We start from the raw sequence: 56,427 nt of genomic DNA on the forward strand, positions 1-56,427 counted from the left end.
CGGCACCCTGCTGTGGCAGGAACGAGCCGGAAAGGGTTCAGCGCTCGAAGGAGAAGGCGAGCTTCTTGCCGGTAAGCTTGCCGAGTTGCTGGAGCCGGCCGTCGAGGCGTTCGCCCTCGAAGTCGGCATAGGCTGCCGGGACGACGAATTCGAGATCGATGTCGGGCTTCGAAGATCGCCGGAGCGTGAGGTGGCGCGCCACACCCGGCATGGAGGCCGAAAAGAGATAGGCGACGCGCAACAATCCGCCCAGGAGCTTCGCCAGCTCGAGCAGGCGCGGCGTCGTGATGCCTGCGAGCGGGCTCGTGGCGCCGTCGTCGTTAAGCCCCTCGAAGCGGTAGTAATTCGCGAGCGCGATATAGGCCCGTCCCGCATGCGTGATGCCGGTGAACGCCGAGTGCGCAATGATGTTCAGCGCCTGCAGACCGCGATAGTCCGGATGCGCCCGCCAGCTGATATCCGCCAGCAGACAGGCGGCCTGGCGGTAGCGCCTCTCCTCTTCCGTTTCTTCGATGCCGAAGAACGACACGAGGCGGCCGGTCCATTCGGCGAGCTCTCGCGCATGCTCGGGCGAACGGGCCCGAAGGATGGCGAGTTCGTTGGCAGCCGTCAGCAGCGGGTCCTGCTGGCGTTCCTCACTGGAAAGCAGCGAAAAGAGATACCCTTCGCGCACGCCGAGCGCGGAAAACGAGATGCGCTCGGGCTTCATGATGGAGATTGCCTCGTGCATCGTCACCGCACCGAAGGGCAACAGGCTCCGGCGGCTCTTGGAAATCGTCGCATAGGCGGAGGGCTTGATATTCTTCGGCTCCATCACTTCGGCAAGGATCGCCAGCGCCTCGTCATAGGAGATCTCGTAACCCTGCATCATGTGCAGCGGGTAGTTGTGCATCTCCATGTGCAGCTTGGCGATGGCTCGCCAGGTTCCGCCCACGGCGTAGAACGTGCGTCCGGTCCCCTTCTTCAGGACCTCGGCGTCTTTCATGACTTTGCGTACCCAGGTCCGCGCCTTGCTGAGCGAGCCGCTCGAATGTTCGAAGAGGCGGATGCCGCCCAGAGGCAGCGTTATGCCCGTGCCGATCCGCTTGCCGTCTACATCGACAAGCTCAAGCGAGCCGCCGCCGAGATCGCCGACGACGCCATCCGGCTCATAGTAGCTGCTGACGATGCCCATCGCCGAGTAATGGGCCTCCTCCTCCCCGCTCAGGATCTTCACCCTTTGCCCGAGGATGGCTTCCGCCCTTTCGATGAAGGCCGCTCCGTTGGTGGCCTCCCGCGCCGCAGCGGTCGCGATCACATACATCTCGGTCGCGCGCGCCTGGTCGGAGAGTGCACGAAAGCGGTGCAGCGCCCTCAGCGCCCTCGCCACGCTTTCCTCCTCCATGCGGCCGGTCGCATCTATGCCCTTGCCGAGGCCGCACATCACCTTCTCGTTGAAAAGCATTGCCGGCGAACGGCTCAGCCCTTCATAGACGACGAGACGAATGGAGTTGGAGCCGATATCCACAACGGAGACCGGGCGGATGCCGGGCAGACGTCCCTGCGCTTCAGATTCGACCATGCAATTCCAGTTTACTTGTGCCAGCCGCTCTTCCAGCCGGCGATCAGCTTCGGTGCACTGGATTTCAGAGCCTCACCCCGGCCCGAAAGGCTCGGATTGGTCATGAAATAATGCTGAGCGTTGAACGGCTCGGCGTCCTTGCCGACTTCCATGCGGCGCGACGTGCCGTCCGGAAGAATCTCGTAGCTCTGCTGGTTGTCGATGAGATTGCCCAGCATGATCTGCGAAAGAACCTGTTCGTGCACAGTGCGGTTGATGAGAGGAACGAGCGTCTCCACCCGCCTATCCAGATTGCGCGGCATCATATCCGCCGAGCCGATATAGACAAGCGCATTCTCCGATGGAAGTCCATGTCCGTTGCCGAAGCAGAAAATTCTTGAATGCTCCAGGAAGCGACCGACGATGGACTTGACGCGGATGTTGTCGGAGAGCCCGGGCACCTGCGGCCTGAGGCAGCAGATGCCGCGCACGACGAGATCGATCTCGACGCCTGCGCAGCTTGCCTTGTAGAGCGCATCGATGATTTCCGGGTCCACCAGGGAGTTCATCTTCATCCAGATCGACGCCGGCCGCCCGGCTTGCGCGTGGACGATCTCCTCCTCGATGTGCTTGAGGATGCGCGGACGCAGCGTATGCGGTGACACTGCGAGTTTCATGCCCCCTTCAGGCTCGCCGTAGCCGGTGATGAAGTTGAAGATGTTCGCCATGTCGTGAGCGATCACCGGGTTGCAGGTGAAGAACGACAGGTCGGTGTAGATTTTTGCCGTGACCGGGTGGTAGTTTCCGGTGCCGAGATGGCAATAGGTCCTGAGCTTGCCCTCCTCACGGCGCACGACCATCGACATCTTGGCGTGGGTCTTCAACTCGATGAAGCCGAAAACCACCTGGACGCCGGCGCGCTCGAGGTCGCGCGCCCAGCGGATATTCGCCTCCTCGTCGAACCGCGCCTTGAGCTCGACAAGCGCCGTCACCGACTTGCCGGCCTCGGCGGCATCGATCAGCGCGCGCACGATCGGGCTGTCGTTCGAGGTTCGGTAAAGCGTCTGCTTGATCGCGAGCACGTCCGGATCGCGCGCAGCCTGCAGCAGGAACTGCACGACGACATCGAAGGATTCGTAGGGGTGGTGGACCACCATGTCCTTTTCACGGATGGCGGCAAGACAGTCGCCCGCATGTTCGCGCACACGCTCCGGGAAGCGCGGATTGTAGGGCTCGAAGCGCAGGTCCTCGCGCGGCGCCTTGGTGATCTCCGAAAGCGTGTTCAGTGCTAGCAGGCCCGGCAGGACCGCGACGCGATTTTCCGGGACACCGAGCTCCTGCACGACGAACTGGCGCAGCGAAGCCGGCATCTCCGAATCGGTCTCGATGCGGATCACCGACCCGCGACGGCGGCGCTTGAGGGCGGTCTCGAAAAGACGCACGAGGTCTTCGGCTTCCTCCTCGACTTCGATATCGCTGTCTCGAATGATGCGGAACGTGCCCGACCCTTTCACCTCGTAGCCCGGGAAAAGCCGGTCGATGAACTGGCTGACGACATCTTCGAGGGTGATGTAGCGGATGACGTTCTTGACATCCGGCAGGCGAATGAAGCGATCGAGCGCCACCGGCAGGCGCAGCAGTGCCGTCATCGGGTCGCGCCCGGTCTTGCTGACGAGCTGCAGGCCGATGGAGAAGCCGAGATTCGGAATGAACGGGAACGGATGCGCCGGATCGATCGAGAGCGGCGTCAACACGGGGAAGATCGCCTGGTCGAATTCGTTCGCGAGCCAGCTGCGATCCTGCGCGGAAAGCGAAGCCGGACGGACGATGAGGATATCTTCCTTGGCGAGATATTGCTGCAGGACGGCAAGCGATGCCTGCTGCTCCATCTGCAGATTGTCGACTTCCGTCAGAATGCTCTCGAGCGTTTCCGCCGGCGTCAGGCCGTCCGGACTACGCAGCGAAAGCCCGGAACGGACCTGGCCCTCCAGACCCGCGACGCGAACCATGAAGAATTCATCGAGATTGGCGGCGGAGATCGACAGAAAACGGACGCGCTCCAGAAGGGGGTGCGCCGTGTTCAGCGTCTCCTCGAGGACCCGGCGGTTGAACTGAAGCCAGGAGAACTCGCGGTTGACGAAGCGCTCGGGGCTCTTGAGAAGGTCCAGCGCTTCGGCCGGCGCCTCACGCTTCTGCTCAGCAGATGCCTCGTGTTCCGTGATTGCAGACGTTGCGCTGTCCATGCCTGTAAAGCCCCATTACTCCGAACGACGAGCTACCCCAGTTTGACGACGGAACTGTGACAGTCAATCGGAGAGGCTTGTATTTGCAAGCTCTTCCAGAACTTCCGCGGCGAGCGCACGCGTCGGCCGCGTTCCACGCGCCAGCGCCAGATGGTCTATCCGCTCGACGATGGTCTGCGCCGCCTCCAGCGAGCGTTCCATGCGCGCGACGACGTAGCCGACCAGGCGCTCGTCCACGAGGAGCTGGCGGTCGGCGAAAAGCTTGGTGAGCACCTGCGCGAGCAATTCGTCGTCGGGCTCGCCGATTTCGACCACGGTGGCAGCCTTGAGGCGCGACTTGAGGTCAAGAAGCCGCACCGGCCATGACATCGGCCATAGCCGAGACGTCATCAAAAGCGCCGTACCGTTCTGTCGCACGCTGTTGATGACATGGAAGAGAGCCGTATCGTCGAAGCCCTGGCGGTCGGCATCCTCGAACAGGACCGGCTTTTCCGCGGCGATATCGGCAGCGTTCGAGCCGGCAAAGGGATGTATCGGCTCCGCCCTCGCCTTTTCGCGCCAGATGCCCGCAAGATGCGATTTGCCGGAACCGACCGGCCCGCAAATGATGACCACCGGCGACGGCCAGACGGGCCAGTGATCGACGATGGAAATGGCCGCGCTCAACCGGTCCGAGACGAGCAGGTCGTCGCGACCGGTTGCGGGCGCATGGCCGAAGACCAAAGGCAATTGTTCGGACAGATGTCTCTTCATGCATTACCCGTGAGCATTCACCTTTTGCAGCTACGCACGTCCGCACGGAAAACCGCTATGCACTGGAAGTGCTCTAGCCGTTGCTCTCCGGCTCCTTGTGAACGGCTGTTCTATGCCCGTGATAGAGATCGCTATCAAGGTACCGCTGGATGCCGAAGCGGACAAGCACACCGATCGCGGCCGCTGCGGGCACCGCCACGAGCAGGCCGACGAAGCCGAAGAGCGCGCCGAACGCAAGCAGGGCGAACATCAGCCAGACCGGGTGCAGCCCGACGCTTTTGCCGACCAGTTTCGGCTGCAGAATATTGCCTTCGAGAAACTGGCCGCTGAAGAAAACGGCGAGAACCACAAGGATCCAGACATAGTCCGGCCAGAATTGAACGAGCGCGACGCCGAGCGCAAGCACGAGACCGACCAGCGATCCCACATAGGGGATGAAACTGATCATGCCGGCGAAGAGGCCGATCAGGAGGCCGAAATTGAGGCCGACCATGCTCAGCCCGATCCCGTAGTAAAGGCCGAGGATCACGCAGAGAGAGCCCTGGCCGCGTACGAACCCGGCAATGGTCGTATTCATGTCGCGAGCGATCTGGCGCACGACCTCGACGTAATCGCGCGGTATCCAGCTGTCGACCCTGTCGACCATCCGGTCCCAGTCGAGCAGCAGATAGAAGGCGACGACAGGGGTGATGACGAATAGGGACAGGATATTGAGAAGTGCCAGGCCGGAGTTCCAGATCTGCTGGAACAGCGTGCCGAGGAAGCTTGCGCCTTGCTCCAAAAGCTTGGCCGAGTTCTGCTTGATGGTCGTCATCTGGCCGGCGAGCCAGTCCGGTAACAGCGTCGACTGGCTGTCGGTCAGGAACTCCTGGAGCCTGGTGATGTAACCCGGCATTTTCTGAATGAATTCGGCGGCCTGCGTGACGACCAGCGGAACGATGATCATCAGCGACAGCGCCAGCACGACGACGAATGCGACCAGGATGGCGATCGTCGCCATCAGCCGGCTCAGACCGAGCCGCTCCAGGCGATCGGCGACAGGATCGAGAAAATAGGCGAGCGCCATGCCGGCGAGAAAGGGCAGAAGGATGGAGCTGAACACCAGCAGGAAGGCAATGAAGCCGACAAGCACCAGCAGCCAGAAAAAGATCTGGCGCTGAAGTCCCATACTGCTGACCCGATCGCCCATGACGGCCCCCGTTGCGCGCGGCGCACCGCACCTTCCGCGTCGTTCGTTCGCACGAGATAGGGCTTGGGGCGCGCCAAGGTCAAGTCCGGCGGCGGTCACGGGACAAACGGCCTGTGACCGGCAGAAGGCGCTGACCACAGGCAGATTCACGAAAAAAGCAGGATCGGGCGCGCCTCTGCGCTTGCACTCCTCGCTTCTCCGTGCCAATCGCATCCGCAATCAGCGACGAGCCCTGGAGAGCGAGCATGAGCCAGTCGGGAAAGAACGGCCTCACCTACAGCGACGCAGGTGTCGATATCGATGCCGGCAACCTGCTGGTCGAGAAGATCAAGCCGCATGTCCGCTCGACCCGGCGCCCCGGCGCCGATGGCGAGATCGGCGGGTTCGGTGGCCTTTTCGACCTGAAGGCCGCCGGTTTCAGCGATCCGGTCCTCGTCGCCGCCAATGACGGCGTCGGCACGAAGCTCAAGATCGCGATCGACGCCGACAAGCACGACACGGTCGGCATCGACCTTGTCGCCATGTGCGTGAACGATCTCGTGGTGCAGGGCGCCGAACCGCTGTTCTTCCTCGACTACTTCGCGACCGGCAAGCTCGATCCCGACCAGGGCGCCGCCATCGTCGCGGGAATTGCCGCCGGCTGCCGCGAGGCAGGCTGCGCGTTGATCGGCGGCGAGACGGCCGAGATGCCGGGCATGTATTCCGGCGGCGACTACGATCTTGCCGGCTTTGCCGTCGGCGCAGCCGAGCGCGGGCAGCTTCTGCCTGCCGGCGACATCGCCGAAGGCGACGTCATCCTCGGGCTTGCCTCGTCGGGCGTGCACTCGAACGGCTATTCGCTGGTGCGCAAGATCGTTTCGCTCTCGGGCCTTGCCTGGGATGCTCCGGCACCTTTCGGCGAAGGCACCCTCGCCGACCTCCTGATGACTCCGACGCGCATCTATGTGAAACCGCTCTTGAAGGCGATCCGCGGGACGGGTGCGATCAAGGCACTGGCCCACATCACCGGCGGCGGCTTCCCCGAGAATATTCCGCGGGTGCTGCCGAAGCATCTTGCCGCCGAGATCGACCTCGGCGCGATCAAGCCGCCGGCCGTCTTCTCGTGGCTCGCAAAGACCGGCGGCGTTGCCGCCAACGAGATGCTGCGCACCTTCAATTGCGGCGTCGGCATGATCGCCGTGGTTCCGGCGAGCGAAGCGGAAAAAGTTGCGGCTGTGCTTGCCGGCGAAGGCGAAACGGTCTTCACGCTCGGCCGCATGGTCGCACGCGCCGAGGGCACACCCGGCACGATCTACAAGGGCAATCTCGCCATATGAGCTTGATGACCGGCAAGAAGAAGGTCGTCGTGTTCATTTCCGGCGGCGGCTCCAACATGATCGCGCTGGCGAAGGCTGCCGCCGCGCCGGATTTTCCGGCCGAGATCATTGCGGTGATCGCCGACAAGGCGGATGCAGGTGGCCTCGACAAGGCGGCCGGGCTCGGCATTCCGACCTTCGCCTTCGTTCGCAAGGATTTTGCGAGCAAGGAAGCGCACGAGGCAGCAATCCTCGCCGAGCTCGGCCGGCTTCAGCCGGACGTGATCTGTCTCGCGGGCTATATGCGCCTTCTTTCTGCGGCCTTCATCCAGCGCTACGAGGGCCGGATCCTCAACATCCACCCGTCACTGCTTCCGCTCTTCCCAGGACTTCACACGCACCGGCGGGCGATCGACGCCGGGATGAGGATCGCAGGCTGCACCGTGCACTTCGTGACGGAGGGTATGGACGACGGGCCGATCGTCGCCCAGGCGGCCGTACCGGTCGTTTCCGGCGACACGGCGGATACCCTCGCCGCCCGCGTTCTTACCGTCGAGCATAAGACCTATCCGATGGCGCTTCGGCTCGTGGCTGAAGGCAAGGTGCGGATGGAAGCCGGCCGGGTGGTCAGCCATGCCGTCGGCGAGGCTACGGGTACGCTCATTTCCCCCGTCATCTGACGCAAGCGCGTCACCTTCCCACCGCCAGCCGGCGGTCGAGCGCATCAAGCACGCGTCGTGTCAAAGCGGCATAATCGCCATCGAAATGATGGCCTCCCTCGATGGGAACCACCTCGATACCTGAGGATTTCAGATCCGGGCAAGCGTCGTCCTCCTCGTCGGTGCCGTAGATGCACTGAACGAGTGGCGGCTCGATCGCCTTGATGTCGTCGACCGGGTCGCCGGCATTCCCCTCTCCGTCGGCGCCGAGCCAGCCGAGGACGGAGATCTTGTAGTCGGCGCGATGCGACAGTGCCATGAGCGTGACCTGCCGTATGCGTGCGCGGGTCGCGGGCGCAAGCAGGTTGTATGTGCGCGGCAGGATGTCGGCGCCGAAGGAATAGCCGATCAGCACTACGTTGCGGACGTTCCACCGCTTGCCGTAATAGGTGATGACACGGGCGAGATCGTCCGCCGTCGCCTGCGGCTGTCGCTCCGACCAGAAATAGCGCAGCGAATCCACCCCGACGACGGGCACGCCCTGCTGCTGCAGGGCATTGCCGACCTCCTTGTCGATGTCGCGCCAGCCACCGTCGCCGGAATAGATCACCGCCATGGTATCGCGCGTTGGCTTCGCATCGAGAACGGTCAGGGGGAGCCCGAACGGGTTGTTCCCGTCGTCCTCCTGCTGGATGTACCCGGCGAGCGTGCCGGAGAGTGCAGCATAAACGTCTTCGTCGCTCGCCTGGATTTCGACGTCCGGATGCTTGGCAGCGAGAGCGGCAACGTGCTCGCGCCCGGCGGGCGACGCAGATGGCGAAGAGATTACGGTTACCGGGTCGGGTAAGGCGCCATCGGTCAGGCCATAGACCATGCGGTCGCCTTTTCGAATTTTTTCGGCTGGAGTGCAGAGCTGCTTCGGCAGGGCGATACCCTCTTCGGGATCGACCGCGAGCGTCCGGCCGATGGTCGCTGCGGGCGACTGCGCGGCGATTGCCAGCGCCATGGTCCCGCCGGCGCCGACGCCAGCGACGATCGGCGGCCGATAGGCGCCGCTGTCGGCCGCGCGCTGTACCTGCTGACTCAAGGATTCGATGTCCGAAACCGTGTAGACGCAGTCCCCGTCATCCCTGGCAAGGGCTGCCAGATAGGCCTTGAGGTCGATGCCGATGACGAGCGCTTTCTCGCTCGAAAGCTTTCGGGCCACGGCATCCTCCCTCTCTGTCCAGCCGCCGGCGTCCGAAAGCAGCACCACGGCGCCGGAAGGCGCCTCTTTCGGGAACAGGATGTGCGGTGCGGGGATCATGCCGGTGTCGAACTTTGCCGAGTCTTCGGCAAAAGACGGAAGGGATGCAGTGCCGGCAATCAGGGCCGCCACGGCTGCACGCTTCAATATCCTCTTAATGGGGGTCATTTCCCGATCACTCCCTTCAGACCGCCGCCGATCAGGAATGTCGCATCCATCAGCGCCAGGATCGGGTTGAAGCCGCCGCTCGCCACCAGGTAGCGCGGTTGCCACTGCGGGTGAAACTTGGACTTGAAGGCACGCAATCCCTTGAAGTTGTAGAAGCGCTCGCCGTGCTCGTAAAATGCCCGGCCGGCGCGGTCCCATACGGGCGCCAGCCGCCGCTCCGACATTCCCGACAGCGGTGCCATTCCGAGATTGAAACGCCGATAGCCTTCGTTCTTCAGATATTCCATCAGTTGCGCGAACAGGAAATCCATCGCCCCTTTCGGCGCCTCGGGCGAGAAACGCATGAGGTCGACCGAGCCCTCCTCCTTCGTGCCGGTGATCAGAATATTGGAGAAGGCCACGATGCGACCCTGCCATTTGAGGATCGCAACAGGCTGCGCCGTCAGATATCGCGGATCGAAGGCGCCGAGGGAAAAGCCCTTTTCCCGCGCATTGTGGTGGGCGAGCCAAGCATCGGAAACGGCCTCGAGCTCCGGAAGGATCGGCGATACCTCCGCAGGCGCGACGACCGAAAACTCCAGCCCGTCGCGTAGGCCACGGCTCACCTGCTGGCGCAGGTTTGCCCACTTGCCGCCCTTCATCTCGAAGCGCGTGAGATCGACCTCGGCAAGTTCGCCGAGGCGGAAGGCTCGCAAGCCCGCATCCGCGTAATGGGCAAGCCCGCGCGCCGAGACCTGGTAGAAGACGGCCCGGCAACCATTGGAGCGCGCGGCCTCGATGAACTGCCAGATCAGGTCCGGCCAGGCATCCACGGGCCCGACCGGATCGAACAACGCAATCCAGGAACGCGCCCAGCGGCCATACATGATGAAGGCCCGGCCGTCGGCGGAGAACATGATGCTCTTGTCACCCATGCGCACGAGGTTGGCATCGGACATGTCCTGCGCGTCGACGATGGCGATCGCCCGTTCCATCTCCTGCCTGCAGGCGGGGGCAACCGCCGCAGCGGCCGGGCGCATCAGGCTCCAGGTCGCTACAGCACTTGCGCCGATCGTCACTCCCAGAAGGGCGCGGAGCCCGCGCGGCGCCTCGGCGGAGAATTCGAACTGCCACCAGAGCTCATGGCTATATGCGACGTCGCGATAGACGAAGAGCAGGACGACGAATGCGCCGAAACAGATGACGCCGAGCGCGGTAAGCCACGGCAGCGTCAGCGCCTGTCCGAAAAGCGAGGCGGGACGGTTGAAGAGCCGACGACTCGCGAGCAGCCCGACAAGGAGGAAGGCGAGCATGCCGGCTTCCCCGAGCGCCACCGCCTTCACCAGGGAAAGCAGGATTGCGGCCAGCGCGATCGCGATCGATGCCCACCAGGCGCCGTCGAGACGCAGCGCCAGCCCCCGAGCGACGATGAACAGCGCCAGCCCCAACAGGCTCGCCAGGAAATGCGCCCCTTCAATGATCGGAAGGGGCACGTAATTCGCAAGAAAGTCCAGGTTCTCGTCCGGCGTCGGCGTCACGCCCGAGAGCACCAGCATCAAGGCGAGGACGAGCGCCAGCGTGGCAAGCAATAGCGGCGTCATCCGGCCGCCGGCGCGGCGAAGGCTGGAGGCTGCCGGGTGGCCCGCCAACTGGCGGAGTTCGATGCCGATCATCACGACGATGGCGATGAGCAAGGGCAACAGGTGGTAGATGACGCGGTAGAGGACGAGTGCACCGAGCACCGCGTCGACGCCGGCTGCGCGGCCCAGGCTCGCAACGATCACCGCTTCAAAAACGCCGAGCCCCGCCGGCACGTGACTGAGCACCCCGAGGCCGACCGCCACGGCGTAGATCGCCAGGAAGGCGGGCCAGCCCACCGTTCCGGCGGGCAAAAGGACATAGAGGACGCTCGCCGACGCAGCGAGATCGAGCGCCGTCACGAGGAACTGGCGCGACGACGTCCGTGAGTCCGGCAGACGAAGGACGAGGCGGCCGATGCGGACCTCGCGACCGCTGCGGGCGGCGACCAGCACCGCCAGCAAGCCGGCAAGGACGAAGGCGGCGATTGCCCGCAGCCATGCCGCATCGATCCCGGTCAACGGCGCCACGTATTCGCCAACGGCAAGCAGGCTCAGGCATGTGACCGTCGCGAGCCCCAATCCGAAGGCGAGCGTGACGAAGGCGATGATACGGGCGATCTCCTCCGGTTCCAGTCCAAGGCGCGAATAGGACCGATAGCGGATTGCGCCGCCGCTCAGCGGACCGAAGCCCGCCGTGTTGCCGACCGCATAGGCGCAGGCGGCGGTGAGCGCGACGGCGGGATAGGGGAGCTTGCGTTCGATGTAGTCGAGCGCGCTGACGTCATAGAAGGTGAGTGCGAGGAAGCTCAAGCCCGTGAACAGGATCGCCGTTGCCACCGATCGCCGGCTTGTTTCCGACAGCGCCGACACGACATCGTCATATTGCACCTCGGCCGTCAGGTGAAAGATCGCCGCCCCGAAGAACGCGATCACGAGGAGTGTGCCTAGCGCGGAGAAATAGCGCTGGTTGCGCTTCAGAAAGAGCATCCATGCGCCCCGCGGCCGCTGGTCTTTCTCTTCAAACTCTTCAGAGGAGGACGCCATTGGATCGCCCGTGTCGTTGAAGGAGACGACAAGGACTTACCGCAGTGCAGCGCGATCAAACAGTGAAATATCGGTAATGTAGAATATTGCAGAGTATCAGGCGATTACTTGGCCAGAGAGGCACGGTTGAGCATAGCCCACTGCAGAAGCATGATGGTTTTCGCGTCGCAGATCTCGCCGGTGCCAATCCCCGCGACGGCTTCGTCGAAGGAAATTTCCAACACCTCGATGTCCTCGCCTTCATGCGCAAGCCCGCCGCCCGCCGCGACCTTCTTCGATATATCGATGAGACCGAGGAAGAAGCTCGTGCGCTCCGTAATGGAGCCGGGGCTCATATAGGCATCGAAGAGATGCATAGCCGTCTCGATGCGGTAGCCGGTTTCCTCCATCGCCTCGCGGCAAATGGCCACTTCCGGCGCTTCGCCGTCGAGGAGACCCGCCGGCGCTTCGAGGAGATATCCCTTTTCCCCCTGCAGGAAAACCGGCAGGCGCAGCTGGCGGACGAGAACCACCACCTGCCGCTCCGGATCGAAGAGGAGGATCGTTGCGGCGCGACCGTGGTCGTGGACTTCACGCACGAGGCGCGCGGTGCTGCCGTCGGACATTTCCTGCTCGATCGTGATCTGCTCGAGATTGATGAAACCATCCCAGACCGTCTTGCGATCGATGATCCGGAAGCGCGGGTCTGCGTTTTTGATCATAAGAAATCCTTCGAGGCCTGTTGAGATTCGGGCTACCCGCCGCCGCTTGTTCGATCGCCTGTGCTCGTCACAAGGATCCAGCCGGACCAAGTCCTTGGGCTGAAAGAACTCTTCCCGCCCCGCAGATGAGGGGGTACATAAAATCATCGTGATCTGGAGAGCGGCGGTCAGGTCCGACGCATCCAGACCCGATTGTCGTGGAATGCAGCGCCGCCATAGGGCGCCACGGCATCGGCACCGGTCAAGACGTTGATCCCCTCCCCGTCCAAGTGGGCGCCATTGGGCCAAAGCCCTTCGGCGATGACGACGCCGCGGCGGGCACCCCCTCCGATCTTCGCGTGCAGGCGAATTTCACCACGCCCGTTGCCAAGCCTGACGACGTCGCCCTCGGCGATACCGAGTTCGGCCGCATCCTCCGCATGAATCATGACTTGCGGCCGGCCTTCCTTCTGGATCGAGGACGGGGTTTCGGCAAAGGTGGAATTGAGGAAGGACCGCGCCGGCGACGTTGCCAGCCGGAACGGATGCCGCTCGTCGGCCACCTCGATGAGGTCGACATGATCTGGGAACTCGGGGAGTTCACCGTGCGGCCCCTGAGCCCCCATCGCCTCCGGTGGCCGGTTCGGCGCGGGCGTACCGGTCCAATCCGCCTTGAAGTGGAACCTGCCGTCCGGATGCGCGAAACCGTTGAGGAAATGCGCCTCCTCGAAAGCCGGCTGGCAATCGAGCCATTTCCGTTCCTTCATCTCGTCGTAGCCGATGCCGTAATTGGCGAGCAATCGATCGATATGCTGACGTTCCGTCATCCCGAAGCCGGGACAGTCTGCGACGCCGAGACGCTTTGCCAGCTCTTCGATGACGAAAAGATTGGTGCGCACGGTCGGCGGCGGCTCGACGACTTTCGGCCCGAGCAGAACATGCTGGTGGCCGCCACCGCGATAAAGGTCGTCGTGCTCGAGGAACATGGTGGCCGGCAGGACGATGTCCGCGACTTGCGCGGTGTCCGTCATGAATTGCTCGTGCACGGCGACGAAGACGTCGTCGCGCAGAAAGCCGCGCTTCACCAGCCGCTGCTCCGGCGCGACATTGACCGGATTGGTGTTCTGGATGAGCAATGCCGTCACGGGACCGCGATTGCGAAGCGCCTCGGCGTCTCCGGTCAGCACGCGGCCGATCTGCGACTGGTCGAGCATGCGCACATCCGGATCGTGAAGGGTGCTGCCGACGAGCTCGCGCTTGTCCAGCCGGAAAATGTCGTTGTTCGAATGGAAGGCACCGCCGCCCTCGTGCTTCCAGGAGCCGAGCACCGTGGCAACGGAGGCTGCGGCATGGATCGCGACGGAACCGTTGCGCTGGCGGGTGAAGCCGTAGCCGAGACGGAAATAGGTCCGCGCCGTCGTCCCGACGAGTCTCGCGAAAGCTTCGATCTCCTCCACCGAAAGCCCGGTGATCGCGGAAGCCCATTCCGGTCCGCGCGTCTTCAGATGCGCTTCGAGCCCCGCGGGATCGTCGGCGAATTCAGCCATATAGGCGCGGTCCGCATGACCGTCGCGGAAGGCGACGTGCATGACGGCGCAGGCGAGCGCCGCGTCGGTGCCCGGCTTCAGGACCAGCCCCATATCGGCCTGCTTGATAGTCGGATTGTCGTAGACGTCGATGACGACGATCTTGGCGCCGCGCTCCTTTCGCGCCTTGACCGCGTGGGTCATGACATTGACCTGCGTCGCAACCGCATTGGTGCCCCAGATCACGACGCAATCGGACTTGGCCATCTCTCTTGGGTCCGGTCCGCGCAGGGTACCGGTCGCCATGGTGTAGCCGGTCCAGGCCATGTTGGTGCAGATGGACCCGAAGAAGCCGGAATAGCGCTTGGCGTGGCGCAGCCGCTCGATGGAGTCGCGCTGCACCTGCCCCATCGTGCCGGCATAGAAATAGGGCCAAACCGCCTCCGAGCCGTGTCTCTGCTCGGCTTTGACGAACTGGTTGGCGATCTCGTCCAGGGCCGTCTCCCAGGAAATCTCCTGCCAACGCCCCTCGCCCTTCGCACCGAGCCGGCGTTGCGGCACCATCAGCCGGCCAGGATGATAGATGCGCTCTGCATAGCGGGCGACCTTGGCGCAGATCACCCCCGCCGTATAGGTGTTTTCCGCCGCGCCGCGTACGCGGCCGATCCGGCCCTCGCGGGTGAGGTCGACCTCGAGAGCGCAAGCCGAGGGACAGTCGTGCGGACAGACCGAATGGCCGATGGTTTTTTCTTGTCTGATAGGGGTCGCAACGTTCATGGCTTTTCTATATGGCATGGCCAGGGACGCTCAAAGCCCCATTCGCCATTCATCGAAACAATTGATCGCGGCCATCGGCAACGCTTATGAACTACCGGCACATCTACCACGCGGGCAACTTCGCCGATGTCCTGAAGCACGCGGTGCTGGCACGGCTCGTCACCTATCTGAAGCAGAAGGACAAGGCCTTCCGCGTGCTGGACACCCATGCGGGGATCGGCGTGTACGACCTTTCGAGCGAGGAAGCGCAGAAGACCGGCGAATGGCGCGAGGGCATCGGAAGGCTGATCAAGGCAGAGCTTCCCGCCCCGGTCGCCGCCATTCTCGAACCGTATCTTTCCGCCGTTCGCGACCTCAATCCCGAGGGCGGCCTCGTGCATTATCCGGGATCGCCGAAGCTCGCTCGCATGTTGTTTCGCCCGCAGGACCGGCTGTCGGCCATGGAACTTCATCCGGAGGATCACGAGGCGCTGCACCGGCTCTTCGAAGGTGATTTCCAGAGCCGCATCACCCGGCTCGACGGCTGGCTGGCGCTGGGCGCACATCTGCCGCCGAAGGAAAAGCGCGGGCTCGTTCTCGTCGATCCTCCCTTCGAAGCCGAAGGCGAATATGAGCGGCTGGTGGAGGGGCTGGCCAAGGCATACCGCCGCTTCACCGGCGGCATCTACTGTCTCTGGTATCCGCTGAAGAAGGGCGCGCCGATCAGGGATTTTCACGAGTCGCTCAAGGCTTTGGAAATCCCGAAAACGCTTTGCGCCGAACTGTCGGTGCGCAGCGATCGCGTTACCACGGGACTCGCGGGATCCGGCCTCGTCATCGTCAACCCGCCCTTCACGTTGAAAGGCGAACTCGACATTCTCCTACCCTATCTGAAGACACAACTCGCCCAGGATCGTTTCGCTTCGGGGCGTTGCTTCTGGCTGCGCGGCGAGGCGCCGCTCGATCGAGGGCCTTGACGGATAAGGTTCTGTGGCTTCAATCTCTTACGACGACTCAGGGAGGTAGCCATGACTTGCAAGCTTGCCGCAATGCTTCTCACCTCGCTTTCCCTCGTTGCCGGCGTGGCCAGCAGCGCGGTCGCCGCAGACTTTGCGGAAGTTCCCGTCGCCCGGCACACCTACGACGTCGGCGTTTGCGGCAACCCCTCCGTCCTGGGTTTCATCACCCGGCGCTTCGACTACAAGGCGGCGAACTATCTGCGCGCCAACATCGCCATTGCCGAGATCCGCGAAATGGGTCAGAGCCGCTTCGAACCGCGCGATTACACCCATCTGGTGGAACGCGAATATTGCTACGCGACCGCGGTGACGACGGACGGCGTTCGGCGCCCGATGTGGTATCTGATCGAACGGCCATGGGGCTTTGCCGGCGTCGGGTCCAATATCGAGTTCTGCGTCGGGGGTCTCGACCCATGGTATGTCTACGGCGCCAACTGCGCTTCGCTTCGGTGATCGCAGCACCTAACGCATGTCGCCCAAAAGTGCGCAGCGGTTTTGGGACAACGACATGCATCGGTACGAAAAGCTGAAGCGCATCTCACGAACTCGATCGAATGCGACGCCTTTCAGCCTGCTGCCGGCAATCGTCGTCCTTGGCACGCTTCTCGGCTGTAGCGGTGAAGAAGGCAGCCAGACTGCCCCGAACGCCTCGAATGATTTGGCGAGACGTGCGTCAATGGCGCCTGTGCCCGTCGGCACTGGGTTCGACTTCTATGTGCTTTCCCTCTCCTGGTCGCCGACCTGGTGCGACGCCAACGATCCGAAAGGCAAGTCCGACCAGTGCGAAACCGGCCGCGGACATGGCCTGATCGTACACGGACTCTGGCCGCAGAACGAAGGCAGCTATCCGGAATATTGCCGGGCGCGGCACTCGGATCGCGTGCCCGAATCGCTCGGACGGCAATATTTCGACCTCATCCCCTCGATGGGCCTTATCGGCCATCAGTGGCGCAAGCACGGCACCTGTTCCGGCCTTAGCCAGAGAGATTATTTCGCGGTCACGCGGGCCGCGCATAAGAGGCTCGCCATTCCCTCGGAATTGACGGCTGCGGACGGCGCGGAGAACCTCTCCGTCCAGGCGATCGAAGCGGCCTTCAAGAAGAAGAATTCCGGGATGACGAGCGAGTCGATCGCTGTTACCTGCGAAGGAAGGTTACTCGAAGAAATCAGGATCTGCTTCGACAAGGAACTGAAATTCAGGGCTTGCCCTCAAGTCGACCGACAGGCCTGCAGACGAGACACCGTCTCGTTGCCTCCAGCACCATGATGGAAAGACATCGCATGAAGATACTCTACTCGCCCGCCTCCCCCTATTCGAACAAGGTCCGCATGGCGGCTCATCATGCCGGAATCGCGGCGGAAAGCGTTCTCACGGAAACCAATGCCAATCCGCCGCAGCTGATCGACAACAATCCGCTCGGAAAGATTCCGACGCTGATCACCGACGACGGCCAGGCAATCTACGACAGCCGCGCGATCATGCATTTCATCGATCGCGAAACCGGGGGCAAGCTCTATCCGAAGAATCACGAGAAGCGTACCCGGATCGAGATCTTCGAGGCACTTTGCGACGGCATATGCGACAGCCTGCTCGCGATCGTCTACGAGAAACGCTTCCATCCGCCTGAAAAGGTGCACCAGCCCTGGATCGACCGGCAATGGGAAAAGGTGGAACGGGGCCTCGACTACCTCGAAGCAAACCTGCCCAAGACCGGAGGGAAGCTCAATGCCGGTCATTTCGCACTCGCTGCCACGCTGCGCTACATCGAACTGCGCTTCGCCGGCGAATGGCAGAAGGGCCGGCCCAAGCTCAAGAACTGGCCTGCCAAATTCGAGAAGCACTTCCCGGATTATTCGAAGTTCAAGGCTTGAGCATCGCGAAGCTTGCTCTTGCTTGCATCGCCCCTCATCCGGCCTGCCGGCCACCTTCTCCCCGCAAGCGGGGCGAAGGAGACTCGTGGCGCGCGCCGCAGGATGCGGCTCAAAACAAAAAAGGCCGGGGTTAGCCCGGCCTTTTTCGATCGCGTTGGACGGATCAGAACTTGACGCCCATACCGAGTTTGACGCTGTGCTCGTCGTAGCCGGACGAGATCGTCGAACCGCCGGCGCGGAAGTCCTTGGAGCCGTAATCCGTGTAGCGGTATTCAGCACGCGCGGTGATGTTGTCGGTGACGAAGGTTTCGGCGCCGACACCTGCGGTCCAGCCGACAAGAGTCTTGTCGTCGGAGCCTGCCGGAGTCGAAAGCTTGGCATTGCCGAGTGCGACACCGGCCGTGCCGTATACGAGAACCGGGTTCAGGTCGACACCGACGCGACCGCGGACCGAGCCGTTGACACCCTGCTTGACGCGGCGGCCGCTGGAACGGGCATCGTTGCCGGTGTAGTTTACGTCGGCCTCACCGCCATAAACCATCTGGCCGTCCTGAACGTTGTAGCCGCCATAGAGACCGCCACCGAAACCGACCGACTTATTGTTGCCGGTCGCATCGGCCTCGCCATGGTGCCAGTCGATGGTGCCGCCGACATAGGCGCCGGACCAGTTGCGCACCGCCGGTTCGGTATATTCGGCAGCCGGAGCAGCCGGAACTTCGTCGACCACGTCAGCGGCGTGGGCGGCCTGGAAAGCAACGAGGGCCATGGCCGAGGCCATGAGGGTGGTGGTGAGCGTACGCATACTATTCTCCTTTCGAACCGGCGTTCCGTTTTAGGTGTTTCCCGGCGGAACACCGGACATCTGTAATTAACCCGCCCGGTTGACCCGAAATTGATCAGGAAATGAGGAATCTCAAGAGCCAAAATGTGAAATTTTAGTGGCGGCAACGCGACTGAAAAGCGATGTTGCAGCGCAGACACAGGAGTTTTATTAACCATGATTCAAGATTAACGAAAGATATACTATAGCAATACAAACTAATGCAAATTACGGCTTCCGCGTTAATTTTTCAGAAATGAATCCTCCGGCGAGAGTTTCGGCGAGCGTTTCCAGTCTATATCTTCTGCCACTCGGCATCAGGATTCGAAGAACGGGACGAAACGTTGAAAAGGACACTCAAGGCGGCGCTCGTTACCGGCGGCGCCCGACGCATCGGCAGGGCAATAGTCGAGGATCTGGCGGCGCACGGTTTCGCGCTCGCTATTCACGCGAACGGATCGTTCGCAGAAGCGGAGGCGCTCGCCGAGAAGCTGGGAAAGACCGGCGCGAGGGCGGTCGCACTCAGAGCCGATCTTACCGAAGTCGGCGCTGCCTCCAGGCTCATCGCGGAGGCAACGGCCCTGCTCGGTCCGCTGGATCTCCTCGTCAACAATGCCTCGGTGTTCAACAAGGACAGCCTCGCCGAGTTCGACGAAGCGGTATGGGAGCGGCACTTCGCGCTGCATGTCAAAGCCCCCTCCCTGCTCGCCCGCGATTTTGCCCTGCAGCGGCCGGCCGACGTCTCCGGTCTCATCGTCAATGTGATCGATCAGCGCGTCTGGTCTCCAAATCCGCGCTTTTATTCCTATATGTTGTCGAAGTCGGCGCTGTGGACGGCAACTCAGACGATGGCCCAGGCGCTCGCCCCCGACATTCGCGTCAACGGCATCGGACCCGGGCCGACGCTGCCGAACGAGCGACAGGATCCGCGTGATTTCGAGGCCCAGGTCGAGGCGCTGATCCTCAGGCGCGGTCCGGCGCTCGATGAATTCGGACGTGCGATCCGCTTCCTTTTCGACACGCCGTCGGTTACCGGACAGATGATTGCACTCGACGGCGGCCAGCACCTTGCCTGGGAGACGCCGGATATTCGGGAGATAGTGGAATGAACGGGCAGACGCCCACCGATGGCGGCATCCTTTACGACGCCACGGAGACGGACGACGAAGACGATCTGGTCGAAGTGACCGAGCCCGAACGGCCGGCGCCGGCAATAGGATGGGCGGAGAGCCTGCCGGAAGCGGCGGGCCTCAAGGGAGCCGAACTCATCCAGGCCTTCGTCAAGCGCCTGCCGAACGGGCCCGGCGTCTACCGGATGCTCAACGAGGCCGGCGACGTGCTCTATGTCGGCAAGGCCCGCAGCTTGAAGAAGCGGGTGAGCAACTATGCGCAGGGGCGCGGCCACTCGAACCGCATCGCGCGCATGGTTCGCGAGACCGCACATATGGAATTCGTGACGACGCGGACGGAGATCGAGGCGCTGCTGCTCGAAGCGAACCTCATCAAGCGCCTGCGCCCCCGCTTCAACGTGCTTCTGCGCGACGACAAGTCCTTCCCCTATATCGTCGTCACCGGCGATACGCGAGCGCCGGCGCTCTACAAGCATCGCGGCGCGCGCAGCCGCAAAGGCGACTATTTCGGCCCCTTCGCCTCGGCCGGAGCAGTCGGACGCACGATCAATTCGCTGCAACGCGCCTTTCTTCTCAGAACCTGCACGGACAGTGTCTTCGAAACACGCACGCGCCCCTGTCTGCTCTACCAGATCAAGCGTTGTTCCGCGCCGTGCACGAACGAGATCAGCGATGCGGACTACGCGGAACTGGTCAGCGAAGCCAAGGACTTTCTCTCCGGCAAGAGCCAGGCGGTGAAGGCGACTATTGCCTCCGCCATGGCCGAGGCTTCGGAAAACCTCGATTTCGAGCGTGCCGCGCTTTACCGCGACCGGCTGGCCGCGCTGAGCCATGTCCAGAGCCACCAGGGCATCAATCCGGCCGGCGTCGAGGAAGCGGACGTCTTCGCCATTCATCACGAAGGCGGCATCTCCTGCATCCAGGTGTTCTTCTTCCGGACGGGGCAGAACTGGGGCAATCGCGCCTATTTTCCGAAAGCCGACCCTTCGATTCCCCCCGCCGAGGTGCTCAGCGCGTTTCTTGCCCAGTTTTACGACGACAAGCCCTGTCCGCGGCAGGTCCTGCTCTGCGCCCCCGTCGAGGAACAGGAACTGCTTGCACAGGCGCTCAGCGAGAAATCCGGCTACAAGGTCTCGATCCTCGTGCCGCAGCGCGGAGAGAAGAAGGATCTCGTCGAGCATGCGCTCGCAAACGCCCGCGAGGCGCATGGCCGCAAGCTCGCGGAAACCGCTTCGCAGGGGCGCCTGCTCGAAGGTTTTGCCGCAACCTTCCAACTCCCTTACGTGCCGCGCCGCATCGAGATCTACGACAACTCGCATATCATGGGCACCAATGCGGTGGGCGGCATGGTGGTCGCCGGCCCGGAGGGCTTCGTCAAAGGCCAGTACCGAAAGTTCAACATCAAATCGACCGACATCACGCCGGGCGACGATTTCGGCATGATGCGCGAGGTCATGACGCGGCGCTTCTCCCGTCTCCTGAAAGAGGAGGGCAAGCCGGATCGGTCCGCAGAGCCGGGTGAGGATGCCGGTTTCCCCGCGTGGCCCGACGTCATCCTGATCGATGGCGGCCAAGGGCAGATGACGGCGGTTCGTGCGATTCTCAAGGAACTCGGCATAGAGGATAGCGTGACGGCGATCGGCGTGGCCAAGGGCGTCGACCGCGACGCCGGCCGCGAACGTTTCTTCGCCGAAGGCCGGGAAAGCTTCACTCTGCCGCCGCGCGACCCGGTCCTCTATTTCATCCAGCGCCTGCGCGACGAAGCGCACCGCTTCGCGATCGGCTCGCATCGGGCTCGCCGGAAAAAGGAAATGGTCAAGAATCCGCTCGACGAGATCGCCGGAATAGGCCCGACACGCAAACGCGCGCTCCTCACCCATTTCGGAACCGCCAAGGCAGTCTCCCGCGCCGGCATTAACGACCTGATGTCGGTAAACGGCATTTCCGAAACGGTCGCCCGTATCGTCTACGAGCATTTCCACGAAGACGCCGCCAAATGACGGCGCGGCGCGGTTCAGCCTGCATTCAGGCGAAATCCGCCAATTATGACAGGCGTCACGCAATGATCTGTTGACCTTATGGTCGCAAAGTCATTCTGTACAGCTGAACCCGGAGGGGATGAGGAAAGGCATTCGGCGTTTCCGCCCGCATCCCGCTTCGACCACTAGAATCGATCGCGCCGAGACCCCAGATGGCGGGAAATGAGGACTGTCGTGTCCAGAGAAACCGAATCCATGCCAACGCCCATAGCCTATAGCATCCCGAATCTGCTGACCTATTTCCGCATCCTGATCGTGCCGCTGATCGTCTTCTGCTTCTTCATCGAAGGACGGCTTCACAGCTCGGACTTCGCGCGCTGGACCGCGCTTATCCTCTTTGTCGCGGCTTCGATCACCGACTTTTTCGACGGCTATCTCGCCCGCATATGGAAGCAGACCTCCAATATCGGCCGCATGCTCGACCCGATCGCGGACAAGCTGCTGGTCGCCTCGATCCTGCTGCTCGTGGCCGCCGACGGGACGATCGCCGGCTGGTCGATCTGGGCTGCCATCATCATCCTCTGCCGCGAGATACTGGTTTCCGGTCTGCGCGAATATCTTGCAGCTCTCAAGGTCAGCGTTCCGGTGACGCGGGTTGCCAAATGGAAGACGACGATCCAGATGGTGGCGATCGCGTTCCTGCTCGCCGGTCCGGCCGGTGACAAGATCGTGCCCTATGTGACGGAAGCCGGGATCCTGCTTCTGTGGATCGCCGCGGCCATCACACTCTATACCGGCTACGACTATTTCCGCGCCGGCCTGAAACATGTGGTCAACGAATGAGCACGGTAAACCTCGTCTATTTCTCCTGGGTTCGCGAACGCATCGGCAGGCCTGAAGAAACACTGGACCTGCCGGAGGATGTCGTCACGATCGCCGATCTGCTTGGCCATCTGAGGACCCGCGGCGAGGAGTATGCCGCGGTGTTCGAGCACGCGAACGTCATCCGCGCGGCGATCAACCAGGAACATGTGGAGCACGGCGAGCCGATCGCCGGCGCCCGCGAGATCGCCCTCTTCCCGCCGATGACGGGCGGCTGAGATCATGGCTGCCCCGGTCACCGTGCGCGTCCAGCGCGACGATTTCGACATCGCCGCCGAAGTCTCGGCGCTTTGCCGTGGGCGGACTGACATCGGTGCGGTGGTCACGTTTTCGGGGCTGTGCCGGGACGAGGCCGGAGCCCTCGGCGCCCTCGAGCTCGAGCACTATCCCGGCATGGCGGAGGCGGAGATCGAACGGATATGCCAGGAAGCGGTCGAGCGCTTCGGCCTGCAGGCCGCAACCGCCATCCATCGCTTCGGCCGCATGGAGCCGGGAGCGAACATCGTCCTGGTGGTAACCGCCTCGCCGCACCGGCAGGCGGCATTCGATGGCGCGAATTTCATCATGGATTTCCTGAAGACCTCGGCCCCCTTCTGGAAGAAGGAACATCACACCGACGGCAGCGCAGGCGATTGGGTCAGCGCGAAGGATGCGGACGACGCGGCACGCGATCGCTGGACGCGTCGCGGATCTCACACCGCCTAGCGGTTCATGGAATGATCTTTTCCCGGCGCGTGATCGCGAGCACGATCACCAGAAAGCCGAATATGGCGAAGTCCCGCCAGAGGATGGGTCCATAGGCACTCCACAAGGTCTCCATGAGGCCGATGCCGGCTGCGCCCAGTGCCGCGAATAGCGGCGAAGCCTGCCCGCCGATGGCCGCGATGAACAGGACCTTGACCCCGAAGGTCAGGCCGGTGCCGAAATCCATGTTGCCGTAATAGGAAGCAGCGAGAATCCCGCAGAACGAAGCGATCAGCGACGCCACGCCGTAGGCGGCGACATAGACCACGCCGGGATCGATACCGCAAAGCGCGGCGGCCTTGCGATCCTCGGAAACGGCACGCCAGTAGCGGCCGGCGTAGGAACGGGTCAACAGCCAATGGCCGCCGGCGACAAGTGCCACCATGAGCGCGGTATTGACGAGTTGTACGACCGTCAGCGCGACCGGAAAGGCGGGATTGGGCCAGAACACCACCACGTCGTTCAGGAAGGGCGGCAGCCAGAGGCTTCTGGTGTCGGAGGCGAGCCGGGCTGTTTCCATCAACACCAGCAGGCTTCCGAGCGAGGCGACGACCACCGCGTTGGCGGAGGAAAAAGCCAGGGGCCGCATGACGTAGCGGCCGGCAACAAGGCCGGCACCGAGCCCGAATGCGAGCGCCGCTGCCGCCCCCAGCGCGAGCGCCGCCGGCAGTACCAGCCACAGCCGGCTCCAGCCGACATCGGCGAAGAGCACGAAGATTTGCCCTGCAAAGGCGAAGAGTGCGCCATAGGTCAGATCCGCCCGGCGTGTGACGGCAAAGGCGATCGCGTATCCGAAGGCGAGCGCCGCATAAAGCGCGGCCACGGGCACGGCGTTGGCGATCTGCTGCAGGAAATAGGCCATGGCACATCCGCGTGATGACAAGCGTACTATAACTGGTAAAATAGCTTTTACCAGTTAGGATTTTTCGCATGAGCTTCACTTGGACCGCACATCGATTCTCCGGCGGCGCGCTCGCACTGGACGTCGCCAATTCCGTGGTCCTGCGCTTCGACGCGGAGCGCCGGATCGATCGCTTCGACGATCCGGCGGCGATCGACAGCTTCGCCGAGGCCGCAAATCTGTACGGCGCCGAACGGAGCCGTTTCGGCACGCTCGTCCCGGCAAAATCAGAGCGTCGAAATGTATTCATTGGACTGCGCGAGGCGACCGACCGCCATTTCCGCGCGCTGGTGCGGACTGAGGATCGGCCGGACCTCCTGGCCGATCTGCTCGAGGCGATCGCCACCGTCCTGCGTCAACCCGCGACCACGGGCAAAGGCACGCCGCTCGATGTGGCCACGGCGCATTCGGCACTTGGTCTCATTGCCGGACCGGAGAGGGAACGCCTCAAAATCTGTCCCAACTGCGCGTGGCTGTTTCTCGACCGCAGCCGCAACCGAAGCCGGACGTGGTGCGACATGGCGGTTTGCGGCAACCGCACGAAGGCCAGGCGTCATTATCGCCGCAGCAGAGAGGAACCGAAGCCATGAAGAGAGCCATGATATCCGCTCTGCTCGCCGCAGCGGTCGCTGCCGGCTGTCAACGCGAAAGCGGCAGGGATCCGCTCGAACTGACCGGCAAGATGTTCGTGTTCAACTATCGGCTGGCCTATGCGACCTATATGGTCACCCTCAACAAGACGGAGCCGGTCCCGGATGGGAGCACTGTCGTCGCAACCTTCGAAAACCCTGCCGGCGGCAATCCGCTGACCCTTGAACGGCGGCTTTTCCCGAAGCTGAACAAGGTGGTGCTGGAAAGTCCGGACATCACCTGCGTGAAGAAGCAGAGACCCTATGCCGTGACCATCGAGGTCAAAGGGCCGGACGGGACATCGCTTCAGAGATTGGAGACGACTGTCATTTCCGACATCGATCAGGACGTGATGCCGGCGAAGCCCCTTGTCGAAGGTCCGGCCTACGACAAGAACCCGGAGGTCTTCAAGGACGGCAAGGCGCCGGCGCGCTTCGAGACCGCCACTTGCCCGACGTAAAAAGCCGGAGCGTCCCCGCCCCGGCTCGAAAATCACGTCCCTGCTTTATCGCTCAGCCGACGATCTCGGTGCCGGAGAACCAGTAGGCGATTTCCTCGGCAGCGGTTTCCGGGGCATCGGAACCATGAACCGAATTTTCGCCGATCGAAAGAGCGTGGACCTTGCGGATCGTGCCCTCGGCGGCGTTAGCCGGGTTGGTAGCGCCCATGACTTCACGGTTCTTGGCAATGGCGTTTTCGCCTTCGAGAACCTGAACCACGGTCGGGCCGGAGGACATGAATTCGACGAGCTCGCCGAAGAACGGGCGCTCCTTGTGGACCGCATAGAAGCCTTCGGCTTCGCGGCGGCTCATCCAGACGCGCTTCGAGGCGACGACGCGAAGGCCGGCATCCTCCAGCATCTTGGTGATGGCGCCGGTCAGGTTGCGCTTCGTCGCATCCGGCTTGATCATCGAAAAGGTACGTTCAATCGCCATTGGCTCAATTTCCCTTGCTCTTGAGAAGTGGCGGTTCATTAGCCGCCAATTCCGCGCAAAACAAGGGGGCGCGGCGATGATTCGCCCCCTCGCGCTGTAGTTTCACGCCGCTGTCACGCTGCGGCCCAAGCCGTCGTGAAGGTCGAGGCAGCGCTCGAACCAGTCGGTGACGACGTCGCCTGCGGCAAGCAGGCGGCGCGGCGAAGCGATACGCGCCCATTGCAGCGCGCCAAAGACGATATAATCGGCAAAGAGCGGCCCGCCGCCGCCGAGGAACGGCTGAAACTTCAGCATGTGGCGGAGCGGTTCGAGCTTCGCCGAGAAGGTTTCGAGGTCTTCGCGCCCGGCCTCGGCAACCGCCTCCAGCGGCCTTCCGAAGCGCTCCTCGCGGCTCGCCCGGAAATATGCCCGGTCGATCGGATCGAGGCTGTCATGAATGTCCATGATCGCGATACGTCCGATCGCGGGAGGCAAAACCGTTTGCGACCAGCCCTCGACAAAGCGAGCCATGGCCTTTCCGCCTTCGCCGGAAAACAGCGGGGGACGATCGGGATAGGCCTCTTCGAGATAGAGAGCGATATCGAAGCTGTCGCTGACGAGTTTCTCCCCGTCGCGCAGCAGGGGAACGATCTTCGTCGCCCCCTGCTCCAGCCTCGGAATCTCGGTGAAGCCGACGGGCGCGATGTCGAAGGCTAGGCCCTTGTGCGCGAGCGATAGCTTCGTCTTCCACACATGCGGCGAAAAGGGGCGGCTCCTGTCGGTTCCGGAGAGTGCATAGAGTTTGCGTGTCATTCAGGCTCCTGTATTTCGCTACCGAGGCACATAAGGGGAGCACCGCTTGCGGATCAAATCACTTAATTTCATCAGTAGCATTCGACACCCTGATACGGATTCGCGATAGGTTGCCGACCACACGAGGAGCCGACCACACGAGGAGATTGCCGATGCTCGACCATTACCGGATGTTTGCCGACTACAATCGCTGGGCGAACCGGCGTGTCTACGCTGCCGTCTCGGAACTATCGGATTCGGAATACCGGGAGAACAAGGGAGCGTTCTTCGGCTCGCTGCACGGGACGCTGAACCATATCCTCGCGGCGGACCGGATCTGGATGAAGCGGTTTACGAAAGAGGGCGAGGCGCCGTCGCGACTCGACGCCATTCTGCACGAAGATTTCACCGGACTGGCGGCGGCGCGGGCGGCCGAGGACGACCGCATCATTGCCTGGGTCGACAGCCTCGACGAGGCGCGCCTTGCCGGGCACTTCACCTACTCTCCGCTCACCAATCCGGTCGAGGTCACGGAGCGGCTCGCACGGACGCTCGCTCACTTCTTCAATCATCAGACCCATCATCGCGGCCAGGCGCATGCGACCTTGACCGCGCTTAGGCAGCCCTCACTGACGCTGGACCTGGTTTTCTTCCTGCGGACCGAGGGCAAGAAGTGGGCCGATTGACGCGAGGCCGGAGCCGCGCTCCGCGGCAAGCGAGATGCGCCTGTCTCGGGCGCCGGCGAGCCACGCGATAAGTTGCCCCTGCCCCAGCCAGGCGGCAATGCCGAGCGCGATGCCCCCCAGGATTGAGCAGAAGGCAAACGCCAACGGCGAGAGCAACGGCCGGATCGGCAGCAACAGCAATTCCGGCACGAAGCGGTGCAGGATGTAGATATGAAAGCCCGCTGCGGAAAGCGGCAGGATCAGCCGCGTACCCCATTGCGGCATGCGAATGCGCGGCAGGAAGAGCAGCGCCGCCAGGACGACGATCTGCAGCAGATATTTGACTTTCGTCCCGATCCAGACGCCCTCATAAAGTCCGAGGAACAGGAAAACGCCTGTTCCTGCCAGCATTACCATCGAGCGTTCTTTCCACGTTTCGGCAACTGCCGCACACCAGCCGAGCACCGCCATGTAGAAGATCCATGGAAGGGTGAATATCTGGCGGTTGCCGATATCGACGAGAAGCGGAAACGCCATCCGGGCAGCGAAGGCCGCGGCGAACAGCGCCATGCCCACCGCAAGAGGTCTCCTGGCCGCGGCGTGCCGAACGACCGGAACGGCAAACAGAGCGCCAAACACCAGCAGCATCTGACAATAGGCTTCGATGAACCAGTAAAGATAGGGCACCATGCCGTGGCGCCCGGGGTCGGCAAAGCCGAAATTCCCGACGAGAGAGACCGACGCCCAGGGTACCTCGCCCCAGGCGAGCGTGTAGCCCGCCACGATCAGATAATAGGGGACGAGAATCTGGACGAGCGGCCGCAGCAGCTTGTCTATCGCGCCGGAGAGCAGTGCGCCGCTCTGGAAGCGCGCTAGACCGAAGCCGGCGAGAATAACCATGGCAGCCGATCCTCCCGGAATCGGCCAAAGCGTCTCGTGGTGGACCACGACCAGCAGGATCGCCAGCGCCCGGATCAGGAGATCCGCGTCGATCCGGCGGCTCTTGCGCTCGCGGCTGCCGAGGGCGGCGAGTTCGCCGATCGAGAGCTTTTCCCAGGCCTCCGGCAGTTCTCCGAGCCTCCTCTCGAGGCCGATCGAAAGCTGGACGAAACGGAGTGAATCGCCACCAAGCGACAGAAAACTGTCCTCCCGTCGAAGCTTCTTCGGATAGAAGAGCTGGGCAAAAAGCGCCTCGACGTCCCCCTCTTCCGAACTGCCGCACGTCGCCGCGGCCGGCCGCTTGCGAAGGGCCGGGTAATCGATCTTGCCGGATGTCAATCTCGGCAACTTGTCCAGGCGGGAAGCCCCTAAATGCATCAAGGTCAAGCCGCTCGCCTCGACGAGCAGGCGGCGAACTTCATCCGGATCGCGGTTTCCCACATAGTAGGCATGGATTTCGGTGTCGCCGCCGACCACGGCCGCGGCGACGCCGTGCCGCTCCAGGGCCGCCTCCAGACTGTCGTGACCTATTCGGAGGCCCGCAATCTTCGATATCCGCTTTGTTCGTCCGACGATCCGGAAGAGCCCGTCCGCATCTCTTACGGCCAGATCGCCGGTCCGCAATTCCGACAACTCGGCCCCCCGCGCGAGATCGGCGCGTGACGACGCGTAGCCCATCATCACGTTCGGCCCGCGATAGACAAGCTCGCCGGGCTGATCGGCGCTGGAGATTATCCTTCCACCGTCGTCCTTTATCGTCAGGCTGCCGCCCGAGATGGCGATGCCGATCCGGTCTTCCCTGCCCCGGAGGCGGTCCGGCGGCATATAGGCCATGCGAGCGGTTGCCTCTGTCTGGCCGTACATCACGAAAAGGCACGCGTTGCGCGCGGAGAGATGCTCATTGTAGCGGCGAACGAGTTCCGGCGCCAAACGTCCGCCGGCCACAGTCATGAAGCGCAGCGCCGGAAAGTCCCGCTCCCGGAATCCCGCCATTTCCAGGAGGTCGTAGGAATAGGGGACTCCGGCAAAATTGGAGCTGCCGCTCTGCGCAAGTTCATCGAGGAAGCCCTCGTCGAGGATGGAACAGCCCGGCATATAGACGCTCGCGCCCACGGCGAGGTGGGCGTTAAGGACGGAAAGCCCGTAGGAATAGTGGAGCGGCAGGATGAGGCAGCCTCGGTCCGCTTCCGTCAAACCGAGATATTCCGCGATTGATCGCGCATTGGACTGGATATTCATGTGCGACAGCCGCACCCATTTTCCCTGCCCGGTGCTGCCGGACGTCGAGAGCAGGACGGCAAGTTCGGGATGCGGCGCGATCGCATTTCCCGCCAGCCGCTCCATGCGCCAGCGATCGCCGAAGCGGCGGTAGCAATATTCCGGCTTGAAGACGTCGCGATCCTTGACCATGGAAGCGGTGCCGCACAGGGCGACCGCGTGGCCCGCCTCGAGTGCTGCGAGATAAGCAACGATAGCGTGTTCGGAAAGATCGGCCTCGATTGTGACCAGGCCGCGATCGCCGCGCCACCGAGAAGCGAGCCGGTCGATGCGCTCGGCAAGTTCGCGGTAACTCACGATCCGCCCGCCGCGCAAAAGCAGCGCCGGCCGATCGCCCCGCGCAGCCAGACTTGCAACACCGAACGGAGACACCGAAACTTCGCCTGAGCCGCCCAAGACCACCTCCATTTTAGCAAGGCGGCATATTATTGCTGACTCCCATCGTCAAGTATAAAGGGCGAAGCGGAGAGAGGACGTTGTGCGAAACGGTTTTGCGCGCGGAGTGCGCCGTTTGAAAAGGCCACCCCGGAGCACGAAAGACCCGGTTCGGGGGAACCGGGCCTTTCGTTCGGGCGGAGCCAGAGGCGCGTGGGAGGCCGCGCCCGCTCCGTGACTCGTCGGCTGTGACCTTAGCGGCTGAGGCCCTGGTAATATTCGCCTTCACCGCCGGAAACGACCTTCGGCTGCGGAGCATAGCCGACGGAACCGGTGGACGTACGGTCGAGGGAGCCGTCGGCACGGCGAACGGCCGTCTGGTCACCGGCTCGCGCTGCGCGTTCGGTGTAGAGCGGCTTGTCGCTGACACCCTGATAATAGCTGCCGCCGGCAAAGGCTGCGGACGCACCGCCGAGAACGGCTGTGGCAACGAGGGTGGCGGCGAGAGCAGTATGGATTGCGTTCCTCATGATCATCACTCCTGATCGGTCGTTCGCTTGAACGAAGGTTTCGTCGCGACCGCCTTGATCGGCACCATTCCGGACGCGGTGGCCTCGCCGATGGCGCCCGGTCCGATCAAAGGGTCAGAAGAGCATTCTCGTGCTCTCCGTCCGAAGATGTGGGGCCTCATGATGAGGATGGGAAGTATTGATTATCGGAACACGTTGTCCATGAATCCATAACAATCCTTACTTGAAAATGCCTTCGGCATCCTTATCCGAGCGATCGCGAGAGCAGTGGCGCGAGCCTCTTGCCTTCCCGAAAAAGTCCGGGCAAAAGGCCCGGATGATCCAGATATCCGGCCTCTCCGCCCGCATTGCGGGCCGTCTGCTTATCGACAACGCTTCCGTGACGCTTCCGGCGGGCACGAAGGCCGGGCTCGTCGGGCGCAACGGCGCCGGCAAGTCCACACTGTTTCGGGTCATCACCGGCGAGCTTGCGGCGGAAGCCGGCGGTGTTTTCTTGCCAAAGAACGCTCGGATCGGGCAGGTCGCACAGGAAGCGCCGGGGACGGAAGAGCCTCTGATCGAAATCGTGCTCAACGCCGACAGGGAACGCACCGCGCTCATCGCGGAGTCGGAGACGGCGATCGACCCGCACAGGATCGCCGAGATCCAGACGCGGCTCGCCGACATCGGCGCCCACTCGGCGGAAGCGCGCGCGGCAAGCATTCTCGCCGGCCTCGGCTTCGACCACGAGGCGCAGAAACGCCCCGCCTCCTCCTTTTCCGGTGGCTGGCGCATGCGCGTGGCGCTTGCCGCGGTCCTTTTTTCCGAGCCCGATCTGCTGCTCCTCGACGAGCCGACCAACTATCTCGACCTCGAAGGAACGCTGTGGCTCGAGGACTATATTCGCCGTTATCCGCACACCGTGATCATCATCAGCCACGATCGCGACCTCCTGAACACCGCGGTGAACGCGATCGTTCACCTCGATCAGAAGAAGCTCACCTTCTACCGCGGCTCCTACGATCAGTTCGAGCGGCAGAAGGCGGAAGCGGACGAACTGCAGATGAAGGCGAAAGCCAAGAACGAGGCGGCCCGCAAGCATCTGCAGAGCTTCATCGATCGCTTCAAGGCCAAGGCTTCCAAGGCCCGTCAGGCCCAGAGCCGCATCAAGGCATTGGAGCGGATGGGCACCGTTGCAGCCGTGATCGAAGACCATGTCCAGGGCTTCACCTTTCCGGACCCGGAGAAGCAGGTGGCCTCGCCCATCGTCGCCATCCAGGGCGGCGCGGTCGGCTACGAACCGGGCAAGCCTATCCTGAAGAGGCTCAATCTGCGCATCGATGCGGACGACCGGATCGCGCTTCTCGGGTCCAACGGCAACGGCAAGTCCACCTTTGCGAAGTTCATCGCCGGGCGCCTCCCCGCGCAAAGCGGCGAGGTGCGGATCGCCCCGGGGCTGAAGGTGGGCTTCTTCGCCCAGCACCAGCTCGACGACCTCGTGCCGACGCAGAGTGCCGTGGAGCACGTCCGCCGCCGCATGCCGGAAGCACCGGAAGCGAAGGTGCGCTCCCGCGTGGCGCAGATGGGACTTGCAACCGAGAAGATGGACACCGCGGCCAAGGATCTCTCCGGTGGCGAAAAGGCGCGGCTTCTTATGGGTCTTGCCGCCTTCGAGGCGCCAAGTCTGCTTATCCTTGACGAGCCCACCAACCATCTCGACATCGACAGCCGCAATGCACTGATCGCCGCCCTCAACGACTTCTCCGGCGCGGTCATCCTCATTTCGCATGATCGCCACCTGATCGAAGCGACGGCCGACCGGCTGTGGCTGGTGCGCGAAGGAACCGTCACGAACTACGACGGCGACCTCGAGGACTATCGCGGGCTGATCGTCGGCGGGCCGAAGCCCAGGGACGACAAGCCCAGGGTGAACGGATCGGATGAGGCGCTCTCCAAGGCAGACCAGCGAAAGGCCAATGCGGACAGGCGAGCCTCACTGGCACCGCTCAGGAAAAAGATCAATGAGATCGAGTCCTTGACGGCCAAACTGGAGAAAGTGATTCAGGCCCTTGATGCCGAGCTTGCAGATCCAGCGCTTTACGAGAAGGCCCCGGCAAAAGCGGCTCAGCGCGCCAAGGAACGCGCCGATGCCGTGGAGAAACTTGCTGCTGCGGAAGAGCAATGGCTGGAGCTGTCGGCGGAATACGAGGAAGCGATGGCGGGATAATCAGCCCGGCTGCTCTCGATCACGATGTCTTTAGGTCGGGTCGACCTAAAGACATCGGCGGCTCTAACCGAGCTCGAAGGTCGTGATCCCGTAAATCCGTGCAAGCGGCAGATCCGGTGCAGGTCCGCGATACATGCGGGCGGTCTCGAAAACCGGCTTCATGTTGTAGCGCGTGCAAAGTGCTCGGGCGGACGCATTCGGCTCGGGAACGTCCAAATAGATCCGTTCCCCGCCGGTGCCGGTTGCGAGCTTGCGAAACAGGAGATCCGCACCGGTCTCGCTGTCGGCGAGCAGCGGACCGATCTTGTAGCCTTCGCGGCACTTGCGGATCGTTCCGTACCCCGTGATGGCGCCGTCTCGCAGCAGGACCACGCTTCTGCGCGTCTGCAACTGCTTGGTCCATTCGCGCAGAAACGCCTCGCGCCGCGTTGGATTGAACCTCATGTCATAATCGATCAGCGTCGCCGAATGCACCGGCGCCACGTCGACAAGCTCGGTGCCGGGCGGCTCGGTCACGTTCACCACGCCGCCGTAGCGTATGTTCGCGTGCGCCCAGCCGAAACCCGATTTCCGATAGTTTCCCTGCTGGCCCACGACCCCGTCGAGGCCGATGGTCCGCCCCTCGGCCCTTGCAATCGCCCACTTCCAGAGATCGAGGCCGATGCCCCTGCCCCGATACGCCTCGTCGGCGATGAAAAAGCCGAGAAACGCGTAACCGCTGCCATAGCGCACGAGCGAAATGGCAGCGGCAAGCCGCTCTTCCTCGACCGCGACCCAGTAGCCTTCTGGATCGGCGGCCCAGAAAGCATTGCCGTCGTCAGTACCGGGATTCCATCCCTCCCTGGCGGCCCAGTCGATGATCGTGTCGAGCTCGGCCCGTGTCGCAAGACGAATATGTGGCATCTGAAATCCTGACTTCGGAGACCCCCTCGAGAGGCAAGAAGACGGACAAGATAGATTTGGGTTCCATCTTGTCCACCCAAGCGGCTAGGCTAATTTTTGCAACTGGATGCCGGCTTGTCGGCATTTCCCAATCTGCTAAAAGGGTGCGGAATAAATCATACTAATCAGGGCGGAAAACACCATGTCCCCAATCAACATTGCCATCGTTGGCGTCGGCAAGATCGTGCGCGATCAACATCTGCCGGCGCTTGCGAAGAACGCGGACTACCGCCTGATCGCAGCCGCGAGCCGCCATGGAACGGTGGACGGCATCGACAATTTCAAGTCGATCGAGGCCATGCTCGAGGCCATGCCGGGGGTCGAGGCGGTTTCGCTCTGCATGCCGCCGCAATACCGCTACGAGGCGGCGCGTACCGCACTTGCCGCCGGCAAGCATGTCTTCCTCGAAAAGCCGCCGGGCGCGACTTTGAGCGAGGTCGCGGACCTGGAGGCGCTGGCGGACGAAAAAGGCGTTTCGCTTTTCGCGAGCTGGCACTCGCGCTATGCGCCGGCAGTGGAGGCGGCAAAGACGTTTCTGGCGTCGACCGCGATACGTAACGTCCGGATCATCTGGAAGGAAGATGTTCGCCACTGGCATCCGAATCAGGAGTGGATCTGGGCAGCCGGCGGTCTGGGCGTCTTCGACCCCGGCATCAATGCGCTCTCGATCATGACCCACATCCTGCCCCAGCCGGTCTTCATCACCTCCGCGACACTCGAATTTCCCGAAAATCGCGACGCGCCGATCGCCGCCACGATCGCCTTCAGCGATGCCGAGAAGCTCGATGTCGCTGCCGAGTTCGATTGGCGCCAGACAGGCAAGCAGAGCTGGGACATCGTCGCTGAAACCGATGCGGGCGAGATGGTCCTCTCCGAGGGCGGCGCCAAACTCGCGATCGACGGCAAGATCGTCCACGAGGAGCCCGAGCAGGAGTACCCCATGCTCTATCGGCGTTTCGCCGAGATCATCAAAGCCGGCAGATCGGATGTCGACCTGGCGCCGCTCCGGCACGTGGCCGACGCCTTCATGCTCGGCCGCCGCAAATTCGTCGAGGAATTCCACGACTAAGTGTCGCGTGTGCGGACATGGTGCTGTCGCCCTCGCCGCCGCTGATGCCCCTCTCCCCGGTTAAACCCGAGGGGACGAGTACGACGCTGCCGCGAGTCTCTTTCGCACCGCCTGCGGGGAGAAGGTGGAAGGCAGGCCGGATGCGGGGCAACCGGTTCCGGCCTGATTCGCGTCGATCACGCCTTCTTTTCCCATCTTCCGTCACGGTTCTGCTGCCAGTAGGTGAGATTGTGCCCCTCGCCCTTTAGCCGCTTCCACTGATCGCGCGCCGCCTCGAGCTGCTGCTGGTCGTAGCCGTCGAACATGAAAACAACCCGCTCATATTCCGAAACCGGCGGCGGCTCGGCGCCGTCGACGACGAAGCGCACAGTCGCGGCGTTCCGGTTGCCTTCATCGGCAACGACGAGAATCGGTTGCTCCGCCGCGAAATCGCCGGCGTCCGTCCCATGCGGCAGGAAGCTGTCGTCCCGATAGACCCATAGATGCGTATCCAGCGCATCGCGCCTTTCGGCGTCGATCGTCTGCACGACCACCCGCCAGCCGCGCTCGATGCTCTTGTCGAGCAGCGGCGGCAGGGCGTCTTCGAGCTTCGATTCCGTCAGGTGGTAAAAAAGGATCTCGGTCATTCCGATCTCGGGCCAACGGTCACGATTCGTAGTTCGCGCGCACCAGCTGGTCGAGGAGACGAACGCCGAAGCCCGAGCCCCATGACTGATTGATCTCGTCGGTCGGCGAGCCCATGGCGGTGCCGGCGATGTCGAGATGCGCCCAGGGGGTGTCCTTGACGAAGCGTTTCAGGAACTGCGCCGCGGTGACAGAGCCGCCGTGCCGGCCGCCGGTGTTCTTCATATCGGCGAACTTGCTGTCGATCATCTTGTCGTATTCCTTGCCGAGCGGCATCCGCCACAGTCGCTCCTGCGTCGCCAAACCGGCGGCGAGCAACTGCTCTGCCAGCCGGTCGTCGTTCGAAAACAGCCCCGCGTAATGATTGCTGAGCGCTACCATGATCGCGCCGGTCAGCGTTGCCAGATCGATCATCAGCTGCGGCTTGAAGCGATCATTGCAGTACCAGAGGGCATCGCCGAGGACGAGCCTGCCTTCGGCGTCGGTGTTGATCACCTCGATCGTCTGCCCGGACATGGACGTCACGATGTCGCCCGGCCGCTGGGCACTTCCGTCCGGCATGTTCTCCACGAGCCCGATGATACCTATGGCATTGACGGCTGCCTTGCGCGCGGCAAGGACATGCATGAGGCCGGTCACTGCCGCCGCTCCGCCCATATCGCCCTTCATTTCCTCCATGCCGGAAGCGGGCTTGATCGAAATGCCGCCGGTGTCGAAGACGACCCCCTTGCCGATGAAGGCGACCGGCCTTTCCTTGGCCTTTCCGCCCTTCCACTGCATGACCACCAGCCGCGGCGGACGGGACGAGCCTTGCGCCACGCCGAGGAGTGCGCCCATGCCGAGCTTCTTCATCTCCCGCTCGGTCAGTATCTCGACATCCACGCCGAGTTTTTCCAGTTCCTTCGCGCGCGCCGCGAACTCGACGGGGCCCAGCACGTTGGCGGGCTCGTTGACGAGATCGCGCGCCAGAAACACGCCTTCTCCGACCGCCTGGGCCGTCGTGAAGGCCTTTTTCGCTGCGATCACCGTGCCGGTGACGATGGTGACCTTGACCGGTTTCTGCGCCGCCTTCGGCTCGTCATCCGATTTCCGGGTCTTGTAGCTCTCGAAGCCGTAGGCATTCATTTCCATGCCAAGGGCGAAATCCGCAGCTGCCTTGCCGGTCACTTCGAGCCCCGGCGCATCGAGGAAAACCGTGATCTTTTCGGCAGACCGCGATTTCGCAGCCGCGGCGCCACCGGCCTTCAGCCAGTCGTGATCGCCGACGCCGCCCGCGTCCCCGAGGCCGAGCAGGACAATCCGATCGGCCGGCGAGCCGTGCGGCGCAATGACGTCGAGAGTCGAGAGCGCCTTGCCAGTGAACTTCCCGACCTTCGCCGCCTTCGCCAGGACGCCCTCCGGATCGGCGACAGCCGCCCCGGCCGCTTCCTTGGCGCCCGCAACCTGCAGGAGTATCGCGACGCCGCCGGCCGGGCGGTGGGATTTGCTGAAAGAAAACTCGAATTTCATCGGCATGCAGGACTCCAGGCACTTTCTGACGGTGGCGCCCGGCCTGTTACCGGACGGCTACAGTGACCGACATTCGCGACGTCGGCGGTGATCGAAGCTGTGGGGCGCACCCTTCTCGCTTTTCAGGCGCTTGGCAAGATGCTCGCACATGTTTACATGCGGTTAACCGAAATTCTTCGGCTTATATTTTCCCTGTTGTCGCAGATTCCGATTCGCGGCACGGGGACGAAGACGGCCACCTCGGCCGGCAAGAAATTGCGCGCTCGTCCGCAACCGAACGGCATACGAATTTGAGCAGGACCTTGGACCGGATACGGCTATGAAGCTCATCGAACGCTACATATTCCGGCGCGCCACGATCATGTTCCTGGCGACGCTCCTGCCGTTGATGGGCATCGTGTGGACCACGCAGGCGCTCACCAATGTCAACCTCGTTACCGACAGCGGTCAGTCGATCATCGCCTTCCTGAAGCTCGCGACGCTGATTCTGCCCTCGGTCGTGCCGATCATCCTGCCCTTTGCCCTGGTGATCGGCGTGACGCAGACGCTGAGCGCGATGAACACCGATTCAGAGCTTACGGTGCTCAGTGCCGCCGGCAGTTCGCGCATGTCCATCATCCGGCCGGTGATGTTTCTCGCGGCAGGACTGAGCGTCCTCTCCTTCGCCATCGACAATTTCGTCGAGCCTTATTCGCGTGTTGCGGTACGCAAGATGATCGCGACGGCCCATGCGGATCTGCTTGCCTCCGTCGTCCAGGAGAACGCATTCCGCAAGATTACCGACGGGCTTTACGTTCAGGTCGGCGCCCGCCGCAGCGGCGGCGTGCTGCAGGGCATCTTCGTTGCCGACGCGCGCGATCCGAATTTCGAACTCGTCTACTATGCGCGCGAAGGAGCCGTCGACGAGGAACGCTCCGCGCTGGTGATGAAGGACGGAGAGGTCCACCGCAAACTGCCGGACGGCGACGTTTCCATCATCAAGTTCGACTCCTACGCCTTCGATCTGACCGACCTGACCAGGATGGCGGGAGAGGCCAATATCCGCGCCAAGGATCGCGATCTCTTCTATCTGCTTGACCCCGATCCCGACGACGAAGCCTACAAGAGAGCTCCGCGCGCCTTTGCGGCGGAGCTGCACCGGCGCTTCACCGAATGGACCTTTCCGCTGCTCTTCGGCCTCATTGCACTCGTCGTCAGCAGCGATGCCCGGTCGCATCGCGAAGCACGCGTGCACCCGATGGTCAGCGCCCTTGGAGCGGCTCTGGTCATCCGGTGGATGACGTTCTACGCGGCCAACAGCGCCGAAGATTCGGTATGGTTCGTGCCGCTCATGTATCTGATCCCGCTGGTGACCGGAGCGCTTGCCATACAGCAGCTTGCCAGCAACCGGCGCCTCGACATCCCCATGACCTGGCAGGAAAAGCTCACGGACCTCATGGTCAGGCTACGGCTCGTGCGGCCGGCGGGTGCCGACGGGGAGCAGCCCTCATGATTTTCAACACGCTCGGACGCTATTTCTTCAAACGTTATGCACGCACCACGTTTTGGTTCCTCGTCGGCATTTTCGCGCTGATCTTCATCATCGACTTCAGCGAACTGACCAGCCGCATGTCGAACCTGCCACATTACACGGTGTCGGGCGCGCTGCTGATGACCGCGTTCCGCATTCCGACGATTCTGCAGCAAACGGTGCCCTTCGTCGCGCTTTTCGCGGCGATGGCTGCATTGATCTCCCTTAACCGGCGCTATGAACTCGTCGTAACTCGGGCGGCGGGCATTTCGGTCTGGCAATTCCTGCGTCCGTTCGTCGTCGGCGCGCTGCTCTTCGGCGTGCTTGCAGTGGTCGTGATCAACCCGCTTGCAGCCTGGGGAACCAAGAAGGCGGAAGCGCTGGAGGCGGAGTGGGGCTCCACCCGTTCGGCCGCCGCGAACTCGATTCCCTGGCTCCGGCAGATCTACGACGGCACCGACACGATCATCGGTGCACGCTCCGTCCAGAACGGCGGCACCGAGCTGATCAACGTGACCGTTATCCACTTCGATCCACAGGGCGCAATCACGCTCCGGCAGGATGCGAAGTCGGCGAAACTTGAAGATGGTTACTGGCTTCTTAACGGCGTCGTCGAGACGGAGGTCGGGCGCCTGCCGCGTCGTATGGAAACGGCACAGCTTCGCACCAACCTGAAGCCGGATTTCGTCCAGGAACGTCTGGCAAAGGCTGATTCTATTCAGTTTTTTGACCTTCCGCGGAAAATCGAAGTGGCACGGTCCTTCGGCTTTTCCACCAACGGCCTGGAAACGCAATTTCACTCTCTCATGTCGCTGCCGCTGCTGCTCGTCGCCATGACGCTGATCGCCGCCTGCGTCTCGTTAAAATTTAGCCGGTTCAACCAATCTCGATCGGTGATTCTCGGTGGAATCCTGTCGGGCTTCGTGCTTTATGTCGTCACCGTGCTTGTCAAAGCATTCGGGAGCAGCGGCATTGTGCCTCCGTTCGTTGCAGCCTGGCTGCCGGTTGTTGTAGCAATGGCGCTGGGCTCGACGATTCTACTGCATCAGGAGGATGGCTAGTGGCGGCAGGCAACCGCAAACGCATGAAGCTTACCAACGCTGCCCTGCTTGCAGGCGTGGCGCTGCATATGCTTGCCATCGGAATGAATGCGCCAGCCAAGGCGCAGGATGCAGGGACGCGAATCGACGAACTGCAGCCGAATATTCCTGCCGACGCCAAGCTGCTGCTGACCGCCAATGAGCTCGTCTACAATCGCGACACGGAAAAGGTGACCGTACGCGGCAATGTGCAGATCGAATACGGCGGCTACAAGATGGTGGCCCGGCAGGTCGATTACGATCAGAAATCCGGCCGCATCCTCGCGACCGGCGACATCCAGCTCATCGAGCCGGGCGGCAACATCGTTTATGCCGACAGAATGGACGTCACCGACGACTTCGGCAACGGCTTCGTCCAGGCCCTCAGGATCGAAACGACGGATCTGACGCGCCTGGCGGCGGAAACCGGCGAAAGACGCAATGGCGAGGAATTCATCCTCAACAAGGCTGTCTACACCGCCTGCACGCCGTGCAACACCAAGCCGGAACATCGCTCTCTGTGGCACATCAAGGCCCAGCGAATCATTCAGAACGGACGCACCCGTACCATTCGGCTCGAGCACGCCTATTTCGAGCTCTTCGGCAAGCCGATCGCCTACATTCCGGTGATGGAAATCCCGGACCATACGGTCAAGCGCAAGAGTGGCTTCCTGTTCCCGCAGTTCCGCTACACGCAAAAGCTCGGCGCCGGCGTAGGAGTGCCCTACTACTGGGCGATCTCGCCCTACATGGACGCGACGATCACCGGCACCGGGCTGACCCGCCAGGGTTTTCTCCTTGAAGGTGAGTTCCGGCAGCAGTTCCACAACGGCCTGCATACGCTGAACGTCGCCGGCATCAGCCAGCTGGACAGGGAGCAATTCACACCGGGAACCGTGGACGCGCTGGAAACCAATCGCGGCATGATCGCTTCGCGGGGCAAATTCGAGATCAATCCGCGCTGGAGCTTCGGCTGGAACGTCCTCGTCCAGTCGGACAACAACTTCGCCAAGACCTACGATCTGTCGACCTTCGACGGCACGACCTATGTGAACCAGGCCTATCTCACGGGCCTTGGAAAACGCAATTATTTCGACCTGCGGGCCTTCTATTTCGACATTCAGGATGCCGACCCAAACAGCCTCGACGAAAACAAGCAGCCGATCGCGCAGGTCCTCGACTATTCCTACACTGCACCGGAGCCGATCCTGGGCGGCGAACTCAACGCCGATTTCAACCTTACCAACATCAAGCGCAACCGGCTCGACAGGATAAACGTGCTGGGGGTCGAGCGCTTCCGCGGCCTCGAGGGTACCTCGCACAGGCTCACCGGCGAACTCGAATGGAAGCGAACCTTCATTGCGCCCGGCGGACTTGTGCTGACACCGCTGCTCGCGGCACGCGGCGATGCCCTCGGCATGAATGTGGATGACCCGGTCGGTTACACCGGCAACTTCAGCAGCAGCGATGCCGAGACCCGTAGAATGTTGACCGCCGGTCTCGAGGCACGCTATCCGATCCTCTTCGCTGGAGAGACGAGCACCCACGTTCTCGAGCCAATCGGGCAGCTGTATGCGCGTCCGGACGAGCAATATGCGGGCGGACTGCCGAACGAAGACGCGCAGAGTTTCGTCTTCGACGCGACCAACCTCTTCGATCGCGACAAATTCTCCGGTTACGATCGCATCGAGGGCGGTACGCGCGCGAATATCGGTCTGCGCTATACTGGAAGCTTCGACAGCGGCTTCGGCCTGCGCGCCATAGCCGGCCAGTCGTTTCACCTTGGCGGCCTCAATTCCTTCGCGACGGACGATCTCGTCAAGGTCGGGGCGGATTCGGGCCTCGAAACCGACAGTTCCGACTATGTCGCCATGTTGGGTATCGATGCCCCGTCGGGTCTGATGGCGAGCCTCTCCGGACGGCTGGACGAAAGCGACTTCTCGCTGCGCCGGGCCGATGCAACGGTCGGCTATCTCGGACTGAACTGGCAGGCCGCTCTCACCTATACGCGGATCGAAGCCCAGCCGACCTATGGCTCACCGTTCGATCAGGACGAAATCCAGACCGCTGCCGCCTACCGGTTCCACGAATATTGGTCGGTTTTCGGCGCGGTGACCTACGACATCGACGCGGGCGTCGTCTCCCGCAACGGCCTCGGCATCACCTATGACGACCAGGACACGCTGTTCTCGATCGTCTACAAGCAGGAGCGGGACACCGACAGTTCGCTTGCGAACGATTGGTCGATCGGCGCCCGCATCAGCTTCCGCACGCTCGGTGACGTCTATGTCGGCGACACCAAGTTCGACGAACTGGACTACTTCTAGATGTGGAGCCTCAACAGGTTGTCCTCGGCTAGACCGAGTCTGCTGATGGGTGTGGTTGCGTTTAGACTGCCGTGCGGCCTGTGCCAATTGTAGCGATGAAGCCAATGGGGCAACTCGGCGGCGCGCCGGTCCGAGTTTGGATAGGCGACGGCATAGGCCCACTCTCTGAGGGCGGTCTGGATAAAGCGTTCGGCCTTTCCGTTGGTCTTGGGTGTGTATGGTCTCGTGCGAACGTGCTTGAGGCCGTGTTCGCGGCAAGCCTGGACGAATACCTTTGATGTGTAGCAAGGCCCATTGTCGGTCATGACGCGCTCGACTACGATTCCGAGGCTGGCATAGTAGGCCAAGGCTGCCTTGAGGAACGTCACAGCGCTTTCTTTCGTCTCGTCCGGCAAGATCTGTGAGAAAGCGACCCGCGAGGCATCATCGATGGCGACGTGAACGAACTCCCAACCGGCACCCCAAGCCTTGCCTCTGCGCGAGCTCTGTCGGGTGCGATCGCCGGTGATGCGGTGGCCAACCTCGTGGAACCGCCCGAGCTTCTTGATGTCGAGATGAATCATTTCGCCGGGAAACCCGCTCGTAACGGCGAACGGGTTCGGCCGGTTCGATGTCCTTGAGCCGGGAGAGACCGGCACGCTTGAGCACTCGGCTCACCGTCGCCGCAGATACACCCGTTTGCTGGGCAATATGCTTGCCGGTCAGCCGTTGTCGGCGCAATGCGACAATCTTGTCGGCGATCTTGAGTGCGGTTTGCCGTGGGCTCGTCTTCGGTCTGGACGAGCGGTCCATCATGCCGTCGCAACCGTCAGCCAGGAACCGTTTCACCCAGCGTCCAACCACTTTTGAAGTGACACCGTAAACCCGTGCAGCCTGGGCTTTGGAAAAACGCCCCTCAACGACGTCGCGCGCCATCTCCACTCGACGCAGCGGCGTCAAACGGGCATTCTTATGAATGTTCATTCGGTCCTCCGAGAATCACTGAAGCTTCACAACCTCAGCTTTCACGGGCCGGACCGAATGGACAACCTCTTGAAAGCTCACATCTAGAGCGTTTGAAACGGCGCACTTCCGGACGGAAACCGTTCCACGTTTTTCCTGGGAAGTGCTCTGAAGTGGCCATGTTCCGCCCTCGCCGCATCGGCCCGATCGGAATCGACCTTCGGAAAGGACGGTTTCATAAGTTGAAGCGTCCTTCCGGCGTCGGCTCCGGCGTGAATCGATCATGCGGTCTTGTCATTGTTTGGCCGCATGTATTATGCATTTCCCTCGCATTGACACCTATGACGCCGCGCGACTTGCGGGGCGCGTAGAGCTCGCCGTAGCAAGGCAGTGTGGCAACTGAAGCCGCCGGCAACGGGAGGCAGAACGAACAGGGGAATGATGATGGGCGGGAAAAACGCGATCGTGAGGTTGCTTTCGGCGGTTGCACTGGCGGGTGCGCTGAGTGTCGCAGCGGGTACGGCTACCACGGCAATGGCGGCGAGTACCGTGGAGGCGGTCGTCAACGGCACCGTGATCACCTCAGGCGACGTAGCCAAGCGGGTCGCTTTCCTTCGGCTTCAGAGGCAAAGCGGCGGCGCGGCCGAAGCCAAGCAGCAGCTCGTCGACGAGGTACTGAAGCGCGCCGAGATCGCGCGCGTTCAGCAGTCCGTCAGCACGGAGGAGGTCGATGCCGCCTTCGCGCGTTTCGCCGCCGGCAACAAGCTTTCGCCGGAGCAGCTCGGCAAGATCCTTGACCAGGCCGGCGTCGGCATCGATCATTTCAAGCAGTATATCGCAGTCCAGATGAGCTGGCCGCGTGTCGTCAACTTCCGCTACGGCAGCGCCAGCCGCCTTTCCGGCGGCGACCTCGTCAAGCGCATGATGCAGGGCGGCGGCAACAAGCCGGTCACGACGGAATATTTCCTGCAGCAGGTCATCTTCGTCATTCCCGAATCGAAGCGCGGCGCCATCACGGCAAAGCGGCAGGCTGAAGCCAATGCCTCGCGCTCGCAGTTTCCAGGTTGCGACACCTCAAAGGCCTTCGCGGCGAACTACCGCGACGTTTCGATCCGCAGCCTCGGCCGGATTCTGGCACAGCAGCTGCCCGAGGATTGGAAGCCGCTCGTCGAAAAGGCCGGCGACGGCATGACGACGGGTACGCGCGTTACCGAGAAAGGCGTCGAATATCTGGCAATCTGCAAGAAGCGGCAGGTCAACGACGACGCCGCCGCCGAGATCGTCTTCCGCGCCGAGGATCTCGGCAAGAAGAAGGCCGAGGGGGAAGACCCGAACAGCGCCAAATATCTTGAAGAACTGCGCTCGAAGGCGCAGATCGTCAACAAGTAACGAGCCGGTATGAGCGAGACGAGCATCGGGCCGGTCGCCCTGACCATGGGCGATCCGGCCGGCATCGGCCCGGAGATCAGCCTCTCCGTATGGGCGAAGCGGGCCGATCGGGCGACACCGCCGTTTCTCTATGTGGGCGATCCGGCGGTACTCGCCGCCCGTGCCAAGCTCCTGGGTCTGACCGTGCCGATATGCGAGACCGATTGCCTCGGGGCCGTCGCCGCTTTCCGGCAGGCGCTGCCCGTTTGGCCGGTCCGCTCCCCTGCCCCCGTGGTTCCCGGTAATCCCGATGCGGCGAACGCTTCCGCCGTAACCGATGCGATCGACACCGCCGTCCGGCTCGTGCTGGCGGGAGAAGCGTCCGCCATCGCCACCAATCCGATTGCCAAGGCAGTGCTCTACGAGGCGGGGTTCCGCTTCCCGGGCCACACCGAATATCTCGCGGATCTCGCCGCGCGCGCAACGGGCGTTGCCGCCCTGCCGGTGATGATGCTCGCCGGACCGAAACTGCGCGCGGTCCCGGTCACGATCCATATCCCGCTCAAGGACGTTCCAGCGGCGCTGACGCCGGAGTTGATTTACGAGACCTGCACGATCACCGCGGCCGACCTCAGGAGCCGTTTCGGCCTGCCGGCGCCGCGCCTGGCGATTGCCGGTCTCAATCCGCATGCGGGCGAAGGCGGCGCGCTCGGCCGCGAGGACGATGCCGTCATCCGCCCCGTTATCGATCGGCTGCGCGCCGAGGGGCTGGACGTCGTCGGCCCCTTGCCGGCGGACACCATGTTTCACGATCGCGCGAGAGAAAGCTACGACGTCGCCATCTGCATGTATCACGATCAGGCATTGATCCCGGCCAAGGCGCTCGGTTTCGACGACAGCGTCAATGTCACGCTGGGCCTGCCCTTCATCAGAACCTCTCCGGATCACGGAACCGCTTTCAGTCTGGCCGGGAAAGGGATCGCGCGCGAGGAAAGCCTTCTTGCGGCACTGCGGCTTGCAGAAGAACTTGCCCGCAACGCCGGCAGGACGAAGCGCTGATGGCGGCTCTCGACGGTCTGCCGCCGCTACGCGACGTCATCCAGCGCCACGGTCTCGACGCGAAGAAGGCGCTCGGCCAGAATTTCCTCCTCGATCTCAACCTTACCCAGAAGATCGCGCGCACCGCCGGTCCGCTGGAGGACGTGACGGTGATCGAAGTCGGTCCGGGTCCCGGCGGCCTTACACGGGCGATCCTCGCTCTGGGGGCCAAGAAGGTCGTTGCGATCGAGCGCGATTCGCGCTGCCTGCCGGCACTCGCCGAGATCGGCGCCCATTATCCGGGGCGGCTCGACATCATCGAGGGCGACGCATTGAAGGTGGACTTCGAATCGCTTGCCGACGGCCCGGTGCGCATCATCGCCAATCTACCCTACAACGTCGGCACACAGCTTCTCGTCAATTGGCTGCTGCCAGGGCACTGGCCGCCCTTCTGGCAATCCCTGACGCTGATGTTCCAGCGCGAGGTCGGCCTCAGGATCGTCGCCGGCGCCGATGACGATCACTACGGCAGGCTCGGCGTCCTCTGCGGCTGGCGTACAAAGCCGCGTCTGGCATTCGACGTGCCGCCGCAGGCCTTCACACCGCCGCCCAAAGTGACGTCGACGGTCGTCCATCTCGAGCCTGTCGAAGCTCCGATCCCCTGCTCGCCCGCGGTCCTGGAGAAGGTCACCCAGGCAGCCTTCGGCCAACGGCGCAAGATGCTCCGCCAGAGCCTGAAACCCCTCGGTGGCGAGGCGCTGCTTGCAAAGGCGGGCATCGATCCGCAACGCCGCGCGGAAACCCTGACTGTGGAAGAATTTTGCCGACTGGCCAATTGTCTGTAGAGTCGGACGCTTGCGACAGCGCAGGAACGAGCCCGCAGCCGCCGGTTGTCTTCCCCCTCATACGCCTGCCGGCCCCCTCTTCCCGCAAGGCGGGCGAAGGGATAAGCGGCGCGTTCAGAGTGGATTTTCCGTCAGCAGTCCGTTGACGAATTCGAAGAGGCCGGGGCGCCGGTCGCGGCGAAGGCGCTCGGCTTCGACGATCGCCCTGACGGCGGAGAAGGCCCGGTCGAGATCGTCGTTGACCACGATATAGTCGTATTCGCGCCAGTGCTCGATTTCGGCGCGCGAATTAGCGAGCCGCGTCGCGATGACCTCTTCACTATCCTCGGCGCGCCGATGGAGCCGCGACTGCAGCTCCGCCATGGACGGCGGCAGAATGAAGATCGATACCACGTCGCCCGCCATTTTTTCCTGCAGCTGCTGGGCGCCCTGCCAGTCGATGTCGAAAAGCATGTCCCGCCCTTCGCCCATCGCCTTCTCGACGGCGTCACGCGGCGTGCCGTAGTAATTGCCGTGCACTTCGGCCCATTCGAGCAGCGAGTCCGTTGCCCTCAGTGCCTCGAACTCTCGGATCGACTTGAAAAAATAGTGCCGCCCCTCGATCTCGCTCGGCCGCCGCGAACGCGTCGTCACGCTCACTGAAATGCTCAAGTCCGGATCGGCTTCGAGCAGGTTGCGGGCGATCGTAGACTTCCCCGCACCTGAGGGCGAGGAAATCACGAGCATCAGCCCGCGACGAGCGATCTTGATGGGCGAAACGGTCGCCGGTTTCATATCCTACTCCAGATTCTGAACCTGTTCGCGGAACTGGTCGATCACGACCTTCAATTCGATACCGGCGGCAGACACGGCAGCGGCATTCGATTTCGAACAGATGGTATTCGATTCTCGGTTAAATTCCTGTGCAAGGAAATCGAGCTTGCGTCCGACCGGCCCGCCCTTTGTCAGGAGGTCGCGGGCAGCGCCGATATGGGAACTCAGCCGATCGAGTTCCTCCCGAAGATCGGCCTTCGTCGCAAGCAGCGCGACCTCCGCATGCAGCCTTTCGCGGTCGATGCCGGACGCGTTGGCCATGATCACCGAAACCTGCTGCGCCAGCCTGTCGGCGATCGCCTGCGGGCTGCGGGACGGATCGTTTTCGACTACCGCGGTCAGCTTCTCGATGCGCTCCACCTGGGCGAGCAGCACCTGCCCGAGCGCCTTGCCCTCGTCTTCCCGCATCGTCCGCAGATCGGCGAGCGCGCCTTCCAGGCCGGCGAGTATCTCCGCGTCGCGTTCCGCGCGCTCGTTCTCGCTCTCCTCCGGCTCGCGGAAGTCGACAATGCCGCGAATGGAAAGCAGCGTATCGAGTTTGAGCGGCGCCGGATCGACGACATCGCCCAATCGTTCGCGAAGCTTCAGGACGGCGGCGAGCGCCTCCTCGTTGAGAACTGCCTCGGCCGAAACTTCCGTACCGCTCAGTGAAAGGCCGACCTGCAGGTTCCCTCGCGAGAAGTACTGCGAGGCGAGACGTCGGCAGTCGGGTTCGATACGTTCCAGTCCCGGCGGCAGGCGAAGCCGCATGTCGAGACCTTTGCCGTTGACCGAACGGAGTTCCCAGGCCCAGCGATACCGTCCGGTGCTCCCCTCTTTCCTGGCAAAGCCGGTCATCGATTGGAGCGGCATCGTTTCCTCCGTTGGCAGTGATTCGTTAAAGTGACAACGATTTCTGTACCTCCGAGGGAGGCACGACATTGTCGTTGAGGGAAGCACTATGGCGACAGCGCCGAACTCCGCAAGGAATATCCGCGCGGCGGCGAGCCCGTCCACATGAGGCTGAGGCGCGCCGCATTTAATTTATGCGGCGCGCCTCAGGTTTTGCTTTCGTGCATTGTCGTTATCCCAAACCGCTGCGCGGTTTTGGCGACCTGTATTATTGCTGGGTTCCGGTCTGCGTGACGGCATCCTGTGCCGCCTCGATGGCCTTCGCCGCCTCCGCTGCCCTCTCCGCCTCGATCTTCCGCCAGCGCCGCACATTGGCATTGTGCTCGTCGAGCGTCTCCGCAAAGACGTGTCCACCGGTGCCGTCGGCGACGAAGTAGAGTTCGGGTGTGCGCGACGGATTGGCGACGGCTTCGAGCGCCGCCCGGCCCGGATTTGCGATCGGCGTCGGCGGCAGACCTTTGATGAGATAGGTGTTGTACGGCGTCTGCTTGTCGAGGTCGGACCTCAGGATCGCCCGGTCGGCGGGTTTGCCTTCGCCCCCGAAGATGCCGTAGATGATGGTCGGATCCGACTGCAGCCTCATGCCCTTTTCCAGGCGATTGATGAACACGGACGCGACCCGCGGTCGCTCGTCCGCGCGGCCGGTCTCCTTCTCCACGATCGACGCAAGAGTTACGAATTCCTCTATGGTCGACACGGGAAGATCCGGATCCCGCTTCTCCCAGATCTGCTGCACCAGCGCCTCCTGGGCAGCGGTCATCTGCTTGATGATCTCGTTACGGTCGGTTCCGCGGGTGAACTTGTAGGTGTCCGGCTTCAGGGAGCCTTCGGGCGGCAGCTCCGCCGGCAGATCGCCGACAAGAACCGGATCGTCGGCAAGCCTGTGGAACATCTGCTTCACGGTCAAACCCTCGGGCAGCGAGACGGAGTAGAGGATCGACTTGCCAGATTTCAGAAGCTCCATGATCTCCTGCATCGATGCATGCGCCTTGATTTCGTATTCGCCGGCCTTGAGCGTGTCATTGCTCAGATAGGCTTCCGAAACGAACCGGAATACGCGGCTGTCGGTAATGATCTCGTTGCGCTCCAGGTTGCTGGCAATCTCGCTGATGCCCGCGCCGCTGCGAACGATGAAGTTCTTGTTCGCCTCCAAGGGACCCGGCTTCTCGTATTCGTGCATGGCATAATAGACGGCCCCGGCGGCCGCGAGTGCCACGAAGACGACCACAGTCATGACGAAGTTGAGAAAGATGACGACTTGGCTGCGCGCCTTGCGTGAACGCTTCGGCGGATGGGGAACTCTTTCGGGACGCAGCGCTTCGTTGGCCGACTTCGGAATGATCGGCCCGTTGCTCCCGGTTTCATTGCGGCCGAATTGCACCGCGCTGTTATCGTTTGAGTCGCTCACGATTATCCCGATTCCGAAATTCGCAACCTTTTCAAACCGCCGCCGGTGCGAATTTCGGATTAGACCGGCGACCAGTGAATGTTACGGCGGCCTCTGCGGCTCCGGTGAAAGAGCGGCCTGCCCTGCGATGAATATCCTACATTTACCAGATGTGGCTTGCGCGAACATAGCCCTTGGCGGCGGCCCCGAGTCGTCGCCACTCCAGCGACAGCTTGTAGCGAGCATTGCGGCAAAAAGCGGGATCGCGGGTCGATGCAGATCGGAAGATCTGCCCGAATTCCGCTTACCTTGGCAACCCGTTTCGCAAGACGCCCGCTCGAGGGATCAATGGCCGGTGTAACGGCGCAGAATCAGCGACGCGTTGGTGCCGCCGAAACCGAACGAGTTCGACAGGGCCACATTGATCTCGCGCTTGCGCGCGACATGCGGCACCAGATCGATCTTCGTCTCGACGGATGGGTTGTCGAGATTGAGCGTCGGCGGGGCGATATTGTCGCGAATTGCGAGCGCCGAGAAGATGGCCTCGACCGCGCCGGCCGCTCCGAGCAGATGCCCGATGGCCGATTTCGTCGAGGACATGGAGATCCTCGAAGCGCTTTCTCCGACCAGCCGCTCGACCGCGCCGAGCTCGATCGTGTCGGCCATCGTCGATGTTCCGTGGGCATTGATATAGTCGATGTCAGCAGCCGTGACGCCCGCGCGCTTCAACGCCATCTGCATGCAGCGGTAAGCGCCTTCGCCGTCTTCGGACGGAGCGGTGATGTGGAAGGCGTCGCCGGACAGGCCGTATCCGATCACTTCGGCGTAGATCTTGGCACCGCGCGCCTTTGCGTGCTCCAGTTCTTCCAGAACGACGACGCCCGCACCCTCGCCCATGACGAAGCCGTCACGATCGGCGTCATAGGGCCGCGAGGCCTTTTCAGGATTGTCGTTGTGCTGGGTCGAGAGCGCCTTGCAGGCGGCGAAGCCTGCGAGCGATATCCGACAAATCGGAGATTCCGTACCACCGGCAACCATCACGTCCGCATCCCCGAGCGCGATCAGCCGGCTGGCGTCGCCGATCGCATGCGCGCCGGTCGAGCAGGCCGTCACGACGGAATGGTTGGGACCGCGCAGCTTGTGGCGGATGGAAACCTGACCGGCTGCGAGATTGATCAGCCGGCCGGGAATGAAGAACGGGGAAATACGCCGCGGACCCTTGTCGCGCAGGGTGTAACCCGCATCGACGATACCTTCCAGCCCGCCGATGCCGGAGCCGATCAGGACGCCGGTCGAAATCTGGTCTTCGTCGCTTTCGGGTTTCCAGCCGGCATCCGCCAGCGCCATATCGGCAGCGGCCATCGCATAGACGATGAAAGGATCGACCTTGCGCTGTTCCTTGGGCTCCATCCAGTCGTCGGCATTGAACGTACCGTTGCTGCCATCGCCGAAGGGAATGCGGCAGGCAATCTTGGCGGGAAGGTCCTCGACCTCGAACTCGGTGACCTTGCGGGCTGCATTGTCGCCGGCCAGAAGACGCGCCCAGCTGACTTCGGTTCCGCAACCCAGAGGAGATACCATGCCGGTACCGGTGATAACGACACGTCTCATACCCGTGACCCACCCTGACTGTTCAATTCAACCGCCGGACCGGACCACGCGACGATCGCGACCCGCGCATGCATTGCAAATCTCGTTACAGCGTCGTGAAGACGCGCAAAGGTCGCTTTGACCTTATGGTTCCTTGCATGTTCTGGTCCCTGGACGGACTCCAATCAGGAGACATGCAGTAGTGACGACCAGAGGGAAAGGCGGGACGCTTTACCGATCGCAACCCGCAGTGAATGCAGGCCAGCCCACTGCCCCAGGGCTGAACGGGCCGCGAGTGCGGCCCGCCAATAACTCAAGCCAGAAGGTCAGGCCTGGGCTTTCTCGATGAACTTGACGGCGTCGCCGACGGTGAGGATCGAATCTGCAGCGTCGTCCGGGATTTCGACACCGAATTCTTCTTCGAATGCCATGACCAGTTCGACGGTGTCGAGCGAGTCCGCGCCGAGGTCATCGATAAAGCTTGCGCCTTCGCTGACCTTTTCGGCGTCGACGCCAAGATGATCAATAACAATTTTCTTCACGCGTTCTGCGATATCGCTCATGTCGGAGTTCCTCGACCTTATGTTTCTCTACGGCGCTGTTACCGGCACCGGCACTCTATCACGCCTGATAGACCAAGTTGGTCCAACGGGCAATCCATCCAACCGAAACCGCGGAAACCTAGGGCAACAAGAGCTGCCGGACACCTGGCCGGAACGGTCGACTGCGCGCAGTCATGGCCCGATTAACACGGTTTATGCCTGCCGCAAAGTGCGAAAATGCCCGATATTCCCTTGGTCAACATTGATTTTCAGGCATTTGGCACAAACAAACGAAGAGGCTGATCGGAGCTCGCGGCACAGGCCGAAGACCAAGGTACCGCACACTCCATCGCCTCGTCAGATCATCGCCATGCCGCCGTTGACGTGGATCGTCTGACCGGTGACGTATCCCGCTTCGTTCGAAGCGAGATAGGCGACGGCGGAGGCGACCTCGGCTCCGCTTCCCATCCGCCGCATCGGGATCGCAGACATGATCCCTTCCTTTTGCTTGTCGTTCAGCTTGCCGGTCATCGCGCTTTCGATGAAGCCCGGCGCGACGCAGTTGACCGTGACGTTGCGGGTGGCGATTTCCTGTGCAAGCGACTTGGAGAAGCCGATCATGCCGGCCTTCGAGGCACAATAATTCGCCTGCCCCGGATTGCCGGTGACGCCGACCACCGAAGTTATGTTCACGATGCGGCCGAAGCGACGGCGCATCATCGGATGCGTGAGCTCCCGCGTCAGCCGGAAGACGGCCGTGAGATTGACTTCGATGACGTTGTCCCAGTCTTCGTCGCTCATGCGGACGAAGAGCCCGTCCTTGGTAATGCCGGCATTGTTGACGAGGATGTCGACGCCGCCGAGATCGGCTTCCGCCTTTTCACCGAGCGCCTTGACTTCCGCGCGGTCGGAGAGATTTGCCGGGAATATCTGAACCCGTTCGCCGAGGGTGTTGGCAAGAGCTTCGAGCTTCTCGACGCGGGTACCATGCAGTCCGACGACGGCGCCCTGAGCATGCAGCATGCGGGCGATTTCCTCGCCGATACCACCGGAAGCGCCGGTAACGAGAGCCTTGCGGCCTGAAAGATCGAACATGGATTTCTCCTTATAGTGGGGCGCTCAGGCCAAGAGGACGGCAAGCGCCGCATCGATATCGGCGGGCGAATTGACGGCGATGCCGGTGACGGTCTTGTCGATCCTCCGGGCAAGTCCCGTCAGGACCTTGCCCGAGCCGATCTCGTAAAGCGTCGTCACGTCATGGGCCGCAAACCACTCGACCGTCTCGCGCCAGCGCACCTGCCCGGTCACCTGCTCGACAAGCAGGCGTGCGATGTCGCCCGCATCGCTAACCGGCGCGGCAAGCACGTTCGCGACGACCGGCACCACGGGATCGCGCTTCTCGACCGTTGCGAGCGCCTTGCGCATGGCTTCTGCGGCCGGCGTCATCAACGCGGAATGGAAGGGGGCGGACACGGGCAGCATCAGCGCGCGCTTGGCACCCCTTTGCGATGCGAGAGCCGCGGCCTTCTCCACAGCCGGCTTCTCGCCCGAGATCACCAGCTGGCCGCCGCCGTTGTCGTTGGCGATCTGGCACGAGCCGAGCGATGCGGCGTCGCGGCAGATCGCTTCGACATCGTCATGCTCCAGACCGATGATCGCCGCCATCGCGCCCTTGCCGACGGGCACGGCCGCCTGCATGGCATCGCCGCGAATGCGCAGAAGACGCGCCGTGTCGCCGAGCGAGAAAGTACCGGCGGCACAGAGCGCCGAATACTCCCCGAGCGAGTGGCCCGCAACGAAGGAAACCTTGCGCTTGAGATCGACGCCCTTGGCCTCGAGCACGCGGATGACCGCCATGGACACCGCCATCAGCGCCGGTTGCGCATTCGACGTCAGCGTCAGCGTGTCCTCAGGCCCGTTCCACATGATGTCGGAAAGCTTTTCGCCGAGCGCCTCGTCGACCTCGGCGAAGACGGCGGCAGCCTCCGGAAAGGCCTCGGCCAGATCCTTGCCCATGCCGACGGCCTGGCTACCCTGACCGGGGAACGTGAATGCGGTGCTCATCAAGAGTGCCCCTTCCATGGGTCGCGGCTGGTTCGGAGCAAGCCAGTAACCGTGACCGTTTCAATTGCGCGGACGGGTGCAGATGAACCGCCCGGACCTTTGGCGCCGCCCCGCATTTTCCTCTCCATTCACATTCCTGAACCGCAAGTCAAGCGCGGAAGCCGCGCTTCGCCGGTTGGTTACGGTCTTTTGCCCTTGATCTTCGCCAATCAAGGCTTAAGTTTGCCCCGCTTTGCCGCCGCGCCGTTCCGGAACTTCCCGGGCTGCGGCCAACCGTCATTTCCAAGGCGGAGCGCCTTCCTCCCATGGGCGCTAACCCGCCCCACAAGGAACGTCATGCGCTACAACAAACTCGGCCGCACCGGCATCAAGGTTTCGTCCATCTGTCTCGGAACGATGACGTGGGGCTCGCAGAACACGCCGGCCGAGGCCCATGAACAGCTCGACTATGCCTTCGATCATGGCGTCAACTTCATCGATACGGCCGAACTCTATCCGACCACACCGCTTTCAGCGGAGACCTACGGCAACACCGAGCGCATCATCGGCGATTGGCTGGCCGCACGCGGCCGCCGTGACGACGTGGTGGTTGCAACCAAGGTCGCCGGCTCCGGCCGTGCCTACATCCGCGATGGCGGCCCGGTCACCCCGCAAGGGATCGCCGAAGCGGTCGATGCGAGCCTCGCGCGGCTCAGAACCGACTATATCGACCTTTATCAATTGCACTGGCCCAACCGCGGTCATTACCACTTCCGAAACGCCTGGTCCTATGACCCTTCCCACCAGAACAAGGAGGAGGTTGCAGCTGATCTCAAGGCCATTCTGGACAAACTCGGCGAACTCGTCAAAGCGGGCAAAATCCGCGCGGTCGGCCTTTCGAACGATACGGCCTGGGGCGCGATGAAGATGATCGACCTCGCCAACAGATACGGCTTCCCGCGCGTCGCAACGATCCAGAACGAGTACAGTCTGCTCTACCGCAGCTACGATCTCGATCTGGCGGAAGTGTCGCACCACGAAGATATCGGCCTGCTCGCCTATTCGCCGCTGGCGGCCGGGCTGTTGAGCGGAAAATATCTGGACGGGGCCAGGCCGGCCGGGTCGCGCCTGTCGATCAACGGCGACCTCGGCGGCCGCTACACGCCGCATCAGGAGCCCGCCGTCGCCGCCTATGCCGCACTCGCCCGCGAACACGGTCTTGACCCCGCTCAAATGGCGATCGCCTTCTGTCTCACGCGCCCCTTCATGGCCTCGGCCATCATCGGCGCCACGTCCATGGAGCAACTGAAGAATGACCTCGGCGCCGCCGACGTCACTCTCTCCCAGGACGTGATGAACGGCATCCGGCGGCTGCACCGGCTCTATCCGGCGCCGATCTGAAACACTCTCCCGCCGGAGCGGCGGCTTCATGCCGCCATCTGGCGGCAGCTCTCGGCACAGCGCCTGCAGGCGTCGACGCAATCGCCCATGTCGCCGATGCGCTCGCAGTCGTCCGCGCACTCCGCACAGATCTCGGCACATTCGCCGCACAAGTGCTTGTGGTGCGGCGTACCCAGCAGCATGAAATGCGCCGCGTCCCTGCAAATTTCCGCGCAGGCCATCATCAACCGGAAGTGCGGCGGCTCGGTATGCTCGCCGCCGGTCTCCAGGCAATGCGTCATCGCCGTCGAAAGGCAGACGCGATAGCAGGCAAGACAATTCTCGATGCATTCCTGCATCTTCGGATCGAAGGGGGCCATTTTCTTCTCCCGGATGGGTGGGAGCCCACTCAACAGCGCAAGGGCGCTTTTGTTCCGGATGAGTGCAGCCGGGAGGCCAATCCGACGAGAGCGCTTGCATTTCGGGTGAAAACCCGTATAAGCGCGCTGTTCGAAACGCCCGGTCTTCTGGCTGGTGGCTGAACGGAGGGCCGGTTTCCACTCGGAAACCGCGAGGAATGTAAGGCATTCCGGCCTCCCGTGTCTCCGCTCTCGACCGTCTCGATACAACACTTTCTTGCCGGCTCTTAGTGGCCTTTAAGAACAGTCGTTGAGGCTTAGCCGCCGAGGTCCGGGCTGATTAACGCAAGAAAGGCAAGCCACAATGGCTCTTTATGAACACGTATTCCTCGCTCGGCAGGACATCACGCCGCAGCAGGTCGACGCTCTGGTCGAGCAGTACAAGGGTGTCATCGAATCGAACGGCGGCAAGGTCGGTCGGGTCGAGAACTGGGGCCTGAAGTCCCTCACCTACCGCATCAAGAAGAACCGCAAGGCTCACTACGTCCTCATGGACATCGATGCCCCGGCACCGGCCGTGCACGAAGTCGAGCGTCAGATGCGCATCAACGAAGACATCCTGCGCTACATGACGATCGCCGTCAGCAAGCACGAGGAAGGCCCGTCCGCGATGATGCAGAAGCGCGACCGCGACGATCGTCCGCGCCGCGACGGCGACCGCCCGGACCGTGGCGGGTTTGGCGACCGTGGTCCGCGTCCGGACCGTGGCGACCGCGATGACCGTCCGCGCCGCCCGCGCGAAGACCGCGCTTAACAAGAAGCTTTAGGAGATAAAGACAATGGCTGAAGTTTCTTCCGCTCCGGTACGCCGTCCGTTCCACCGTCGCCGCAAGACCTGCCCCTTCTCGGGCGCAAACGCTCCTCGGATCGACTACAAGGACGTCCGTCTCCTGCAGCGCTACATTTCCGAGCGCGGCAAGATCGTGCCGTCGCGCATCACGGCCGTTTCCCAGAAGAAGCAGCGCGAACTCGCCCAGGCGATCAAGCGCGCCCGCTTCCTCGGCCTGCTGCCCTACATCGTATCGTAAGGCGGCCGGCGCTCCGTTGATCGGTTGACTCAACGGAAACCAGCTCCGATCGAGGCACGCTCTCAAGGGTGCCTCGATCCCTCCCTTCCGCGGTGGGCGCGGATCGGAAACGCGCCGGAACGGCGCGCAAATCCCATGTTGGGGCAATGGCCGGACGGCCGCCCCTAACTGCCTCTCAAGCAGGACAGCGAACGTGAAGAACTGGAACAGGACATCGCTGCTGACCGGCGTTCTCGCCGGCATTACCGCCGCCCTCTTGTCGATGGGCGCGAATACGCAGTCGTCTCTTGCGATCGTTCTCTACGCCGCCTCCGCGCTGCCGATCCTGATTGCGGGTCTCGGTTGGGGAAACGCCGCCGCCATCGCTGCCATCGTGGTCGCGGGCGGGGCAGCAGTGGCACTCGTGTCACCCTATTTCGCACTGCTGATCGTCGTCGTGACGCTCGTCCCGGCCGGCTGGCTCAGCCACCTCTCCAATCTTGCGCGCCCGGCTTCCGAACTCGGCGGTCCCGAGGGTTCACTCGCCTGGTATCCGCTCTCCGACATCCTCGTGCATCTTGCCGGACTGGTGACGGTCGGCATGATCATCGTCGGCTATATCGTCGGATACGACTCGAGCGTCTCCGACATCATGGTCGACATGGTGGTCGAGGCGGTAAAGGCGCAGGAACCGCTCTACAATCCGGATGCCGCGGCGATCGCTCAGCTCAAGTCGATATTCACGCTGGCGCTGCCGCTGGTGCAGGG

At 62.7% G+C, this 56,427-nt stretch carries 52 protein-coding genes and 1 pseudogene (1 of these 53 cut by a window edge); 27 read left to right on the forward strand and 26 right to left on the reverse strand.

The window, feature by feature from the left end; genetic code table 11:
• Positions 1-37: 37 nt before the first annotated feature.
• The 4 genes from ppx to ACTJKL_RS21225 form a co-directional block, all read right to left on the reverse strand.
• Entirely contained in the window at positions 38-1,561 is a 1,524-nt protein-coding gene (gene ppx, locus ACTJKL_RS21210; protein ID WP_440853725.1) for an exopolyphosphatase, read from the reverse strand.
• Between the two features lie 11 nt (positions 1,562-1,572).
• Positions 1,573-3,783: an RNA degradosome polyphosphate kinase gene (locus ACTJKL_RS21215; protein ID WP_018094702.1), complete on the reverse strand. Its 2,211-nt coding sequence runs from the start codon at positions 3,781-3,783 to the stop codon at positions 1,573-1,575.
• A 63-nt stretch (positions 3,784-3,846) separates the two neighbouring features.
• On the reverse strand, positions 3,847-4,536 hold the full coding sequence (gene hdaA, locus ACTJKL_RS21220; RefSeq protein WP_411923191.1) for a DnaA regulatory inactivator HdaA: 690 nt from the start codon (positions 4,534-4,536) through the stop codon (positions 3,847-3,849).
• Between the two features lie 73 nt (positions 4,537-4,609).
• Positions 4,610-5,725 (reverse strand): AI-2E family transporter, encoded by a 1,116-nt coding sequence (locus tag ACTJKL_RS21225; RefSeq protein ID WP_033047220.1) that lies wholly within the window; start codon positions 5,723-5,725, stop codon positions 4,610-4,612.
• A 245-nt stretch (positions 5,726-5,970) separates the two neighbouring features.
• Between ACTJKL_RS21225 and purM the strand changes: the two genes are divergently transcribed.
• Together purM and purN are read left to right on the forward strand one after the other, a co-directional pair.
• Entirely contained in the window at positions 5,971-7,041 is a 1,071-nt protein-coding gene (purM, locus tag ACTJKL_RS21230) for a phosphoribosylformylglycinamidine cyclo-ligase (RefSeq protein ID WP_018094699.1), read from the forward strand.
• The gene (purN, locus tag ACTJKL_RS21235) at positions 7,038-7,700 is read left to right on the forward strand and encodes a phosphoribosylglycinamide formyltransferase (RefSeq protein WP_411923192.1); all 663 of its coding nucleotides are present in this window, start codon (positions 7,038-7,040) and stop codon (positions 7,698-7,700) included. Before purM ends, purN begins: the two co-directional genes overlap by 4 nt.
• A 10-nt stretch (positions 7,701-7,710) precedes the next feature.
• Here purN and ACTJKL_RS21240 read toward each other — a convergent pair whose 3' ends face one another.
• From ACTJKL_RS21240 to ACTJKL_RS21255, 4 genes are all read right to left on the reverse strand, one after another.
• The gene (locus ACTJKL_RS21240; protein ID WP_440853726.1) at positions 7,711-9,093 is read right to left on the reverse strand and encodes an AcvB/VirJ family lysyl-phosphatidylglycerol hydrolase; all 1,383 of its coding nucleotides are present in this window, start codon (positions 9,091-9,093) and stop codon (positions 7,711-7,713) included.
• A complete protein-coding gene (mprF, locus tag ACTJKL_RS21245) occupies positions 9,090-11,696 on the reverse strand; it encodes a bifunctional lysylphosphatidylglycerol flippase/synthetase MprF (RefSeq protein WP_440853727.1) in 2,607 nt (868 codons plus the stop codon). Before mprF ends, ACTJKL_RS21240 begins: the two co-directional genes overlap by 4 nt.
• A gap of 104 nt (positions 11,697-11,800) precedes the next feature.
• The gene (locus ACTJKL_RS21250) at positions 11,801-12,397 is read right to left on the reverse strand and encodes an NUDIX domain-containing protein (protein WP_018094695.1); all 597 of its coding nucleotides are present in this window, start codon (positions 12,395-12,397) and stop codon (positions 11,801-11,803) included.
• Positions 12,398-12,564: 167 nt separating this feature from the next.
• Positions 12,565-14,697 (reverse strand): molybdopterin-containing oxidoreductase family protein, encoded by a 2,133-nt coding sequence (locus ACTJKL_RS21255; RefSeq protein ID WP_440853728.1) that lies wholly within the window; start codon positions 14,695-14,697, stop codon positions 12,565-12,567.
• Positions 14,698-14,765: 68 nt separating this feature from the next.
• Here ACTJKL_RS21255 and ACTJKL_RS21260 point away from each other — a divergent pair, with 68 nt between their 5' ends.
• From ACTJKL_RS21260 to ACTJKL_RS21275, 4 genes are read left to right on the forward strand one after another with little or no spacing between them, the layout of a single operon-like run.
• On the forward strand, positions 14,766-15,635 hold the full coding sequence (locus ACTJKL_RS21260) for a 23S rRNA (adenine(2030)-N(6))-methyltransferase RlmJ (protein ID WP_440853729.1): 870 nt from the start codon (positions 14,766-14,768) through the stop codon (positions 15,633-15,635).
• Positions 15,636-15,686: 51 nt separating this feature from the next.
• Entirely contained in the window at positions 15,687-16,130 is a 444-nt protein-coding gene (locus ACTJKL_RS21265; protein WP_324763188.1) for a hypothetical protein, read from the forward strand.
• A gap of 55 nt (positions 16,131-16,185) precedes the next feature.
• Positions 16,186-16,944 carry a ribonuclease T2 family protein gene (locus ACTJKL_RS21270; protein WP_440853730.1) on the forward strand — a complete coding sequence of 253 codons (759 nt, stop codon included), beginning with the start codon at positions 16,186-16,188 and terminating at the stop codon, positions 16,942-16,944.
• 14 nt (positions 16,945-16,958) lie between these two features.
• Complete coding sequence (locus tag ACTJKL_RS21275; protein WP_018094690.1) at positions 16,959-17,549, forward strand: glutathione S-transferase; 591 nt, start codon at positions 16,959-16,961, stop codon at positions 17,547-17,549.
• A gap of 163 nt (positions 17,550-17,712) precedes the next feature.
• Here the strand turns inward: ACTJKL_RS21275 and ACTJKL_RS21280 are convergent, their stop codons facing one another.
• Positions 17,713-18,351 carry an outer membrane protein gene (locus ACTJKL_RS21280; RefSeq protein WP_018094689.1) on the reverse strand — a complete coding sequence of 213 codons (639 nt, stop codon included), beginning with the start codon at positions 18,349-18,351 and terminating at the stop codon, positions 17,713-17,715.
• A gap of 362 nt (positions 18,352-18,713) precedes the next feature.
• Between ACTJKL_RS21280 and ACTJKL_RS21285 the strand changes: the two genes are divergently transcribed.
• The 5 genes from ACTJKL_RS21285 (at position 18,714) to ACTJKL_RS21305 (ending at position 23,065) form a co-directional block, all read left to right on the forward strand.
• Positions 18,714-19,478 carry an SDR family oxidoreductase gene (locus tag ACTJKL_RS21285; protein WP_338278874.1) on the forward strand — a complete coding sequence of 255 codons (765 nt, stop codon included), beginning with the start codon at positions 18,714-18,716 and terminating at the stop codon, positions 19,476-19,478.
• Complete coding sequence (uvrC, locus tag ACTJKL_RS21290) at positions 19,475-21,499, forward strand: excinuclease ABC subunit UvrC (protein ID WP_100672128.1); 2,025 nt, start codon at positions 19,475-19,477, stop codon at positions 21,497-21,499. The genes ACTJKL_RS21285 and uvrC overlap by 4 nt, the downstream gene beginning before the upstream one ends.
• A 234-nt stretch (positions 21,500-21,733) precedes the next feature.
• Positions 21,734-22,321 carry a CDP-diacylglycerol--glycerol-3-phosphate 3-phosphatidyltransferase gene (gene pgsA, locus ACTJKL_RS21295; RefSeq protein WP_003531610.1) on the forward strand — a complete coding sequence of 196 codons (588 nt, stop codon included), beginning with the start codon at positions 21,734-21,736 and terminating at the stop codon, positions 22,319-22,321.
• A complete protein-coding gene (moaD, locus tag ACTJKL_RS21300) occupies positions 22,318-22,578 on the forward strand; it encodes a molybdopterin converting factor subunit 1 (RefSeq protein ID WP_018094686.1) in 261 nt (86 codons plus the stop codon). The genes pgsA and moaD overlap by 4 nt, the downstream gene beginning before the upstream one ends.
• A 4-nt stretch (positions 22,579-22,582) precedes the next feature.
• Positions 22,583-23,065, forward strand: coding sequence for a molybdenum cofactor biosynthesis protein MoaE (locus tag ACTJKL_RS21305; RefSeq protein ID WP_100672127.1), 483 nt, complete (start codon positions 22,583-22,585; stop codon positions 23,063-23,065).
• Between the two features lie 4 nt (positions 23,066-23,069).
• Here the strand turns inward: ACTJKL_RS21305 and ACTJKL_RS21310 are convergent, their stop codons facing one another.
• Positions 23,070-23,966 carry a branched-chain amino acid ABC transporter permease gene (locus ACTJKL_RS21310; protein ID WP_100672126.1) on the reverse strand — a complete coding sequence of 299 codons (897 nt, stop codon included), beginning with the start codon at positions 23,964-23,966 and terminating at the stop codon, positions 23,070-23,072.
• A 68-nt stretch (positions 23,967-24,034) separates the two neighbouring features.
• Here ACTJKL_RS21310 and ACTJKL_RS21315 point away from each other — a divergent pair, with 68 nt between their 5' ends.
• Both ACTJKL_RS21315 and ACTJKL_RS21320 read left to right on the forward strand, forming a co-directional pair.
• Entirely contained in the window at positions 24,035-24,595 is a 561-nt protein-coding gene (locus ACTJKL_RS21315; RefSeq protein WP_411923201.1) for a CGNR zinc finger domain-containing protein, read from the forward strand.
• A complete protein-coding gene (locus ACTJKL_RS21320) occupies positions 24,592-25,095 on the forward strand; it encodes a hypothetical protein (RefSeq protein ID WP_411923202.1) in 504 nt (167 codons plus the stop codon). Before ACTJKL_RS21315 ends, ACTJKL_RS21320 begins: the two co-directional genes overlap by 4 nt.
• A gap of 52 nt (positions 25,096-25,147) precedes the next feature.
• Here the strand turns inward: ACTJKL_RS21320 and ndk are convergent, their stop codons facing one another.
• Together ndk and ACTJKL_RS21330 are read right to left on the reverse strand one after the other, a co-directional pair.
• The gene (gene ndk, locus ACTJKL_RS21325) at positions 25,148-25,570 is read right to left on the reverse strand and encodes a nucleoside-diphosphate kinase (protein ID WP_003531616.1); all 423 of its coding nucleotides are present in this window, start codon (positions 25,568-25,570) and stop codon (positions 25,148-25,150) included.
• A 102-nt stretch (positions 25,571-25,672) separates the two neighbouring features.
• The gene (locus ACTJKL_RS21330) at positions 25,673-26,362 is read right to left on the reverse strand and encodes a glutathione S-transferase family protein (RefSeq protein ID WP_440853731.1); all 690 of its coding nucleotides are present in this window, start codon (positions 26,360-26,362) and stop codon (positions 25,673-25,675) included.
• Between the two features lie 152 nt (positions 26,363-26,514).
• Here ACTJKL_RS21330 and ACTJKL_RS21335 point away from each other — a divergent pair, with 152 nt between their 5' ends.
• Complete coding sequence (locus tag ACTJKL_RS21335) at positions 26,515-27,027, forward strand: DinB family protein (RefSeq protein ID WP_440853732.1); 513 nt, start codon at positions 26,515-26,517, stop codon at positions 27,025-27,027.
• Here the strand turns inward: ACTJKL_RS21335 and ACTJKL_RS21340 are convergent.
• Positions 26,968-29,619, reverse strand: coding sequence for an AMP-binding protein (locus ACTJKL_RS21340; protein WP_440853733.1), 2,652 nt, complete (start codon positions 29,617-29,619; stop codon positions 26,968-26,970). The two genes, ACTJKL_RS21335 and ACTJKL_RS21340, sit on opposite strands and share 60 nt — an antisense overlap.
• Before the next feature lie 233 nt (positions 29,620-29,852).
• Positions 29,853-30,134: a hypothetical protein gene (locus ACTJKL_RS21345; RefSeq protein ID WP_003531620.1), complete on the reverse strand. Its 282-nt coding sequence runs from the start codon at positions 30,132-30,134 to the stop codon at positions 29,853-29,855.
• Between the two features lie 310 nt (positions 30,135-30,444).
• Here ACTJKL_RS21345 and ACTJKL_RS21350 point away from each other — a divergent pair, with 310 nt between their 5' ends.
• The gene (locus ACTJKL_RS21350) at positions 30,445-32,334 is read left to right on the forward strand and encodes an ABC-F family ATP-binding cassette domain-containing protein (RefSeq protein ID WP_338278857.1); all 1,890 of its coding nucleotides are present in this window, start codon (positions 30,445-30,447) and stop codon (positions 32,332-32,334) included.
• Between the two features lie 63 nt (positions 32,335-32,397).
• Here ACTJKL_RS21350 and ACTJKL_RS21355 read toward each other — a convergent pair whose 3' ends face one another.
• Entirely contained in the window at positions 32,398-33,237 is an 840-nt protein-coding gene (locus ACTJKL_RS21355) for a GNAT family N-acetyltransferase (RefSeq protein WP_018094676.1), read from the reverse strand.
• A gap of 181 nt (positions 33,238-33,418) precedes the next feature.
• Between ACTJKL_RS21355 and ACTJKL_RS21360 the strand changes: the two genes are divergently transcribed.
• Positions 33,419-34,345: a Gfo/Idh/MocA family protein gene (locus ACTJKL_RS21360; RefSeq protein ID WP_440853734.1), complete on the forward strand. Its 927-nt coding sequence runs from the start codon at positions 33,419-33,421 to the stop codon at positions 34,343-34,345.
• A gap of 176 nt (positions 34,346-34,521) precedes the next feature.
• On the opposite strand, the gene ACTJKL_RS21365 is transcribed toward ACTJKL_RS21360, so the two are convergent.
• Together ACTJKL_RS21365 and ACTJKL_RS21370 are read right to left on the reverse strand one after the other, a co-directional pair.
• On the reverse strand, positions 34,522-34,971 hold the full coding sequence (locus ACTJKL_RS21365; RefSeq protein WP_100672117.1) for a DNA polymerase III subunit chi: 450 nt from the start codon (positions 34,969-34,971) through the stop codon (positions 34,522-34,524).
• A gap of 19 nt (positions 34,972-34,990) precedes the next feature.
• Positions 34,991-36,484, reverse strand: a complete 1,494-nt coding sequence (locus ACTJKL_RS21370; protein WP_338278852.1) for a leucyl aminopeptidase — start codon at positions 36,482-36,484, stop codon at positions 34,991-34,993.
• Positions 36,485-36,565: 81 nt separating this feature from the next.
• Here ACTJKL_RS21370 and ACTJKL_RS21375 point away from each other — a divergent pair, with 81 nt between their 5' ends.
• The 4 genes from ACTJKL_RS21375 to ACTJKL_RS21390 are packed head-to-tail and all read left to right on the forward strand — an operon-like array spanning position 36,566 to position 41,394.
• Complete coding sequence (locus ACTJKL_RS21375; protein WP_411923208.1) at positions 36,566-36,772, forward strand: hypothetical protein; 207 nt, start codon at positions 36,566-36,568, stop codon at positions 36,770-36,772.
• A gap of 25 nt (positions 36,773-36,797) precedes the next feature.
• Positions 36,798-37,970, forward strand: a complete 1,173-nt coding sequence (gene lptF / locus ACTJKL_RS21380) for an LPS export ABC transporter permease LptF (protein WP_100672115.1) — start codon at positions 36,798-36,800, stop codon at positions 37,968-37,970.
• Positions 37,967-39,049 carry an LPS export ABC transporter permease LptG gene (lptG, locus tag ACTJKL_RS21385; RefSeq protein WP_018094670.1) on the forward strand — a complete coding sequence of 361 codons (1,083 nt, stop codon included), beginning with the start codon at positions 37,967-37,969 and terminating at the stop codon, positions 39,047-39,049. The genes lptF and lptG overlap by 4 nt, the downstream gene beginning before the upstream one ends.
• Entirely contained in the window at positions 39,049-41,394 is a 2,346-nt protein-coding gene (locus ACTJKL_RS21390; protein ID WP_100672113.1) for an LPS-assembly protein LptD, read from the forward strand. The genes lptG and ACTJKL_RS21390 overlap by 1 nt, the downstream gene beginning before the upstream one ends.
• Here ACTJKL_RS21390 and ACTJKL_RS21395 read toward each other — a convergent pair.
• Positions 41,391-42,357 (reverse strand): annotated as a pseudogene (locus ACTJKL_RS21395) (IS481 family transposase). The gene ACTJKL_RS21390 and the pseudogene ACTJKL_RS21395 overlap by 4 nt on opposite strands.
• 417 nt (positions 42,358-42,774) lie before the next feature.
• Here ACTJKL_RS21395 and ACTJKL_RS21400 point away from each other — a divergent pair.
• From ACTJKL_RS21400 to rsmA, 3 genes are read left to right on the forward strand one after another with little or no spacing between them, the layout of a single operon-like run.
• The gene (locus ACTJKL_RS21400) at positions 42,775-43,725 is read left to right on the forward strand and encodes a SurA N-terminal domain-containing protein (protein ID WP_198516721.1); all 951 of its coding nucleotides are present in this window, start codon (positions 42,775-42,777) and stop codon (positions 43,723-43,725) included.
• A 9-nt stretch (positions 43,726-43,734) separates the two neighbouring features.
• Positions 43,735-44,763 (forward strand): 4-hydroxythreonine-4-phosphate dehydrogenase PdxA, encoded by a 1,029-nt coding sequence (gene pdxA, locus ACTJKL_RS21405; protein WP_440853735.1) that lies wholly within the window; start codon positions 43,735-43,737, stop codon positions 44,761-44,763.
• Positions 44,763-45,587 carry a 16S rRNA (adenine(1518)-N(6)/adenine(1519)-N(6))-dimethyltransferase RsmA gene (gene rsmA, locus ACTJKL_RS21410; RefSeq protein ID WP_338278845.1) on the forward strand — a complete coding sequence of 275 codons (825 nt, stop codon included), beginning with the start codon at positions 44,763-44,765 and terminating at the stop codon, positions 45,585-45,587. The genes pdxA and rsmA overlap by 1 nt, the downstream gene beginning before the upstream one ends.
• Positions 45,588-45,701: 114 nt before the next feature.
• Here rsmA and gmk read toward each other — a convergent pair whose 3' ends face one another.
• The 7 genes from gmk to fabD form a co-directional block, all read right to left on the reverse strand.
• A complete protein-coding gene (gmk, locus tag ACTJKL_RS21415; RefSeq protein ID WP_018094665.1) occupies positions 45,702-46,361 on the reverse strand; it encodes a guanylate kinase in 660 nt (219 codons plus the stop codon).
• Between the two features lie 3 nt (positions 46,362-46,364).
• A complete protein-coding gene (locus ACTJKL_RS21420) occupies positions 46,365-47,252 on the reverse strand; it encodes a YicC/YloC family endoribonuclease (RefSeq protein WP_440853736.1) in 888 nt (295 codons plus the stop codon).
• 247 nt (positions 47,253-47,499) lie between these two features.
• The gene (gene mltG / locus ACTJKL_RS21425) at positions 47,500-48,699 is read right to left on the reverse strand and encodes an endolytic transglycosylase MltG (RefSeq protein WP_100672109.1); all 1,200 of its coding nucleotides are present in this window, start codon (positions 48,697-48,699) and stop codon (positions 47,500-47,502) included.
• A gap of 324 nt (positions 48,700-49,023) precedes the next feature.
• Positions 49,024-50,289: a beta-ketoacyl-ACP synthase II gene (fabF, locus tag ACTJKL_RS21430; RefSeq protein WP_338278841.1), complete on the reverse strand. Its 1,266-nt coding sequence runs from the start codon at positions 50,287-50,289 to the stop codon at positions 49,024-49,026.
• A 305-nt stretch (positions 50,290-50,594) separates the two neighbouring features.
• Positions 50,595-50,831: an acyl carrier protein gene (locus ACTJKL_RS21435; protein ID WP_003531676.1), complete on the reverse strand. Its 237-nt coding sequence runs from the start codon at positions 50,829-50,831 to the stop codon at positions 50,595-50,597.
• Positions 50,832-51,167: 336 nt separating this feature from the next.
• Entirely contained in the window at positions 51,168-51,905 is a 738-nt protein-coding gene (gene fabG, locus ACTJKL_RS21440; RefSeq protein WP_018094661.1) for a 3-oxoacyl-[acyl-carrier-protein] reductase, read from the reverse strand.
• 24 nt (positions 51,906-51,929) lie between these two features.
• Positions 51,930-52,874 (reverse strand): ACP S-malonyltransferase, encoded by a 945-nt coding sequence (gene fabD, locus ACTJKL_RS21445; RefSeq protein WP_440853737.1) that lies wholly within the window; start codon positions 52,872-52,874, stop codon positions 51,930-51,932.
• Positions 52,875-53,210: 336 nt separating this feature from the next.
• On the opposite strand from fabD, the gene ACTJKL_RS21450 reads away from it, so the two are divergent.
• Positions 53,211-54,254, forward strand: a complete 1,044-nt coding sequence (locus tag ACTJKL_RS21450; RefSeq protein WP_440853738.1) for an aldo/keto reductase — start codon at positions 53,211-53,213, stop codon at positions 54,252-54,254.
• Between the two features lie 26 nt (positions 54,255-54,280).
• Here the strand turns inward: ACTJKL_RS21450 and ACTJKL_RS21455 are convergent, their stop codons facing one another.
• The gene (locus tag ACTJKL_RS21455; RefSeq protein WP_100672105.1) at positions 54,281-54,613 is read right to left on the reverse strand and encodes a four-helix bundle copper-binding protein; all 333 of its coding nucleotides are present in this window, start codon (positions 54,611-54,613) and stop codon (positions 54,281-54,283) included.
• Between the two features lie 343 nt (positions 54,614-54,956).
• Here ACTJKL_RS21455 and rpsF point away from each other — a divergent pair, with 343 nt between their 5' ends.
• From rpsF to ACTJKL_RS21470, 3 genes are all read left to right on the forward strand, one after another.
• Positions 54,957-55,406 (forward strand): 30S ribosomal protein S6, encoded by a 450-nt coding sequence (rpsF, locus tag ACTJKL_RS21460; RefSeq protein ID WP_018094657.1) that lies wholly within the window; start codon positions 54,957-54,959, stop codon positions 55,404-55,406.
• A gap of 25 nt (positions 55,407-55,431) precedes the next feature.
• Positions 55,432-55,680 carry a 30S ribosomal protein S18 gene (gene rpsR, locus ACTJKL_RS21465; protein ID WP_003531693.1) on the forward strand — a complete coding sequence of 83 codons (249 nt, stop codon included), beginning with the start codon at positions 55,432-55,434 and terminating at the stop codon, positions 55,678-55,680.
• A gap of 193 nt (positions 55,681-55,873) precedes the next feature.
• A protein-coding gene (locus ACTJKL_RS21470; protein WP_018094656.1) for a YybS family protein crosses the window boundary here: on the forward strand, positions 55,874-56,427 show its 5' portion. Its footprint extends 400 nt past the window's final position; only the first 554 of its 954 coding nucleotides appear in the window; its start codon is at positions 55,874-55,876; the stop codon falls past the right edge of the window.

This window comes from Sinorhizobium sp. 22678, from assembly GCF_052044265.1.
Classification (GTDB): domain Bacteria; phylum Pseudomonadota; class Alphaproteobacteria; order Rhizobiales; family Rhizobiaceae; genus Sinorhizobium; species Sinorhizobium meliloti_A.

Coding starts and splice junctions, on each gene's coding strand:
- ppx (WP_440853725.1), bottom strand. CDS start 1,561: ATGGTCGAATCTGAAGCGCAGGGACGTCTGCCCGGCATCCGCCCGGTC.
- ACTJKL_RS21215 (WP_018094702.1), bottom strand. CDS start 3,783: ATGGACAGCGCAACGTCTGCAATCACGGAACACGAGGCATCTGCTGAG.
- hdaA (WP_411923191.1), bottom strand. CDS start 4,536: ATGAAGAGACATCTGTCCGAACAATTGCCTTTGGTCTTCGGCCATGCG.
- ACTJKL_RS21225 (WP_033047220.1), bottom strand. CDS start 5,725: ATGGGCGATCGGGTCAGCAGTATGGGACTTCAGCGCCAGATCTTTTTC.
- purM (WP_018094699.1), top strand. CDS start 5,971: ATGAGCCAGTCGGGAAAGAACGGCCTCACCTACAGCGACGCAGGTGTC.
- purN (WP_411923192.1), top strand. CDS start 7,038: ATGAGCTTGATGACCGGCAAGAAGAAGGTCGTCGTGTTCATTTCCGGC.
- ACTJKL_RS21240 (WP_440853726.1), bottom strand. CDS start 9,093: ATGACCCCCATTAAGAGGATATTGAAGCGTGCAGCCGTGGCGGCCCTG.
- mprF (WP_440853727.1), bottom strand. CDS start 11,696: ATGGCGTCCTCCTCTGAAGAGTTTGAAGAGAAAGACCAGCGGCCGCGG.
- ACTJKL_RS21250 (WP_018094695.1), bottom strand. CDS start 12,397: ATGATCAAAAACGCAGACCCGCGCTTCCGGATCATCGATCGCAAGACG.
- ACTJKL_RS21255 (WP_440853728.1), bottom strand. CDS start 14,697: ATGCCATATAGAAAAGCCATGAACGTTGCGACCCCTATCAGACAAGAA.
- ACTJKL_RS21260 (WP_440853729.1), top strand. CDS start 14,766: ATGAACTACCGGCACATCTACCACGCGGGCAACTTCGCCGATGTCCTG.
- ACTJKL_RS21265 (WP_324763188.1), top strand. CDS start 15,687: ATGACTTGCAAGCTTGCCGCAATGCTTCTCACCTCGCTTTCCCTCGTT.
- ACTJKL_RS21270 (WP_440853730.1), top strand. CDS start 16,186: ATGCATCGGTACGAAAAGCTGAAGCGCATCTCACGAACTCGATCGAAT.
- ACTJKL_RS21275 (WP_018094690.1), top strand. CDS start 16,959: ATGAAGATACTCTACTCGCCCGCCTCCCCCTATTCGAACAAGGTCCGC.
- ACTJKL_RS21280 (WP_018094689.1), bottom strand. CDS start 18,351: ATGCGTACGCTCACCACCACCCTCATGGCCTCGGCCATGGCCCTCGTT.
- uvrC (WP_100672128.1), top strand. CDS start 19,475: ATGAACGGGCAGACGCCCACCGATGGCGGCATCCTTTACGACGCCACG.
- pgsA (WP_003531610.1), top strand. CDS start 21,734: ATGCCAACGCCCATAGCCTATAGCATCCCGAATCTGCTGACCTATTTC.
- moaD (WP_018094686.1), top strand. CDS start 22,318: ATGAGCACGGTAAACCTCGTCTATTTCTCCTGGGTTCGCGAACGCATC.
- ACTJKL_RS21305 (WP_100672127.1), top strand. CDS start 22,583: ATGGCTGCCCCGGTCACCGTGCGCGTCCAGCGCGACGATTTCGACATC.
- ACTJKL_RS21310 (WP_100672126.1), bottom strand. CDS start 23,966: ATGGCCTATTTCCTGCAGCAGATCGCCAACGCCGTGCCCGTGGCCGCG.
- ACTJKL_RS21315 (WP_411923201.1), top strand. CDS start 24,035: ATGAGCTTCACTTGGACCGCACATCGATTCTCCGGCGGCGCGCTCGCA.
- ACTJKL_RS21320 (WP_411923202.1), top strand. CDS start 24,592: ATGAAGAGAGCCATGATATCCGCTCTGCTCGCCGCAGCGGTCGCTGCC.
- ndk (WP_003531616.1), bottom strand. CDS start 25,570: ATGGCGATTGAACGTACCTTTTCGATGATCAAGCCGGATGCGACGAAG.
- ACTJKL_RS21330 (WP_440853731.1), bottom strand. CDS start 26,362: ATGACACGCAAACTCTATGCACTCTCCGGAACCGACAGGAGCCGCCCC.
- ACTJKL_RS21335 (WP_440853732.1), top strand. CDS start 26,515: ATGCTCGACCATTACCGGATGTTTGCCGACTACAATCGCTGGGCGAAC.
- ACTJKL_RS21345 (WP_003531620.1), bottom strand. CDS start 30,134: ATGATCATGAGGAACGCAATCCATACTGCTCTCGCCGCCACCCTCGTT.
- ACTJKL_RS21350 (WP_338278857.1), top strand. CDS start 30,445: ATGATCCAGATATCCGGCCTCTCCGCCCGCATTGCGGGCCGTCTGCTT.
- ACTJKL_RS21355 (WP_018094676.1), bottom strand. CDS start 33,237: ATGCCACATATTCGTCTTGCGACACGGGCCGAGCTCGACACGATCATC.
- ACTJKL_RS21360 (WP_440853734.1), top strand. CDS start 33,419: ATGTCCCCAATCAACATTGCCATCGTTGGCGTCGGCAAGATCGTGCGC.
- ACTJKL_RS21365 (WP_100672117.1), bottom strand. CDS start 34,971: ATGACCGAGATCCTTTTTTACCACCTGACGGAATCGAAGCTCGAAGAC.
- ACTJKL_RS21370 (WP_338278852.1), bottom strand. CDS start 36,484: ATGCCGATGAAATTCGAGTTTTCTTTCAGCAAATCCCACCGCCCGGCC.
- lptF (WP_100672115.1), top strand. CDS start 36,798: ATGAAGCTCATCGAACGCTACATATTCCGGCGCGCCACGATCATGTTC.
- lptG (WP_018094670.1), top strand. CDS start 37,967: ATGATTTTCAACACGCTCGGACGCTATTTCTTCAAACGTTATGCACGC.
- ACTJKL_RS21400 (WP_198516721.1), top strand. CDS start 42,775: ATGATGATGGGCGGGAAAAACGCGATCGTGAGGTTGCTTTCGGCGGTT.
- pdxA (WP_440853735.1), top strand. CDS start 43,735: ATGAGCGAGACGAGCATCGGGCCGGTCGCCCTGACCATGGGCGATCCG.
- rsmA (WP_338278845.1), top strand. CDS start 44,763: ATGGCGGCTCTCGACGGTCTGCCGCCGCTACGCGACGTCATCCAGCGC.
- gmk (WP_018094665.1), bottom strand. CDS start 46,361: ATGAAACCGGCGACCGTTTCGCCCATCAAGATCGCTCGTCGCGGGCTG.
- ACTJKL_RS21420 (WP_440853736.1), bottom strand. CDS start 47,252: ATGCCGCTCCAATCGATGACCGGCTTTGCCAGGAAAGAGGGGAGCACC.
- fabF (WP_338278841.1), bottom strand. CDS start 50,289: ATGAGACGTGTCGTTATCACCGGTACCGGCATGGTATCTCCTCTGGGT.
- ACTJKL_RS21435 (WP_003531676.1), bottom strand. CDS start 50,831: ATGAGCGATATCGCAGAACGCGTGAAGAAAATTGTTATTGATCATCTT.
- fabG (WP_018094661.1), bottom strand. CDS start 51,905: ATGTTCGATCTTTCAGGCCGCAAGGCTCTCGTTACCGGCGCTTCCGGT.
- fabD (WP_440853737.1), bottom strand. CDS start 52,874: ATGAGCACCGCATTCACGTTCCCCGGTCAGGGTAGCCAGGCCGTCGGC.
- ACTJKL_RS21450 (WP_440853738.1), top strand. CDS start 53,211: ATGCGCTACAACAAACTCGGCCGCACCGGCATCAAGGTTTCGTCCATC.
- ACTJKL_RS21455 (WP_100672105.1), bottom strand. CDS start 54,613: ATGGCCCCCTTCGATCCGAAGATGCAGGAATGCATCGAGAATTGTCTT.
- rpsF (WP_018094657.1), top strand. CDS start 54,957: ATGGCTCTTTATGAACACGTATTCCTCGCTCGGCAGGACATCACGCCG.
- rpsR (WP_003531693.1), top strand. CDS start 55,432: ATGGCTGAAGTTTCTTCCGCTCCGGTACGCCGTCCGTTCCACCGTCGC.